The sequence below is a fragment of the Sphingomonas sp. NFR04 genome (assembly GCF_900114095.1).
Lineage (GTDB): Bacteria > Pseudomonadota > Alphaproteobacteria > Sphingomonadales > Sphingomonadaceae > Sphingomonas.
The window spans coordinates 55,753-112,317 of sequence record NZ_FORV01000004.1 but is presented as its reverse complement, the minus strand read 5'-3'; the positions used below and the strand labels follow the sequence as shown (position 1 = coordinate 112,317).

The 56,565-nt window shown below is 67.3% G+C and carries 50 protein-coding genes, 1 tRNA gene and 1 pseudogene (2 of these 52 cut by a window edge); 29 read left to right on the top strand and 23 right to left on the bottom strand.

Going from position 1 to position 56,565, the window contains the following annotated elements:
* The 3 genes from atpD to BM009_RS12940 form a co-directional block, all read left to right on the top strand.
* On the top strand, positions 1-1,394 hold the 3' portion of the coding sequence (gene atpD / locus BM009_RS12950) for a F0F1 ATP synthase subunit beta (RefSeq protein ID WP_093296797.1). It extends 79 nt beyond the left edge of the window; only the last 1,394 of its 1,473 coding nucleotides appear in the window; its start codon lies off the left edge, out of view; the stop codon is at positions 1,392-1,394.
* 150 nt (positions 1,395-1,544) lie between these two features.
* Complete coding sequence (locus BM009_RS12945) at positions 1,545-1,796, top strand: ATP synthase F1 subunit epsilon (RefSeq protein ID WP_093296795.1); 252 nt, start codon at positions 1,545-1,547, stop codon at positions 1,794-1,796.
* A gap of 231 nt (positions 1,797-2,027) precedes the next feature.
* Positions 2,028-3,581: a TadA family conjugal transfer-associated ATPase gene (locus tag BM009_RS12940; protein WP_093296793.1), complete on the top strand. Its 1,554-nt coding sequence runs from the start codon at positions 2,028-2,030 to the stop codon at positions 3,579-3,581.
* 150 nt (positions 3,582-3,731) lie between these two features.
* On the opposite strand, the gene BM009_RS12935 is transcribed toward BM009_RS12940, so the two are convergent.
* A complete protein-coding gene (locus BM009_RS12935; RefSeq protein ID WP_093297316.1) occupies positions 3,732-3,920 on the bottom strand; it encodes a hypothetical protein in 189 nt (62 codons plus the stop codon).
* A 51-nt stretch (positions 3,921-3,971) separates the two neighbouring features.
* On the opposite strand from BM009_RS12935, the gene BM009_RS12930 reads away from it, so the two are divergent.
* Positions 3,972-4,781: a class I SAM-dependent methyltransferase gene (locus BM009_RS12930; protein ID WP_093296791.1), complete on the top strand. Its 810-nt coding sequence runs from the start codon at positions 3,972-3,974 to the stop codon at positions 4,779-4,781.
* 179 nt (positions 4,782-4,960) lie between these two features.
* On the opposite strand, the gene phaR is transcribed toward BM009_RS12930, so the two are convergent.
* Positions 4,961-5,548, bottom strand: coding sequence for a polyhydroxyalkanoate synthesis repressor PhaR (gene phaR, locus BM009_RS12925; RefSeq protein WP_093296789.1), 588 nt, complete (start codon positions 5,546-5,548; stop codon positions 4,961-4,963).
* Positions 5,549-5,618: 70 nt separating this feature from the next.
* Between phaR and BM009_RS12920 the strand changes: the two genes are divergently transcribed.
* Both BM009_RS12920 and BM009_RS12915 read left to right on the top strand, forming a co-directional pair.
* Entirely contained in the window at positions 5,619-6,629 is a 1,011-nt protein-coding gene (locus BM009_RS12920; protein WP_093296787.1) for an alpha/beta fold hydrolase, read from the top strand.
* A gap of 27 nt (positions 6,630-6,656) precedes the next feature.
* The gene (locus BM009_RS12915; RefSeq protein ID WP_093296785.1) at positions 6,657-7,832 is read left to right on the top strand and encodes an acetyl-CoA C-acetyltransferase; all 1,176 of its coding nucleotides are present in this window, start codon (positions 6,657-6,659) and stop codon (positions 7,830-7,832) included.
* A 63-nt stretch (positions 7,833-7,895) separates the two neighbouring features.
* Here the strand turns inward: BM009_RS12915 and BM009_RS12910 are convergent, their stop codons facing one another.
* The 4 genes from BM009_RS12910 to BM009_RS12895 all read right to left on the bottom strand — a co-directional run bounded on the left by BM009_RS12910 (position 7,896) and on the right by BM009_RS12895 (position 12,112).
* Positions 7,896-8,921, bottom strand: coding sequence for an alanine racemase (locus tag BM009_RS12910; protein ID WP_093296783.1), 1,026 nt, complete (start codon positions 8,919-8,921; stop codon positions 7,896-7,898).
* A 10-nt stretch (positions 8,922-8,931) separates the two neighbouring features.
* Entirely contained in the window at positions 8,932-10,518 is a 1,587-nt protein-coding gene (locus BM009_RS12905) for an MFS transporter (protein ID WP_093296782.1), read from the bottom strand.
* A gap of 62 nt (positions 10,519-10,580) precedes the next feature.
* Positions 10,581-11,159, bottom strand: a complete 579-nt coding sequence (locus BM009_RS12900) for a 2OG-Fe(II) oxygenase (RefSeq protein ID WP_093296780.1) — start codon at positions 11,157-11,159, stop codon at positions 10,581-10,583.
* Between the two features lie 65 nt (positions 11,160-11,224).
* Complete coding sequence (locus BM009_RS12895) at positions 11,225-12,112, bottom strand: LysR family transcriptional regulator (RefSeq protein WP_093296778.1); 888 nt, start codon at positions 12,110-12,112, stop codon at positions 11,225-11,227.
* 98 nt (positions 12,113-12,210) lie between these two features.
* On the opposite strand from BM009_RS12895, the gene BM009_RS12890 reads away from it, so the two are divergent.
* Positions 12,211-12,996, top strand: a complete 786-nt coding sequence (locus BM009_RS12890) for an SDR family NAD(P)-dependent oxidoreductase (RefSeq protein WP_093296776.1) — start codon at positions 12,211-12,213, stop codon at positions 12,994-12,996.
* 180 nt (positions 12,997-13,176) lie between these two features.
* Here the strand turns inward: BM009_RS12890 and BM009_RS12885 are convergent, their stop codons facing one another.
* Positions 13,177-15,048, bottom strand: a complete 1,872-nt coding sequence (locus BM009_RS12885; RefSeq protein WP_093296774.1) for an ABC-F family ATP-binding cassette domain-containing protein — start codon at positions 15,046-15,048, stop codon at positions 13,177-13,179.
* A 298-nt stretch (positions 15,049-15,346) separates the two neighbouring features.
* Here BM009_RS12885 and BM009_RS12880 point away from each other — a divergent pair, with 298 nt between their 5' ends.
* The 11 genes from BM009_RS12880 to BM009_RS12830 all read left to right on the top strand — a co-directional run bounded on the left by BM009_RS12880 (position 15,347) and on the right by BM009_RS12830 (position 28,169).
* Positions 15,347-15,658: an STAS domain-containing protein gene (locus tag BM009_RS12880; RefSeq protein WP_093296772.1), complete on the top strand. Its 312-nt coding sequence runs from the start codon at positions 15,347-15,349 to the stop codon at positions 15,656-15,658.
* Complete coding sequence (locus BM009_RS12875) at positions 15,655-16,023, top strand: response regulator (RefSeq protein WP_093296770.1); 369 nt, start codon at positions 15,655-15,657, stop codon at positions 16,021-16,023. The genes BM009_RS12880 and BM009_RS12875 overlap by 4 nt, the downstream gene beginning before the upstream one ends.
* Complete coding sequence (locus tag BM009_RS12870) at positions 16,020-17,978, top strand: chemotaxis protein CheA (RefSeq protein ID WP_093296768.1); 1,959 nt, start codon at positions 16,020-16,022, stop codon at positions 17,976-17,978. Before BM009_RS12875 ends, BM009_RS12870 begins: the two co-directional genes overlap by 4 nt.
* Positions 17,979-17,982: 4 nt before the next feature.
* Complete coding sequence (locus BM009_RS12865; RefSeq protein ID WP_093296766.1) at positions 17,983-18,495, top strand: chemotaxis protein CheW; 513 nt, start codon at positions 17,983-17,985, stop codon at positions 18,493-18,495.
* Positions 18,496-18,562: 67 nt separating this feature from the next.
* The gene (locus BM009_RS12860; RefSeq protein ID WP_093296764.1) at positions 18,563-20,242 is read left to right on the top strand and encodes a methyl-accepting chemotaxis protein; all 1,680 of its coding nucleotides are present in this window, start codon (positions 18,563-18,565) and stop codon (positions 20,240-20,242) included.
* 23 nt (positions 20,243-20,265) lie between these two features.
* A complete protein-coding gene (locus BM009_RS12855; protein ID WP_093296762.1) occupies positions 20,266-22,170 on the top strand; it encodes a methyl-accepting chemotaxis protein in 1,905 nt (634 codons plus the stop codon).
* A gap of 32 nt (positions 22,171-22,202) precedes the next feature.
* Complete coding sequence (locus tag BM009_RS12850; RefSeq protein ID WP_093296760.1) at positions 22,203-23,996, top strand: methyl-accepting chemotaxis protein; 1,794 nt, start codon at positions 22,203-22,205, stop codon at positions 23,994-23,996.
* On the top strand, positions 23,993-24,472 hold the full coding sequence (locus BM009_RS12845) for a chemotaxis protein CheW (RefSeq protein WP_093296758.1): 480 nt from the start codon (positions 23,993-23,995) through the stop codon (positions 24,470-24,472). The genes BM009_RS12850 and BM009_RS12845 overlap by 4 nt, the downstream gene beginning before the upstream one ends.
* Positions 24,473-24,540: 68 nt before the next feature.
* Complete coding sequence (locus BM009_RS12840; RefSeq protein ID WP_093296756.1) at positions 24,541-25,356, top strand: CheR family methyltransferase; 816 nt, start codon at positions 24,541-24,543, stop codon at positions 25,354-25,356.
* The gene (locus tag BM009_RS12835) at positions 25,356-26,435 is read left to right on the top strand and encodes a protein-glutamate methylesterase/protein-glutamine glutaminase (protein WP_093296754.1); all 1,080 of its coding nucleotides are present in this window, start codon (positions 25,356-25,358) and stop codon (positions 26,433-26,435) included. The genes BM009_RS12840 and BM009_RS12835 overlap by 1 nt, the downstream gene beginning before the upstream one ends.
* Before the next feature lie 21 nt (positions 26,436-26,456).
* Positions 26,457-28,169: a hypothetical protein gene (locus BM009_RS12830; RefSeq protein WP_093296752.1), complete on the top strand. Its 1,713-nt coding sequence runs from the start codon at positions 26,457-26,459 to the stop codon at positions 28,167-28,169.
* 17 nt (positions 28,170-28,186) lie between these two features.
* Here BM009_RS12830 and BM009_RS12825 read toward each other — a convergent pair whose 3' ends face one another.
* The 3 genes from BM009_RS12825 to BM009_RS12815 form a co-directional block, all read right to left on the bottom strand.
* Positions 28,187-28,660, bottom strand: coding sequence for a YbjN domain-containing protein (locus BM009_RS12825; RefSeq protein WP_093296750.1), 474 nt, complete (start codon positions 28,658-28,660; stop codon positions 28,187-28,189).
* A 64-nt stretch (positions 28,661-28,724) separates the two neighbouring features.
* Positions 28,725-29,519, bottom strand: coding sequence for an SDR family oxidoreductase (locus BM009_RS12820; protein WP_093296749.1), 795 nt, complete (start codon positions 29,517-29,519; stop codon positions 28,725-28,727).
* A gap of 93 nt (positions 29,520-29,612) precedes the next feature.
* Positions 29,613-30,317, bottom strand: a complete 705-nt coding sequence (locus BM009_RS12815; protein WP_093296747.1) for an NAD-dependent deacylase — start codon at positions 30,315-30,317, stop codon at positions 29,613-29,615.
* Positions 30,318-30,393: 76 nt separating this feature from the next.
* Between BM009_RS12815 and BM009_RS12810 the strand changes: the two genes are divergently transcribed.
* From BM009_RS12810 to BM009_RS23235, 6 genes and pseudogenes are all read left to right on the top strand, one after another.
* Positions 30,394-30,765 (top strand): hypothetical protein, encoded by a 372-nt coding sequence (locus BM009_RS12810; RefSeq protein WP_093296745.1) that lies wholly within the window; start codon positions 30,394-30,396, stop codon positions 30,763-30,765.
* Positions 30,766-30,806: 41 nt separating this feature from the next.
* The gene (gene dapB / locus BM009_RS12805) at positions 30,807-31,535 is read left to right on the top strand and encodes a 4-hydroxy-tetrahydrodipicolinate reductase (RefSeq protein ID WP_093296743.1); all 729 of its coding nucleotides are present in this window, start codon (positions 30,807-30,809) and stop codon (positions 31,533-31,535) included.
* Positions 31,532-32,197: an endonuclease III gene (gene nth / locus BM009_RS12800; protein ID WP_093296741.1), complete on the top strand. Its 666-nt coding sequence runs from the start codon at positions 31,532-31,534 to the stop codon at positions 32,195-32,197. The genes dapB and nth overlap by 4 nt, the downstream gene beginning before the upstream one ends.
* Positions 32,198-32,283: 86 nt before the next feature.
* Positions 32,284-32,360, top strand: a tRNA-Arg gene (locus BM009_RS12795).
* A 191-nt stretch (positions 32,361-32,551) separates the two neighbouring features.
* Positions 32,552-32,776: a hypothetical protein gene (locus BM009_RS12790; RefSeq protein ID WP_093296739.1), complete on the top strand. Its 225-nt coding sequence runs from the start codon at positions 32,552-32,554 to the stop codon at positions 32,774-32,776.
* Between the two features lie 67 nt (positions 32,777-32,843).
* A pseudogene (locus BM009_RS23235) lies at positions 32,844-33,406 on the top strand (plasmid partitioning protein RepB C-terminal domain-containing protein).
* A gap of 286 nt (positions 33,407-33,692) precedes the next feature.
* Here BM009_RS23235 and BM009_RS12780 read toward each other — a convergent pair.
* The 12 genes from BM009_RS12780 to BM009_RS12725 form a co-directional block, all read right to left on the bottom strand.
* Entirely contained in the window at positions 33,693-33,911 is a 219-nt protein-coding gene (locus tag BM009_RS12780) for a DUF2274 domain-containing protein (RefSeq protein WP_093296737.1), read from the bottom strand.
* Between the two features lie 9 nt (positions 33,912-33,920).
* Positions 33,921-35,129, bottom strand: coding sequence for a TraB/TrbI/VirB10 family type IV secretion system protein (locus tag BM009_RS12775; protein WP_093296735.1), 1,209 nt, complete (start codon positions 35,127-35,129; stop codon positions 33,921-33,923).
* Positions 35,126-36,055: a P-type conjugative transfer protein TrbG gene (gene trbG, locus BM009_RS12770; protein ID WP_093296733.1), complete on the bottom strand. Its 930-nt coding sequence runs from the start codon at positions 36,053-36,055 to the stop codon at positions 35,126-35,128. Before trbG ends, BM009_RS12775 begins: the two co-directional genes overlap by 4 nt.
* Complete coding sequence (trbF, locus tag BM009_RS12765; RefSeq protein ID WP_093296731.1) at positions 36,052-36,858, bottom strand: conjugal transfer protein TrbF; 807 nt, start codon at positions 36,856-36,858, stop codon at positions 36,052-36,054. The genes trbG and trbF overlap by 4 nt, the downstream gene beginning before the upstream one ends.
* Positions 36,859-36,861: 3 nt before the next feature.
* Positions 36,862-38,160: a P-type conjugative transfer protein TrbL gene (trbL, locus tag BM009_RS12760; protein ID WP_093296729.1), complete on the bottom strand. Its 1,299-nt coding sequence runs from the start codon at positions 38,158-38,160 to the stop codon at positions 36,862-36,864.
* Positions 38,161-38,273: 113 nt separating this feature from the next.
* On the bottom strand, positions 38,274-39,014 hold the full coding sequence (gene trbJ, locus BM009_RS12755; protein ID WP_093296726.1) for a P-type conjugative transfer protein TrbJ: 741 nt from the start codon (positions 39,012-39,014) through the stop codon (positions 38,274-38,276).
* A 4-nt stretch (positions 39,015-39,018) separates the two neighbouring features.
* Complete coding sequence (gene trbE / locus BM009_RS12750; protein WP_093296724.1) at positions 39,019-41,457, bottom strand: conjugal transfer protein TrbE; 2,439 nt, start codon at positions 41,455-41,457, stop codon at positions 39,019-39,021.
* A complete protein-coding gene (locus BM009_RS12745) occupies positions 41,451-41,723 on the bottom strand; it encodes a VirB3 family type IV secretion system protein (protein ID WP_093296722.1) in 273 nt (90 codons plus the stop codon). The genes trbE and BM009_RS12745 overlap by 7 nt, the downstream gene beginning before the upstream one ends.
* Complete coding sequence (locus BM009_RS12740) at positions 41,720-42,049, bottom strand: TrbC/VirB2 family type IV secretion system protein (protein ID WP_093296720.1); 330 nt, start codon at positions 42,047-42,049, stop codon at positions 41,720-41,722. The genes BM009_RS12745 and BM009_RS12740 overlap by 4 nt, the downstream gene beginning before the upstream one ends.
* 2 nt (positions 42,050-42,051) lie before the next feature.
* Positions 42,052-43,041, bottom strand: coding sequence for a P-type conjugative transfer ATPase TrbB (trbB, locus tag BM009_RS12735; protein WP_093296718.1), 990 nt, complete (start codon positions 43,039-43,041; stop codon positions 42,052-42,054).
* On the bottom strand, positions 43,038-43,439 hold the full coding sequence (locus BM009_RS12730; protein WP_066725614.1) for a CopG family transcriptional regulator: 402 nt from the start codon (positions 43,437-43,439) through the stop codon (positions 43,038-43,040). Before BM009_RS12730 ends, trbB begins: the two co-directional genes overlap by 4 nt.
* A 2-nt stretch (positions 43,440-43,441) precedes the next feature.
* Positions 43,442-45,493: a conjugal transfer protein TraG gene (locus tag BM009_RS12725; RefSeq protein ID WP_093296716.1), complete on the bottom strand. Its 2,052-nt coding sequence runs from the start codon at positions 45,491-45,493 to the stop codon at positions 43,442-43,444.
* Positions 45,494-46,021: 528 nt separating this feature from the next.
* On the opposite strand from BM009_RS12725, the gene BM009_RS12720 reads away from it, so the two are divergent.
* The 5 genes from BM009_RS12720 to BM009_RS12700 all read left to right on the top strand — a co-directional run bounded on the left by BM009_RS12720 (position 46,022) and on the right by BM009_RS12700 (position 53,817).
* Entirely contained in the window at positions 46,022-46,429 is a 408-nt protein-coding gene (locus BM009_RS12720) for a hypothetical protein (RefSeq protein ID WP_093296714.1), read from the top strand.
* Positions 46,430-46,497: 68 nt separating this feature from the next.
* Entirely contained in the window at positions 46,498-48,981 is a 2,484-nt protein-coding gene (locus BM009_RS12715) for a DEAD/DEAH box helicase (protein ID WP_139216613.1), read from the top strand.
* The gene (locus BM009_RS12710) at positions 48,978-49,856 is read left to right on the top strand and encodes a hypothetical protein (protein ID WP_093296710.1); all 879 of its coding nucleotides are present in this window, start codon (positions 48,978-48,980) and stop codon (positions 49,854-49,856) included. The genes BM009_RS12715 and BM009_RS12710 overlap by 4 nt, the downstream gene beginning before the upstream one ends.
* On the top strand, positions 49,853-53,122 hold the full coding sequence (locus BM009_RS12705) for a hypothetical protein (RefSeq protein WP_093296708.1): 3,270 nt from the start codon (positions 49,853-49,855) through the stop codon (positions 53,120-53,122). Before BM009_RS12710 ends, BM009_RS12705 begins: the two co-directional genes overlap by 4 nt.
* Positions 53,119-53,817 carry a hypothetical protein gene (locus BM009_RS12700; RefSeq protein ID WP_093296706.1) on the top strand — a complete coding sequence of 233 codons (699 nt, stop codon included), beginning with the start codon at positions 53,119-53,121 and terminating at the stop codon, positions 53,815-53,817. Before BM009_RS12705 ends, BM009_RS12700 begins: the two co-directional genes overlap by 4 nt.
* On the opposite strand, the gene BM009_RS12695 is transcribed toward BM009_RS12700, so the two are convergent.
* A protein-coding gene (locus BM009_RS12695) for an AAA domain-containing protein (protein ID WP_093296704.1) crosses the window boundary here: on the bottom strand, positions 53,804-56,565 show its 3' end. It continues 3,571 nt past the right edge of the window; 2,762 of the gene's 6,333 nt are visible here — the last part of the coding sequence; its start codon lies off the right edge, out of view; the stop codon is at positions 53,804-53,806. The two genes, BM009_RS12700 and BM009_RS12695, sit on opposite strands and share 14 nt — an antisense overlap.

Sequence of the window (56,565 nt, the reverse complement as noted above, 5' to 3'; positions counted from 1 at the left end):
TCGTCGACGTGACGTTCGACAACAACCTGCCCGCGATCCTTTCGGCGCTGGAGACCCAGAACAATGGCCAGCGCCTGGTTCTGGAAGTCGCGCAGCACCTGGGCGAGAACACCGTCCGCACCATCGCGATGGACTCGACCGAGGGCCTGACCCGTGGTCAGACCGTGACCGACACCGGCAGCCAGATCCAGGTTCCGGTGGGCCCGGCGACGCTCGGCCGCATCCTCAACGTCGTCGGCGAGCCGATCGACGAGCGTGGCCCGGTCGGCACCGACCTAAAGGCGCCGATCCACGCCAAGGCCCCCGAGTTCATCGACCAGTCGACCGACAGCGCGATTCTCGTCACCGGCATCAAGGTGATCGACCTGCTCGCCCCCTACGCCAAGGGCGGCAAGATCGGCCTGTTCGGCGGCGCCGGCGTGGGCAAGACCGTGCTCATCCAGGAGCTGATCAACAACATCGCGAAGGGCCATGGCGGCACCTCGGTGTTCGCAGGCGTGGGCGAGCGTACCCGTGAGGGCAACGATCTCTATCACGAGTTCCTCGACGCCGGCGTTATCGCCAAGGACGCCGACGGCAACGCCATCTCGGAAGGTTCGAAGGTCGCCCTGGTCTATGGCCAGATGAACGAGCCGCCGGGCGCCCGTGCCCGCGTCGCGCTGTCGGGCCTGACGATCGCCGAATATTTCCGCGACGTCGAAGGCCAGGACGTGCTGTTCTTCGTCGACAACATCTTCCGCTTCACCCAGGCGGGCGCGGAAGTGTCGGCACTGCTCGGCCGTATTCCGTCGGCGGTGGGCTATCAGCCGACCCTGTCGACCGACATGGGCGCGCTGCAGGAGCGCATCACCTCCACCAACAAGGGTTCGATCACCTCGGTGCAGGCCGTGTACGTGCCCGCCGACGATCTTACCGACCCGGCGCCGGCTACCTCGTTCGCCCACTTGGACGCGACGACCGTGCTGAACCGCGCCATCTCCGAGCTGGGCATCTACCCGGCGGTGGATCCGCTCGACTCGACCAGCCGCGTGCTCGAGCCGCGCGTCGTCGGCCAGGAGCATTACGAGACGGCGCGTGCGGTGCAGGCCATCCTGCAGAAGTACAAGTCGCTGCAGGACATCATCGCGATCCTGGGCATGGACGAGCTTTCCGAAGAGGATAAGCTGACCGTCGCCCGCGCCCGCAAGATCCAGCGCTTCCTCAGCCAGCCGTTCCACGTCGCCGAAGTGTTCACCGGCATTCCGGGCGCCTTCGTGCAGCTGGAAGACACGGTGCGCTCGTTCAAGGCGGTGGTCGACGGCGAGTATGACCATCTGCCGGAAGCGGCCTTCTACATGGTCGGCGGCATCGAGGATGCGATCGCCAAGGCCAAGAAGCTCGCCGACGAGGCGTGATCAAAGACTAGCCCCTCCCCTTCAGGGGAGGGGTTGGGGTGGGGCGCGAGCAAAGCGAGCGTCCTATAGCCCCTACGAATACCGAAGCAGGGGGCGGTGTCCCCCACCCCAACCCCTCCCCTAAAGGGGAGGGGCTTAGGAAGAACCGAGATGCTGCACTTCGAACTCGTCACTCCGGAACGTCTCGTCCGCTCGGAAGAGGTCCATATGGTCGTCGTCCCCGGCAGCGAGGGCGATTTCGGCGTGCTCGAAGGCCATGCGCCGATCATGTCGACGATCCGCGACGGCACTATCGAGCTGTACAAGGCCGGCGCCACCACGCCCGAGCTGATCCGCGTCGAAGGCGGTTTCGCCGAGGTCAACGAGCGCGGCCTGACCGTGCTGGCCGAGCGCGCCGAGTAACTCGGCGGCTGGGCGCCCCAGCCATCTAATGCATCCCATCGTCATCCCCGCGAAGGCGGGGATCCATTCGCGCCAAAGCGTCGGCTCCAGCCATGAGCGCACAGGCCAATGGATCCCCGCCTTCGCGGGGATGACGGCATTTAAGAGCATCCCGCTCCTCACCCCGCATAGTTAGCCAAATCGCAAGCCTTCCCCTTTAATCCTCGGGCTTTCCTGGAGGACTGAAGTTCGATGAGCGCGTTCGGGCGTCGTGGCGGCATGGGGAGCGGAACCGGAGGGCGTCCAGCCTTCGGCGTGGCGCGCCCGATGCAGGGCGGCGGCTTCCAGCGGGCCGAGCCGCTGCCGCTGGGCGGCGAGCAATTCCCGCCGCTCGATTCGGTGCCGCTGCCCGGCCAGCATTTCGCCGACCCGATGCTGGAGCGCGACCCGCTCGGCCCCAGTGCCGCCAGCGCCGATGCGATGCAGCGCCTCGCCGATCGCCAGGCCGCGCCAGCCGACCAGGGCAGCTCGCGCAACGAGGGCTTCGAGGCCTCGATCCACCGCATCAAGGAACAGGTGCTGCCGCGCCTGCTGGAGCGCGTCGATCCCGAAGCCGCGGCGACGCTGAGCAAGGATGAGCTCGCCGAGGAATTCCGCCCGATCATCGGCGAGGTGCTCGCCGAGCTGAAGCTCACCCTCAACCGGCGCGAGCAGTTCGCGCTGGAAAAGGTGCTGGTCGATGAACTGCTCGGCCTTGGTCCGCTCGAGGAGCTGCTGGCGGATGCCGCGATCAGCGACATCATGGTCAATGGCCCCGAGCAGACCTATGTCGAGCGCAAGGGCCGGCTCGAGCTGGCCAACATCCAGTTTCGCGACGAGGAACATCTGTTCCAGATCGCGCAGCGGATCTGCAATTCGGTCGGCCGCCGCGTCGACCAGACCACGCCGCTGGCCGATGCGCGCCTCAAGGACGGCAGCCGCGTCAACGTGATCGTGCCGCCGCTCTCGCTCCGCGGCACCGCCATCTCGATCCGTAAGTTTTCCGCCAAGCCGATCACGCTCGACATGATGGCCAAGGGCGGATCGATGTCCGAGAAGATGGCGACCGCGCTCAAGATCGCGGGCGCGAGCCGGTTCAACATCGTCATCTCGGGCGGCACCGGCTCGGGCAAGACGACGATGCTCAACGCGATCTCGAAGATGATCGACCCGGGCGAGCGCGTGCTGACGATCGAGGATGCCGCCGAACTCCGCCTCCAGCAGCCGCACTGGCTGCCGCTGGAGACGCGGCCGGCCAATCTGGAAGGCCAGGGCGAGATCTCGATCCGCGACCTGGTCAAAAACGCGCTGCGCATGCGGCCCGATCGCATCATCCTCGGCGAAATTCGCGGCGCCGAGTGTTTCGACATGCTCGCCGCGATGAACACCGGTCACGACGGATCGATGTGCACCCTCCACTCGAATAGCCCCCGCGAGGCGCTGGCGCGGATGGAGAACATGGTGATGATGTCGGACATCAAGGTGCCCAAGGAAGCGATCAGCCGCCAGATCGCCGATTCGGTGGACCTGATCATCCAGGTGAAGCGCCTGCGCGACGGCAGCCGCCGGGTGACCAACATTACCGAGGTGATCGGCATGGAAGGCCCGGTGATCGTCACCCAGGAGCTGTTCAAGTTTGAATATCTCGACGAGGGCACCGACGGGAAGATCATCGGCGAATATCGCTCGATGGGCCTGCGCCCCTACACGCTCGACAAGGCCAAGCAGTTCGGTTTCGACCAGGCGCTGCTGGAGGCGTGTTTGTAGCCAAATCCTCCCCTGTAAGGGGAGGTGGCAGCCTGAAGGGCTGACGGAGGGGTGTCCCCGCTGCAATGGCGGTCCACACCTCCCAGCGTCGACACCCCTCCGTCGCGCTACGCGCGCCACCTCCCCTTACAGGGGAGGATCGTCACAGCCTCACCCCGCGTGCAGCGCGACGCTGACCAGCACCAGCGCGGCGAACAGACCGGCCATCTGGATTGCCATCCACGGCACCCAGCCCACCTGCTCCAGGTTCCGCCGCTTGCGCCGGCGATGCTCGGCCACCCCGGCCACGATCGCGACCAGCAGCGCAACCCCGGCGCCGATCCAGAATTCTAGTTGCATCGTCATCCCGTTGCGTCACAGTCGCGCACCGATAGCAGGGAGCCATCGCTTATGCGCCATCGTCTTGTCGCCGCCGCCGCCGTTACCACCCTCGCCGCCGTCGCCAGCGTTGCTGCGCAGCAACCCGCCTCGCTGCGCCAGGCGATCGACGCCGCGGTGGCAGCCCCCAGCCGCACGCCCGCCAATACCGCGCGCGACAAATATCGCCACCCCGCCGACACGCTCGCCTTTTTCGGCGTGAAGCCCGGCGACACGGTGGTCGAGATCTGGCCGAGCGGTGGCTGGTACACCGAGATCCTCGCCCCGCTCACCAAGGGCAAGGGCACGCTCTATGCGGCGGTGCCGAGCGGCAACGCCAAGGGCATCGAGGCGCTGAAGGCCAAGGACGCCGCGCTCTACGGCCCCATCCGCGTCGTCACCTTCCCCGCCGCCGCGGGCTTGGCCAAGGTGCCGAACGGTACGGCCGACGTGGTGCTGACCTTCCGCAACGTCCATAACTGGCGGATGGGCGGCCAGGACGGCAAGGACTATTCGCCCGAGGCGTTCAAGCAGATGTACGCGATGCTCAAAAAGGGCGGTACGCTCGGCATCGAGGACCATCGCCTACCCGAAAGCGCCAGCGACGAGCGCGAGACCAAGAGCGGCTATCTGAAGGTCTCCACCGTCCGCCGGCTGGCCGAGGCGGCAGGCTTCAAGTTCGTCGGCGCGTCGGAGGTGAATGCCAATAAGGCCGACACCGCCGACTGGCCGAACGGCGTGTGGACGCTGCCGCCCACCTATGCGCTCAAGGACCAGGACCGCGCCAAATACGCCGCAATCGGCGAGAGCGACCGCATGACGCTCAAGTTCCGCAAGCCGTAAGAACAGGCATTCGGGAGGCGTATCCTCCCCCGCCAGGGGGAGGTGGCCCGCGCCAGCGGGTCGGAGGGGGAGGATGCCAGAACCTTGCGAGCGGCAGGGCGTCCTCCCCCTCCGTCGCCTTCGGCGCCACCTCCCCGGCGGGGGAGGATATGGGTTCACCCCAATTCAACGGGGAAGCGTTACTTCCCCAGCTTCTCGATCTTTTCCTGCAGCCGGGCCAGCTCGGCCTTGAGCGACGACACGTCGCCGTCGCCAGCGCCGCTCGCCTCGGGCGTCGCGGGCGCTGCCGTAGGCGCAGCACCCGGCGTCGGGTTCGCCGCACCGCCTGGCTGGAAGGCGCTGGCCGCCGCTTCGAACATCGCCATGTTGCGCTTGGCGATCTCGGCGAAGGGCGAGTTGGCGAAGGCGCCCTCGACCGCCGACTTGAACTGTTCCTGGTTGCGGCGGAAGCTGTCCATCGACGCTTCGAGATAGCCCGGCACCATCGCCTGCATCGAGTCGCCATAGAGCGCGATCAACTGGCGGAGGAAATTCACCGGCAGCATCGTCTGGCCGCGGGCTTCCTCCTCCATGATGATCTGGGTGAGGACGTTATGGGTGATGTCCTCCTCGGTCTTGGCGTCGACGACCTTGAAGTCGCGCCCTTCGCGCGTCATCGCTGCGAGATGCTCGAGCGTGATGTAGGACGAGGTTTCGGTGTTGTAGAGTCGGCGGTTCGCGTACTTCTTGATAATGACCGGACCGCTTCCAGGTGCAGCTTTCTTCATGGGAACCCCGCGCGTGACAGATGCGCACCTAACTACAGTTTCTGACGCGCCGCAACACGGACCGCGCCCTTTGCCGCTTTTTCTCGCATTGCTGCGCAACGAAACGGCAGCATCGCCCGAAAGACGCGCAGCGGCACTGGCGGGCCTGGCCGCGTATCAGCGTGCACCCCGCCCTGCCCCACGTACCGAAAAGCCGATCGTCGCGCGCGCTGGCCGCGCCGTGCTGCGCGATTATGGCGGGCATGGCCGACCGGTGGTGTTCGTGCCGTCGCTGATCAACCCGCCGGTGGTGCTCGACCTTGCCCGCGGCAATTCTTTGCTGCGCTGGCTGGCGCGACAGGGCGTGCGGCCGCTGCTGGTCGATTGGGGCCCCCCCTCGCCCGAGGACGCACAGCTCGACGTCAACGGCCATGTCGAGCAATTGCTGCTGCCGTTGCTGCGCCAGTTGCGGCAGCCGCCGGTGCTCGCCGGCTATTGCCTGGGGGGCACCATGGCGATCGCAGCGGCGCAGGCCATCGAGGCCGCCGGCCTCGTCACCATCGCTGCGCCCTGGCACTTCGCCGGCTATGGCGCCGCGCTGGAGCGGTTCGCGGCGCTGTGGGACGGGGCCTACCCCACCTGCGAGCGGCTGGGCGTGGTGCCGATGGAGGTGCTCCAGGCCGGCTTCTGGCAGCTCGATCCCCGCCGCACGATCGTGAAGTATGAACGCTTCGGCCGCCTCCATCCCAGGGCCGCGGAGGCGCGCGCCTTCGTCGTGCTGGAGGACTGGGCCAATGCGGGCGCCCCGCTCAGCTTCGGCGCCGGGCGGCAGCTGTTCGACGACTTCCTCTCGGCCGACCTGCCCGGGACCGGCCGCTGGCACGTGGCGGGCATTACCGCGCGCGCCGAAGCGCTGACGATTCCCGCGCTGTCGCTGATCTCCACCACCGATCGCATCGTCCCCGCCGCCAGCGCCGCGCGGCTGGGCGAGGTGCGCGAGATGACGCTGGGTCATGTGGGCATGATCGTCGGCGGCCGCGCGCGAAAGGCGGTGTGGGAGCCGCTTGCCGACTGGTTAACTGCACTTCCGCGCACTAGATAGCGACCAAACACACTCCAGGAGACCAGCATGACCGACGTCGTGATCACTGCCGCCAAGCGTACCCCGGTGGGCAGCTTTCTCGGTGCCTTCGCCGCCACCCCCGCGCACGAGCTTGGTCGCGTGGCGATCGAGGCAGCGCTCGCCGAAGCCGGCGTGAAGGGCGAGGAGGTCTCCGAAGTCATTCTCGGCCAGGTGCTCACCGCCGCGCAGGGCCAGAATCCGGCCCGACAGGCATCGATGAACGCGGGCGTGCCCAAGGAAGTGCCGGCGTGGGGCGTGCAGCAGGTCTGCGGCTCGGGGCTGCGCGCGGTGGCGCTCGGCTTCCAGTCGATCCGCAACGGCGATGCCTCGATCATCGTCGCGGGCGGCCAGGAATCGATGTCGATGAGCACCCATGCCCAGTCGCTGCGCCCGGGTACCAAGATGGGCGACCTGAGCCTGGTCGACACGATGATCAAGGACGGCCTGACCGACGTGTTCAACGGCTATCACATGGGCATCACCGCCGAGAATCTCGCCGAGCAATATCAGGTCACCCGCGGCGAGCAGGACGAGTTCGCCGTCCGCTCGCAGAACCTTGCCGAGAAGGCGCGCGCCGACGGTCGCTTCAAGGACGAGATCGCGCCGGTGACGGTGAAGACTCGCAAGGGCGAGACGATCGTCGCCGATGACGAATATATCCGCGCCGGCGCGACGGTGGACAGCGTCGCCGGCCTGCGCCCCGCCTTCAAGAAGGACGGCACCGTCACCGCCGCCAACGCCTCGGGCCTTAACGACGGCGCCGCGGCGCTGGTGCTGATGAGCCGCGAGGAAGCCGAGAAGCGCGGCGCGCCGATCCTCGCCACGATCAAGAGCTGGGCGAGCACCGGCGTCGATCCGTCGATCATGGGCATCGGCCCGGTCACCGCGAGCCGCAAGGCGCTGGAAAAGGCCGGCTGGACGATCGGCGACCTCGACCTGATCGAGGCGAACGAAGCCTTTGCCGCACAGGCGCTGTCGGTCGGCAAGGAACTGGGCTGGGATGCCGACAAGGTGAACGTCAACGGCGGCGCGATCGCGATCGGCCACCCGATCGGCGCGTCGGGCGCGCGCATCCTCACCACCCTGCTCCACGAGATGAACAAGCGCGACGCCAAGAAGGGTCTCGCGACGCTGTGCATCGGCGGCGGCATGGGCATCGCGATGTGCGTCGAGCGCGACTGAGATCGCACGTCGTTTCTGCAAAGGAGGGCCGGGGAGCGATTCCCGGCCCTTTTTCTCTGGCCGCTAGGCCCAGATGCGATCGAAGCGCGCGCCGAGCCCGGTGAGCAGTTCGTACTGCGACAATCCGCTCAGCGTCGCGGTCTCGGGCAGGGCATAGTCCATCGCGACCCATTCGCCCTCGGCCAGCTCGGGCGCGGCGTCGACGCAGAGCGCGGTGAGGTCCATCGAGACGCGGCCCACCACCGGCAGCACCGCCTCCCCTGCATGCGCGCGGCCCTTGTTCGAGAAGCAGCGCAGATAGCCGTCGGCATAGCCGAGGTTGAGGATCGCCACCTCCATGTCCAGCGGCGCGGTATAGGTGGCGTTGTAGCCGATCGTCTCGCCTGCGCGGACCCGCCGGCGCTGAAGGATCTGCGCCTCGGGCGTGACGACCTGCCGGATTCCGTCATGGCCCCCGCGCTGGCGGCCGCCGTAGAGCGCGATGCCGGGGCGGGTCAGGTCGAAATGATAATCGGGGCCCAGCGCGATCCCGGAGCTGTTCGCGAGGCTCATCCGGCGTGCCGACGTCCGCCCGGCGAGCGCGGCGAAGGTGTCGCGCTGGCGGGCGTTGAGCGGCACGTCCTCGTCGGCGGAGACGAGGTGGCTCATCAGCGTGTCGATCGCCAGCCCGTCGAGCAGCCCGTCCGCTACCTGCTGCGGCGACACGCCCAGCCGGTTCATGCCGGTATCGACCATGACGTCGCACGCGCCCCCGCCGGCGTCGCGCCAGCGCTGCACCTGCCCGGCGCTCGCGAGCACCGGCCGCGCATTGGCCGGGCGATCGGCCAGGTCCTCGGCGCGGACGCCGTGCAGCACCGAGATCGGCATGCCCATATCGGCGATCTCGCACGCCTCGGCCCAGGTGGCGACGAAGAAATCACGGCAGCCCGCCGCCGCCAGCCGCTCCACCACGCCGCGCGCACCCAAGCCATAGCCGTTCGCCTTCACCGCCGCGCCGCACGCGGCTGCACCGCTGAGGCGCGAAAGCAGCGTCCAGTTGGCAGTGAGGGCGGCGGCGTCGAGGCGGAGGCGCAGGGGGGAGTCGGTCATCCCCCGTCGGTTAGCGCCGCGCCGCGCGAAGCGCCACCGTCTCGCGCAGGCCGAAGGCGGTCACCACCAGCGCCATCGCCACCACCGCGAAGGTGTACCACAGCCCCGCATAGGGATTGCCGGTGCGCGCGACGATGTAGTGGCTGATGAAGGGCAGGAAGCCGCCGAAATAGCCGGTGCCGATATGATAGGGGATCGACATCGACGAATAGCGGATGCGGCTGGGAAACATCTCGCTGAGCAGCGCCGCGACCGGGCCATAGGTGGCGCCGCACAGCGCCATCAGCACCGTCATCGCCACCAGGATCATCGCGATGTCGATCGGCTCGGGCACGATGCGATCGAAGCGATAGCCGGCATCCTCGAGCGCGGCCTTCACCGCCTTGGGGTCGTTGCTCTCCACCACCTGGCCGCCGATCGTGACGACGACGGTGGGCGCCTTGGCGGTCTTGTAGATCACGCCCAGCCGCGAAAGATGGTCGAGCATCCGCCAGCATTCGTCAGCCTGGGTGGTGGCGAAGGGATCATAGGTGCAGTGCGGCCCGGCGACGATCACCGGCTCGCGTCGCGATGCCTTGGCGAGGCCCGGATTCGCCGCGCTGCCGATCACGTAGAAACAGGGGAAGAGCAGCACCAGCGTCAGCGCATAGCCGATCACGATCGGTGGCTTGCGGCCGACCCGGTCCGAAAGCTTGCCGAAGTAGAGGAAGAAGCCGACCCCGATCACCGCGCCGGCGCCGGTGATCAGCTGCGCGGCGGTCTGGTCGAGCCGCATCGGCCCCGAGAGGAAGGCGAGCACCGAGAACATCGCGGTGTACCACACCACGGTGAGCCCGCCGGCGATGCCGAACAGCGCGACGAGCAGGCGCTTCTTGTTGCCCGGATAGGTGAAGCTCTCGACGAACGGGTTGCGCGCGGTCTCGCCCGCTTCCTTGATCGCCTTGAACACCGGGCTCTCCGAAAGGCGCAGGCGCATCCATACCGAGATGGCGAGCAGCACCAGCGAGAAGAGGAAGGGCAGCCGCCATCCCCAGCTTTCCCACACGCCAGCGGCGGCGAAGCGGAACAGCAGGACGACGGCGAGGCTGAGGATGAAGCCGCCGACCACGCTCGCCTGGATGAAGCTGGTATGGAAGCCGGCGCGTCCCTCGGGCGAATGCTCGGCGACGAAGATCGCCGCACCGCCATATTCGCCGCCCAGCGCCAGCCCCTGCGCGACGCGCAGCACCAGGATGATGATCGGCGCGGTCGCCCCGATCTCGCGATAGCCGGGGATCAGGCCGATGCCGGCGGTGGCCAGCCCCATCACCGTGATGGTGACGAGGAAGGTATATTTGCGCCCCATCTTGTCGCCGAGATAGCCGAAGACCACCGCGCCGAGCGGGCGGAATCCGAAGCCGATCGCGAAGGTCGCCCAGGAGAGCAGGGTTGCGAGATTCTCGTTTTCCGAGGGGAAGAAGGTGCGGCCGAGGACTCCGGTGGCGGTCAGCGTGCCCCAGATGAAGAAATCATACCATTCGAACACGGTGCCCAGCGACGACGCGCCGATCACCATCCGCATCTCGCTGGCGCTCGGTTCGCAAACCCCGTCGGCCATCCTCTATGTCCCCCCGCCTGTCTCGCTGTGCTTCTACAGGAGTCGTGCGGGGGAGCAATGTGTCAGGCGCGGCGGCCCAGCGTCTTGAACATCAGCGTGATCCGCGCGGCATCGGGCGCCACGGCGTAGATCGGCCGCGCGGCATGCGGGATGGTGCCGGGGAAGATCACCAGCCGATCGGGCTTGGGTACCACGGCCTTCACCACTTCGCTGCCGCTGCGGTTGAAGAACAAGGTCTCCCCGCCCTGGTCGGCGTTCCAGTCGGCCTGGGGATAATAGATCGCGGTGAGGTGGTCCTTGCAGTCCGAATCGAGATGGACGCCGCCGCCGACGCCCGCCGGCATCCGGTTGGCATAGCAGCGCGACAGCCGCTGGGCGCGCAGCGGCTTTTGCAGCAGGTCGTCCCACACCTCGGCGATCAACGGTGCGGCGGCGCGCAGCTCGTTGCCGATCGCGTTGGGATCGCGATCTTCCTGCGCGCTCTTCTGGTAGCCGGCGAAATGCTTGTAGAAATAGCGCGGCGCATCGGGCGCGCCCGAGGAATAGGCGCCGTGCGCCCAGCCCGTCTGGTCGAGATAGTCCCAGACGCGCTGGCGCCGTTCGTCGCCGAGGAAATTGTCGAGTACGCGAATGTCGTTCAACGGCCGGTCCTTGCACCACGCCCGGCAGGGCCGCTTTGGACTAGCGGAACAAGGTTAACGACGGGTTAGAGAACCAGATTGGTCTTGAGGAAGTCGACGAAGGAGCGCACCCGCAGCGCCAGCCGGTCATGCCCGACGAACAGCGCGTGGATGTCCTCGCCGTCGCCGGGATTGAACGCCGCGAGCAGCTCGACCAGCCGGCCGGCGGCAAGGTCGGCGGCGACATGGAAGCGGCCCATCCGCGCAATGCCGCCACCCGCCAGCGCCATCAGTCGCACCGCCTCGCCCGAATTGGCGAGGAACGGCCCGTCCATCGTCCGCTGCACCACCGCGCCGTCGATCCGGAACGGCCAGCTGTCGATCGAGCGGCGGAAGTTGAAGCGCAGGCAGGTGTGCCGGTCGAGATCGTTGGGGTGATCGGGTGTGCCGCAGCGCGCGAGATAGTCGGGACTGGCGACCACCACCATCGTGCTGCGCCCGAGCTTCGCCGCCTTGATGCCGGTGTCGCGCAACGGCCCCACCCGGATCGCGACATCGGCGCGCTCCTCGACCAGCTCGACCAGCGCGTCGGAGAGCGTGAGGTCCACCGTCACCCCCGGATGCGCGCGCAGATAGGCGGGCAGGACCGGGATCAGGAACTGCATGCCCAGCGGCACCGACGCGTTGACCCGCAAGGGCCCGCGCGGGACCTGGTCGCGCTCGAAGCTGTGCTCGATCGCGTCGATCTCGGCCATCAGCCCGGCGACGCGGGCATGATAGGCCTGGCCCTCGGGGGTGAGCGCCAGCGCGCGGGTGGTACGGGTCGCGAGCTGGACGCCGAGCCGCGCTTCCAGCCGCGCCATGCCGCGGCTGACGGCGGAGGGCGTGATGCGCAGCGCCTTGGCGGCACCCGCAAGGCTGCCCTCGGCCGCCACCGCCAGGAACATCTCCATTTCGCCGAGCCGATTGTCCATCCGTGATTCCGATGCACTTCTGTGATGCTGCCCGGCAATCTAATCAGCAATGGCGCGCTCGCCTATCTCCGGTTTGGAATTTGGAAGGAGACACCCCCATGGACCTGCAGCTTACCGGCAAGACCGCCCTCGTCACCGGCTCCACCGCCGGCATCGGCCTCGCCATCGCCCAACGGCTCGCACAGGAAGGCGTGGCGGTGACGATCACGGGCCGCAGCCAGGCCAAGCTCGACGAGGCCGCCGCGCGCATCGCGAAGCTGGGCACGGTGAACCCCGTGCTCGCCGATCCCGCCACGGCGGAAGGCGCGGCGACGCTGATCGCGGCGGTTCCAGACACCGACATCCTCGTCAACAATCTCGGCATCTACGAAGCCAAGCCCTTCACCGAGATCAGCGACGACGACTGGCACCATCTGTTCGAAGTCAACGTCGTCAGCGGCGCGCGACTGGCGCGGCATTATTTCCCGCGCATGCTGGCGCGCGACTGGGGCAGGGTGCTGTTCATCGCCAGCGAGAGCGGGCTCGTGATCCCCAGCGAGATGATCCACTACGGCACCACCAAGACCGCCCAGCTGGCGATCGCCCGCGGCCTCGCGGAGCAGACCCGCGGCACGAACGTGACGGTCAATTCGGTGCTGCCGGGGCCGACGCGCTCCGAGGGCATCGTCGAGTTCATCCGCTCGGTGGTCGACAACAAGGATGCGCCGGAAGCCGAGCGCGAGGCCGAGTTCTTCGCCAAGCTGCGCCCGCTGTCGCTGATCCGCCGGCTGATCGAAGCCGAGGAGATCGCCGCACAGGTGGCGCTGCTCGCCAGCCCGCTGGGCGCGATCACCAATGGTGCGGCGATCCGGGTGGAAGGCGGGATCGTGCCGACGATCGCGTAAAGAAAATCCTCCCCCGTTCCGGGGGAGGGGGACCATTCGCGCAGCGAATGGTGGAGGGGCCGCGCCGCCAGGCGCGGGGTGCCCTTCCGGCCGGACGAAACCGCCGCGTACCGCGGCGGCCCCTCCACCACCGCCTTCGGCGGCGGTCCCCCTCCCCTGCGTTGCAGGGGAGGAATTGGATCACCCCTCGATCCCCTCCAGCGCCTCGCTGGCTTCCATCCAGGTCAACTCCGCCGCCTCGATCTGCCCGCTCACCTCGGCGCGGCGCTTCATCAGGTCGGTCATGGTCAGCTTGGTGAGCGCGGCGTCGGCATTGGCCGGATCGAACATCGCCTTTTCCAGCGCCGAAAGCTGCGCCTGCAGCCGGGCAAGCTCGGTTTCGGCCGCCTTGGCTGCCTTGCGCAGCGCCGTGCCCTTCTCGCGCGCCTCGGCGGCCGCGCGGCGGGCTTCCTTGCGATCGGCCTTGGAGGCGCCGCCCTTGCCGCCGCTCCCGTCCTTGGAGAGGACGAAGCTGATATAATCGTCCAGCGTCCCGTCGAACTCGCGCGCCGTGCCTTGGTCGACCAGCACCAGCCGATCGGCGGTCATCTCGAGCATGTGGCGGTCGTGGCTGACCACGACGACGGTGCCCGAATAGCCGTTGAGCGCCTGGATCAGCGCCTCGCGCGCATCGACGTCGAGGTGGTTGGTCGGCTCGTCGAGGATCAGCAGATGCGGTGCGTCGCGGGTGATCAGCGCCAGCGCCAGCCGCGCGCGCTCGCCGCCCGAAAGCTTGCCGACCTTGGTCGTCGCCTTGTCGCCCGAGAAGCCGAAGCGGCCCAGCTGGCCGCGCACCGCGCCCGGGCTCGCCCCGGCCATGTTGCGCGTCATGTGCTGCAGCGGCGTGTCGTCGCGGTCGAGCTCCTCCACCTGATACTGGGTGAAATATCCCACCTTCATCTTGCCGCTGCTGTTGATCCCGCCGTCCATCGGGGTCAGCTGCGCCGCGAGCAGCCGGGCGAGCGTGGTCTTGCCGTTGCCGTTGCGGCCGAGCAGCGCGATGCGATCGTCGGGATCGATGCGCAGGTTCAGCCGCTGCAGGATCGGCGTGTCGCCATAGCCGACGCTGGCCATGTCGAGCGTGATCAGCGGCGGGCGCAGCTCGTCCGGATTGGGGAAGTCGAAGCTGAGCGAGGGATCGTCGACCAGTTCGGCGATCGGCTGCATCTTGGCCAGCGCCTTCTGCCGGCTCTGCGCCTGCTTGGCGGTGGAGGCGCGGGCCGAGTTGCGGGCGATATAGTCCTGCAGCTTCTCGCGCTCGGCCTGCTGCTTGACGCGCGCGGCGGCAAGCTGGGCCTGGCGCTCGGCGCGCTGGCGCTCGAACGCGTCATAGCCGCCCGGATAGAGCGTCAGCTTGCCGCGCTCCAGATGCAGGATGTGATCGACGACGTTGTTGAGGAAGTCGCGTTCGTGGCTGACCAGCAGGATCGTCGCGGGATAGGACTTCAGGAAGTCCTCCAGCCACAGCACCGCTTCAAGGTCGAGGTGGTTCGAGGGCTCGTCGAGCAGCAGCAGGTCGGGCTGCGAGAAGAGCAGGCTGGCCAGCGCGACGCGCATCCGCCAGCCGCCCGAGAAGCTTTCGAGCTCGCGATGCTGCATCTCCTCGTCGAAGCCGAGGCCGACCAGGATCCGCGCCGCGCGCGACGGTGCGGCATGCGCGTCGATCGCGAGCAGCCGTTCGTGAATTTCGCCGATGCGATCGGGATCGTGGCTGGTCTCGCTCTCCTCGAGCAGCGCGGCGCGCTCGATGTCGGCGGCGAGCACCGTCTCGAACGGGGTCGCGGAGCCGCCGGGGGCCTCCTGCGCGATGTAGCCGAGCTTGGCGCCGCGCGGCATGTCGACGCTGCCGCCATCGGGCTCCAGCTGGCTGGCGATCACCTTCACCAGCGTCGATTTGCCGGCGCCGTTTCGGCCGATCAGGCCGATACGGCCGCGCGGCGGCAGCTTGGCGGTGGCGCCGTCGATAATCGTGCGGCCACCCAGGCGCACCGTGATGTCGGTCAGATTGAGCATGATCGGTCAGCGCCTAGCCGATGCGGCGCTCTAGGGCCAGCCATAGCGCGGCGCCAAAAGCGATCGGTGCAAAGGTTTGTTCCCACCGTGTAACTACCTAGGCGCGCTCTGAAAATACGCCATCGCGGGGCGCGAGCGGCGGCAGCAATGCGCGACAACTGCAGGATACCGCGAATTTTTTGCCCGCGGAACAGGGCGTTCCTCCGGTATTTTGCCTATAATTCCCATGTTGCGGTTGGATCCAAGACCGCCGGTGCGGACCATGAAGCTCGCGCTAAGAAATCTTACCGGGGGATAAATGGAAATAGAACTCCACGTCGCATCTTCCGCTGTGATGCGCGATGCTGGCGCTCTTCGTCAGCAATGCATCGATGCACTGGCGGAAGAAGGCACGATCAACATTGATATCGCAGACGTAACGGACGCTGATCTTAGCTTCGTCCAGATCCTCTGTGCGCTGCGCACCGCCGCTGCGGATGCCGGTCGCGAGGTTCGCCTGCGCAGCCCGGCACCTGCGCCGGTCGCAGCGCTGCTCGATCGTGCCGGCTTCCTCGCCGCGCCCACCCCCCAAGATCTCGACTTCTGGTTTCACGGAGAACGTGCCCAATGACCGCCTCGATCCTCACCGTCGATGATTCGCCCAGCCTCCGCATGGCGATCAAGATCGCGCTGACCGGCGCAGGCTATGCCGTCACCGAGGCCGGCGACGGCGTCGAGGGCCTGGCCAAGGCCAAGGGCGCCAAGTTCGATCTGATCATCACCGATCTCAACATGCCCAACATGGACGGGCTCACGATGATCCGCGAGCTGCGCAAGGATCCCGCCCAGTGCGGCACGCCGATCCTGTTCCTCACCACCGAGAGCGACGACGCGATGAAGCAGCAGGCCAAGGCCGCCGGCGCCACCGGCTGGCTGGTCAAGCCGTTCGTCCCCGAACAGCTGCTCAAGGTATCGCGCAAGGTGCTCGGCCGGTGAGCGGCGGCGATCCGATCGCCGCCTTCCGGGTCGAGGCCGGCGACCTGCTCGACCAGGTCGAGCAGGGACTGCTCGACCTGACCCACCGGCTCGACGATCGCGACCTGATCGACGCGGTGTTCCGCGGGCTGCACACGCTCAAGGGCTCGGGCGCGATGTTCGGCTTCGACGCGCTGGCCAGCTTCACCCACCACTGCGAGACCGCCTTCGACCGCGTGCGCAAGGGCCTCGCGCCCGCCACGCAGGGGCTGGTCGCGGTGATCCTCTCGGCCAAGGACCATATGCGCGCGCTGGTCGACGGCGACGGCACGGGCCTCGAAGCCACCGGCGCCGCGATCCTCGCCGAGCTGCAGCGCGAGGTGGATGCCGCCGCCGGTGCACCGACGCCCGCGCCCTCGGCCCCCGTGCGCAAGGGTTGGCGCCTGACCTTCTATCTGCCGCCCGAATCGATGGCGAACGGCACCAACCCGCTGATGCTGCTCGACGAGCTGCGCGAACTGGGCGACTGCACGATTACCGCGCGCACCGACCGGCTGCCGGCGCTCGGCGACCTCAATCCGGTCGAATGCCATGTCGGCTGGGACGTCGAACTGTTCGGCGACGTGTCGCGCGACGATATCGACGACGTGTTCCTGTTCGTCATGGACGACATGGAGCTGGTGATCGAGGAAATCGGCGGCGAAGCGGAAGCACCCGCCGAGGTCGTCGAGGCGCCGGTGGCCGCCGCTGCCGTCGCCACGCCCGAAGCCACCGGCCCCGCCAAGGCCGCGACCAAGACCGGCGAGAGCGTCCGCGTCCCCGCCGAGCGGCTCGACGAGCTGATGGACCGGGTGGGCGAGCTCGTGATCGTCCACAGCCGCCTCTCGCAGCTGGCCAACGGCCAGGGCGGCGACATGGTGCTGCGCTCGATCTCCGAGGAAATCGAGCGGCTGGTCAGCGAGCTGCGCGACACGATGATGGTGCTGCGCATGGTGCCGGTCGCCACGCTGTTCGGCCGCTTCCGTCGCCTGATCCACGATCTCGCCCGCGAGACCGGCAAGGCGATCGAGCTGTCGACCGAGGGCGAGGCTACGGAAGTCGACAAGACCGTGATCGAGCGGCTCGCCGATCCGATGGTCCACCTGATCCGCAACGCCTGCGACCATGGGCTGGAGCCCGAGGACGAGCGCGTGGCCGCGGGCAAGCCCGCCACCGGCCATGTCCGCCTCTCGGCCCACCAGGCCGGCGGCGAGGTGCTGATCACCATCCAGGACGACGGCCGCGGCATCAACCGCGAGCGCGTGCGCGCCAAGGCGGAAGCCCAAGGGCTGATCCAGCCCGGGCAGCAGATCAGCGAATCCGAACTGCTGCAGATGATCTTCCACCCCGGCTTCTCGACCGCCGCGGCGGTGACCAACCTCTCCGGCCGCGGCGTCGGCATGGACGTGGTCAAGCGCACGATCGAGAGCCTGCGCGGCGCGATCGACATCACCTCGGTGCCGGGCGAAGGTTCGAAGGTGGTGCTGCGCATCCCGCTCACCCTCGCGATCATCGACGGGTTGCTCGTCCGGGTTGGCGAGGGCCGCTACGTGATCCCGCTCGCTGCGGTCGAGGAATGCCTCGAGCTCAGCCTCGAGGAGGATCTCCGCTCGCGCGGCCGCAGCTTCATCACGCTGCGCGACCGGCTGGTGCCGTTCCTGCGCCTGCGGGAGATGTTCGAGACGGGTACCAAGCCCGATCCGCACCAGAAGATCGTCGTCATCGCCACCGGCGCCGAGCGCGTCGGGCTGGTCGTCGACCAGATCATCGGCAGCCACCAGACCGTGATCAAGTCGATGTCGCCGCTCCACCAGGACGTCGCCGCCTTTGCCGGCGCGACCATCCTCGGCGACGGCGGCGTCGCGCTGATCCTCGACGTCGTCCAGCTCGTGCTGGCCGGCCAGCAGCAGGAGGAGCGGCTGCGTGCCGCCGGTTGAGCCCATGCAGGATAGCAACACCCAAGCCATCGTCCCCTGGGACGAGACCGGCCATCTCGAAGTCCTCACCTTCGACCTTGGCGACGAGACCTTCGCGCTGGAGGCGGTGCTGGTCCGCGAGATCCTGGACCTGCTGCCCGAGACGCGCGTGCCGGGCGCCGCGCCTTTGGTGCACAGCGTGGTCAATTTCCGCGGCAAGATCATCCCGATCGCCGACCTGCGCCAGGCCTTCGCCATGGCGCCCGCCGAGGCGACGACGCTCGACAGCCGCATCGTGGTGATCGAGATCGCGCTCGGCGACGAGCCGCTCCAGATCGGCATCCGCACCGACAAGGTCCACGAGGTCGCGACGCTCGCCGAGGCGGCGAGCGAGGAGCCCCCCGCGGTCGGCATGCGCTGGCGCCGCCAGTTCGTCCGCACCCTGGTGCGCCGCGACGACGGCGTCGTCGTCCTGCCGGACCTCCACGCCATCTTCGCCGCCCATCTCGGCGATGCCGCCCTCGCGGCCGCGGCATGAGCCGCTTTCTCCCCCTGCCCGCACGGCCGCTGTCGCCGATGCACCCCCGCTTCGAGGAACGTTGACCATGCGCGCAACCATCAAACTGAAACTGGGCATCACCTTCGGCGTGCTGATCGCGCTGCTGCTCGTGGTGGTAGGCGTGGCGAGCACCCGGCTCGGCGTGCTCAACCAGGCGACGTCGGACGTGATCCGCGGCCCGGCCCAGCGCCTCGAACTCGCCCAGACGATCGAGGCGAAGCTGGGCTTCGTCATCCGCCAGGAGAAGAACCTGGCGATGTCGAACGACGACGCGCAGATGCGCAAGTTCGACGCCGATCTGATGAAGGCGCGCGGCGAGCTGCAGCAGCTGATCACCAAGGGCGTCGCTGGCGCCACCGAGCAGGGCCGCCCGCTCTGGTCGCAGCTGGAGAGCAAGTTCGACGAGTTCGTGCCGGTCAATGACCAGGTCCGCAATTTCGGCCTGGCCAACAAGAATGCCGAGGCGGCAGCCCTGTCGATGGGCAAGTCGCGCGAGCTGGCGCTGGCGATGAGCCAGGCGGTCAGCCAGCTCGTCACCCTGTCGAAGCAGCAGATGAGCACCGCCGAGCAGGAAGCAGCCGACGTTTACGCCGGTGCCAATACCGCGCTGTTCAGCGTCGCCGGCGTGGCACTGCTGATCGCCGTCGCGGCGGCCTGGTGGATCTCGCGGACCGTGTCGAGCGGCCTCGCCCGCGTCGGCTCCGCGATCACCGCGGTGGCGGAGGGCGACCTCAACCAGCGCGTGCAGGTGACGAGCAACGACGAGATCAAGGATCTGGTCGAGACGGTAAACGGCATGGTCGATCGCCTGCGCGGCGTGATCGCCGACGCGACGGTCGCCTCGACCAACGTCTCCTCGGGCAGCCAGGAACTGTCGTCGAGCGCCGAGCAGGTCTCGCAGGGCGCGACCGAGCAGGCCGCCGCCGCAGAACAGGCCTCCGCCTCGATGGAAGAGATGGCCGCCAACATCAAGCAGAACGCCGACAATGCCGCGCAGACCGAGAAGATCGCCCGCCAGTCGGCCAAGGATGCCGAAGTGAGCGGCGTCGCGGTAGACCGCGCGGTGGGTGCGATGCGCACGATCGCCGAGAAGATCGGCATCGTCCAGGAAATCGCCCGTCAGACCGACCTGCTCGCGCTCAACGCGGCTGTCGAGGCAGCGCGCGCCGGCGAGCATGGTCGCGGCTTTGCCGTCGTCGCTTCGGAGGTGCGCAAGCTCGCCGAGCGCAGCCAGGGTGCCGCAGCCGAAATCAGCTCGGTGTCGAGCGAGACGGTGAAGGCAGCCGCCGAGGCGGGCGACATGCTCGGCCGCCTGGTGCCGGACATCCGCCGCACCGCCGAACTGGTCAGCGAGATCAGCGCCGCCTGCCGCGAGCAGGATATCGGCGCCGCGCAGATCAACGATGCGATCCAGCAGCTCGACCAGGTCACCCAGCAGAATGCCGGTGCCTCCGAGCAGATCAGCGCCACGTCCGAGGAACTCGCCGCCCAGGCCGAGGAGCTCCAGGCCAGCATCGCCTATTTCCGGGTCGACTCCGTGCGCGCCGCACCGCGCGCTGCGACGCCCGCGCGCCGCCCCGCGCCCAAGCCCGCCGCCAAATCGGCTGCGCGGCCCAAGCCCAACAGCATTGCCGATCAAAAGGCCCGGGTCAGCGGCTTCGCGCTCGATCTGAGCAATGGCGGCCCCGATGCCGACGACGCCGCCTTCGGCGTCCAGGCAGCCTGACCGCCCCGTTCCAGGAGTTCCCCATGCGTGCCACCATCAAGATGAAGCTCGGCGTCACCTTCGCCGTGCTGATCGCCCTGCTGCTCGCCGTGGTAGGCGTCGCCAACAGCCGCCTCGGCCTGCTCAACCAGGCGACCAGCGACGTGATCGCCGGCCCGGCCAAGCGGCTGGAGATCGCCCAGAGCGTCGACGCCAAGGTCAGCTATATCCTGCGCCAGGAAAAGAACATGGCGCTGACCGAGGACGCCGCGGACACCCGCGCGTTCGACGCCGATCTGATGAAGGCACGCGGCGAAACCCAGGTGCTGATCGCCAAGGGGCTCGGCTCCGCGACCGAGGCCGGCAAGCCGCTGTGGATGCAGGTGGAGGCCAAGTTCACCGAATATGTGCCGGTGAATGACCAGGTCCGCGCGCTGGCGCTGGCCAACCGCAATGCCGAAGCCGGCAAGCTGTCGATCACCAAGTCGCGCGAACTGGCCGGCACGATCAGCAACCTGGTCGGCCAGATCGTCACACTGTCGCGCCAGCAGATGGAGCAGGCCAATCGCGATACCACCGCGCTGTACGGCAGCGCCGCGACGACGCTCTACGTCGTCGCCGGGCTTGCGCTGCTGATTGCCGTCGGCGGTGCCTTCTGGATTTCTCGGATCGTCTCGACCGGTCTGCGCCGCATCGCGCAAGCAGTCGATGCCGTCGCGATCGGCGATCTCGACCAGCGCATCGCGGTGAGCACCAATGACGAGATCAAGGATCTGGTCGACACCGTCAACCGGATGACCGCCAATCTGCGCGACAGCGCCGCGCTGGCCGACCGGATCGCTGAGGGCGACCTCAGCGTCGATCACAAGCCGCTGTCGGACAAGGACACGCTGGGCCATGCGATGATCCGGATGACCGGCAATCTGCGGCTCTCGGCCGCGGTCGCCGACAAGATCGCCGATGGCGACCTGACCGTGCAGCACAAGCCGGCCTCGGAGCGTGACACGCTGGGCAACGCGCTGGTGCGGATGGTCGAGCGGCTGCGCGGCGTCGTCTCCGATGCCACCATCGCGGCGACCAACGTCTCGACCGGCAGCCAGGAGCTGTCGTCCAGCTCCGAGCAGGTCTCGCAGGGCGCAACCGAGCAGGCGGCTGCCGCCGAACAGGCATCGGCGTCGATGGAAGAGATGGCGGCGAACATCAAGCAGAACGCCGACAATGCCGCGCAGACCGAGAAGATCGCGCGCCAGTCGGCCAAGGACGCGGAAGTCAGCGGCGTAGCGGTGGAGCGCGCGGTCGGCGCGATGCGGACGATCGCCGAGAAGATCGGCATCGTTCAGGAAATCGCGCGCCAGACCGACCTGCTCGCGCTCAACGCCGCTGTCGAGGCAGCGCGCGCCGGCGAGCATGGCCGCGGCTTCGCCGTCGTCGCCTCGGAAGTCCGCAAGCTCGCCGAGCGTAGCCAGGGGGCTGCGGCCGAGATCAGCTCGGTCTCCAGCGAAACCGTGAAAGCCGCCGCGGAAGCCGGCGACATGCTCGGCCGCCTGGTGCCCGACATCCGCCGCACCGCCGAGCTGGTCAGCGAGATCAGCGCCGCCTGCCGCGAGCAGGACATCGGCGCCGCGCAGATCAACGATGCCATCCAGCAGCTCGACCAGGTGACCCAGCAGAATGCCGGCGCCTCCGAGCAGATCAGTGCGACCTCCGAGGAACTCGCCGCCCAGGCGGAGGAGCTCCAGGCCAGTATCGCGTATTTCCGCGTCGAACGCAGCAGCGGCCATGCCCGCCCGGTCGCCCGCACCGCCCCCGCGCCCAAGCGCGCGGCAGCGGCACGGCCCAAGGCGAACAGCGTCGCCGACCAGCAGGCCCGCGTCAGCGGCTTCGCGCTCGATCTCAACAATGGCGGCCCCGACGCCGAAGACGCCGCCTTCGGCGTCCACGCAGCCTGACCGCTACCTCTCCTCCTCAAGGACTCAAATTCATGCGTGCCACGATCAAGTTGAAACTTGGCATCACCTTCGGCGTGCTCATCCTGTTGCTGCTCGCCGTGGTCGGCGTCGCCAATTCGCGCCTCGCCACGCTCAACCAGGCGATCAGCGACGTGATCGCGGGCCCGGCGCAGCGCCAGGAGATCGCGCAGAGCGTCAGCGGCGGGCTCAGCTATGTGCTGCGCCAGGAAAAGAACATGGCGATGACCGAGGACGAGGCGCTCACCCGCAAGTTCGACGCCGATCTGATGAAGGCACGCGAGCAGGTGCAGGGGCAGATCGCCAAGGGCGTTTCCACGGCGACCGCGCAGGGCAAGCCGCTGTGGATGCAGCTGAGCACCAAGTTCAACGAGTTCGTGCCGGTCAACGACCAGATCCGCACGCTGGCACTGGCCAACAACAATGCCGAGGCGGCCAAGATCTCGCTCACCCGCTCGCGTGAGATCGCCACGGCGATGAGCGACGTTGCCGATCAGCTGGTCGCGCTTTCCAAGCAGCAGATGACGCAGGCCGACCAGGACACCAACGCGCTCTATGCCGGCGCCGCCACCACCTTGTGGGTGGTCGCCGGCATCGCGCTGCTGATCGCCGTCGCTGGCGCTTTCTGGATCTCGCGGATCGTGTCGCAGGGTCTGCGCCGCGTCTCGACCGCGGTCAGCGCGGTGTCGATCGGCGATCTCAGCCAGGACGTGCAGGTCACCAGCAACGACGAGATCAAGGACCTGGTGGACACCGTCAACACGATGGTCGCCAATCTGCGCATCAGCGCGACGCTGGCCGACAAGATCGCCGATGGCGACCTGACCGTGCAGCACAAGCCGGCGTCGGAGAAGGACGTGCTGGGCAACGCGCTGGTGCGGATGGTCGATCGCCTGCGCGGCGTGGTGTCGGACGCCACGGTCGCGGCGACCAACGTCTCCTCGGGCAGCCAGGAACTGTCGTCGAGCTCCGAGCAGGTCTCGCAGGGCGCGACCGAGCAGGCCGCGGCGGCCGAGCAGGCGTCGGCGGCGATGGAAGAGATGGCCGCCAACATCAAGCAGAACGCCGACAATGCCGCGCAGACCGAGAAGATCGCGCGCCAGTCCGCCAAGGATGCCGAAACCAGCGGCGTCGCGGTGGATCGCGCGGTGGGCGCGATGCGGACGATCGCCGAGAAGATCGGCATCGTCCAGGAAATCGCCCGCCAGACCGACCTGCTTGCGCTCAACGCCGCGGTGGAAGCGGCGCGTGCCGGCGAGCATGGCCGCGGCTTCGCCGTCGTCGCCTCGGAAGTCCGCAAGCTTGCCGAGCGCAGCCAGGGTGCCGCCGCCGAGATCAGCTCGGTCTCGTCCGAGACGGTGAAGGCCGCCGCGGAAGCCGGCGACATGCTCGGCCGCCTGGTGCCGGACATCCGTCGTACCGCCGAACTGGTCAGCGAGATCAGCGCCGCCTGCCGCGAACAGGACATCGGCGCCTCGCAGATCAACGACGCCATCCAGCAGCTCGACCAGGTCACCCAGCAGAATGCCGGCGCCTCCGAGCAGATCAGTGCGACCTCCGAGGAACTCGCCGCCCAGGCCGAGGAGCTCCAGGCCAGCATCGCCTATTTCCGCGTCGAGCAGCAGCCGCGCGGCCGCGTGCCCACCCCGGCCCGCCGTCCGGCAGCCAAGCCCGCCGCCAAGCCGGCGACGCGGCACAAGCCCAACAGCGTTGCCGACCAGCAGGCGCGGGTGAGCGGCTTCGCGCTCGATCTCGCCACCGGCGGCCCCGATGCGCAGGACAGCGCGTTCGACGTGGAGGCAGCATGAGCGACACAAGCGAACTCCAGCTCGTCACCTTCGGGCTGGGTGCGGAGATCTTCGCGGTACCGGTGACGCTGGTCCGCGAGATTCTCGACTATCGCGAGACCTTCCGCATCCCCAATGGCCCCGACTATCTGCTCGGCCTGACCGACATGCGCGGCCAGGGCGTGCCGACGATCGACTTCCGCCAGCGGCTGGGGCTTTCGCCCTTCGAACCGACCCAGGCGACCCGCATCCTGGTGGTCGACGTGCCGGTCGCCGATCGCGTGCTGATGCTGGGCCTGGTGGTCGACCGCGTGCTGGAGGTGTGCAGCGTCACCAGCGACCAGCTGGAGGCCGCGCCCGACATCGGGGTGCGCTGGTCGTCCGACTATATCGGCGGCGTCATTAAGCGGTCCGAAGGATTCGTGGTGCTAGTCGACATGGCGAAGATCTTCTCGTCGGAAGAAGCGCGGGCGCTCGCCACCCGCGCCGCCGCCTGAGCGTTACGGAGCAGCCCTTGTCCGCAGCATTAGCGCTGGATCCGTCGCCCGCACCCGGGCTCGACACGATGAGCAAGCGCCATTTCGCGCAGATCGCCGCCTATATCTACGAGGTCTCGGGCATCAAGATGCCGGAGACCAAGAAGACCATGCTCGAAGGCCGGCTGCGCCGCCGCCTCCGCGCGGTGGGCATCGATACGCTCGACGGCTATTGCGACTATCTGTTCACCGGCGATCATCTCGCGGCCGAAGGGCTGCACCTGATCAACGCGGTGACCACCAACAAGACCGACTTCTTCCGCGAGCCGGCGCATTTCGACTATCTGGTCGCCCATGCGCTGCCGGCGCTGGAGGCGCGCGGGGTGCGCGCGCTGCGCGCCTGGAGCGCCGCCTGCTCGACCGGGCCGGAGCCCTACACCATGGCGATGGTGCTGGACGATCATGCCGAGCGGATGGGTGGCCCGGATTATGGCATCCTCGCCACCGATCTCGATACCGAGGTGCTGGCGGCGGCCCGCAACGGCATCTACGCCGCCGAGCTGGTCGACCCGGTCCCCCCTGCGCTGCGCCGGAAGTATGTGATGACCTCCAACGACCCGCGCCGGCGCGAGGTGCGGATGGTGCCGCGGCTGCGCAGCGCGATCGGCTTCGGCCGGCTGAACCTGATGGACGATCGCTACCCCGTGGGCGATGCGATGCACCTGATCTTCTGCCGCAACGTGCTGATCTATTTCGACAAGCCGACGCAGAAGAAGGTCGTCTCGCAGCTCTATGACTGCCTGGCGCCCGGCGGATACCTGTTCCTCGGCCATTCGGAATCGATCACCGGCCTGGGCCTGCCGCTCGAGCAGGTCGCCAACACCGTGTTCCGGCGCGGCGCCTGATGCCCAAGATCCGCGTCCTGATCGTCGACGATTCGGCAAGCGTTCGCCAGACCATGGCGTCGATCCTCGGCGAGGATCCGGCGATCGAGGTGATCGGCACCGCCGCAGATCCGTTCAGCGCGGCCAAGCGCATCCAGGAACAGGTGCCCGACGTCATCACGCTCGACGTGGAGATGCCGCGGATGGACGGCATCACCTTCCTCAAGAAGCTGATGCAGCAATGCCCGGTGCCGGTGGTGATGTGCTCGTCGCTGACCGAGAACGGCTCCGAGACGCTGCTCCAGGCGATGGAAGCGGGCGCGGTGGACGTGATCCTCAAGCCCAAGGTGGGCGTGGCCGATCATCTCGCCGAGCATCACCTCCAGATCCGCGACGTGGTCAAGGCCGCGGCGCGCGCCAAGGTGCGCGGCCGGCCGGGCAAGCCGATGCCGCGGTCCGAGCCGCCCGCGCAGAAGCTCACCGCCGACGCGGTGCTGCCGCCCCCCAGCGGCAAGCCGATGAGCCGCACCACCGAGATGGTGGTCTGCATGGGTGCCTCGACCGGCGGCACCGAGGCGCTGCGCGAGGTGTTGGAGGCGCTTCCGGCGAACAGCCCCGGTATCGTCATCGTCCAGCACATGCCCGAGCATTTCACCCGCGCCTTCGCCCAGCGGCTCAACGGGCTGTGCGAGGTCGACGTCAAGGAAGCCGCGGACGGCGATCCGGTGCTGCGCGGCCATGTGCTGATCGCCCCAGGCGGCAAGCACACCATGCTCGAACGCCAGGGTGCACGCTATTATGTCTCGGTGCGCGACGGGCCCTTGGTCTCGCGCCATCGCCCCTCGGTCGACGTGCTGTTCCGCTCGGCGGCACGCGCGGCGGGATCGAACGCGGTCGGCATCATCATGACCGGCATGGGCGACGACGGCGCGCGCGGGCTGCTGGAGATGCGCCAGGCCGGCGCACGCACCTTCGCGCAGGACGAGGCGACCTCGGTCGTGTTCGGCATGCCCAAGGAAGCGATCGCCCGCGAGGCCGCCGACAAGATCATTCCCCTTGGGCACATCGCCCGCGAACTGCTCACGGCCACCGCACGATGACCGCATGCCAAGGAGACGGCCATGTACGCCGCACCCATTCCTGAACCGAACCCCGAGTCCGAACTGTCGCTCGCCGAGATCGAGGCGACGATCAGCCAGGTGGCGAGCAAGCTCGACGCCCGGTTCGTGTCGGCAGGAGAGGCGCTGGCCCAGGCCTATGCGATCGTCGAGCGGCTGGTCAGCGCGCTGGAAGGCGTGACCAACGCGCTCGGCCGCGACGCGGCGGAAGCAGCAGTCGACAATATGCGCGCGACGGCGGACCGGCTGGAGCGGCTGCCCGCGGTGCAGGCCGCGCGGCAGGCGGGGCTGGAAAGCATCGCCGCCGGCGCGCGTCCGCTCGCCCACCATATCAACCAGGTGAAGCGCACGCTCGACTTCCTCCGTATCTGCGGGCTCAACATCAAGGTGGCGGCCGCCGGCCGCAACGGCTTTGCCGACTTTGCCGACACGATGAATGTCCGGCTCGATGTGGGCGAGATCGAGATCGGCGGGATCGGCAGCGAGATCGAGCGGCTCACCGCGAGCATCCCGGCGCTGATCGAAGTCGATCGCCAGCTCGCCGCGGAATGCGTGAAGGTGATCCCGCAGGTGCCGCGCAAGCTCGCCGAGGATGCCGAGGCGCTGCAGCGCCACCAGGCCGCCGATGCCGCGCGCGCCAAGCGCATCGCCACCGTCGGCCGCGAGATTCACACCAGGGTGGCGACCGCGATCGGCGCGATGCAGATCGGCGACATCACCCGCCAGCGGCTGGAGCATGTCGCCAGCGGCATCCAGGCGCTGATCGCCTGGCGGGACCGTGCCGATCCGGCCACGGCGATCGAGGTCGTCGGGCATATGGTCGCGCTGTTCGCCGCCCAGGCCTCGGACACGATCGACGCCTTCCACAAGGAATCGCAGCGGCTGGCGGAAAGCCTGCGCGGCATCGCGCCGAGCGCGGCGCAGCTGCTGGAGATCAAGGCCGAGGGCGATCGGCAGCAGAGCGGCGACGACAGCGTCTTCCTCGGTGCGCTGGAGAAGAGCGTCGCCGACGTCGCCCAGGTCACCGCGCGGCTGCGCGACGCCGATGCCAAGGCGCAGGCGCTGGGCGGCTCGACCTCCGACAGCGCCGAGCGGCTCGCCGAGCGGCTGCGCGTGGTGCACCGGGTGAACGAGGACGTGCACCTGATGGCGTGGAACACCGATCTGCGCTGCCACCGGCTGGGTGACGAGGGCAAGGCGCTGGCGATGGTCGCCTCCGAGATCCGCGGCTTCGCGACCGCGCTGGCGACGATCTCGGCGGAGATCCGTCAGTCGGTCGAGCGGCTGGTCAGTGCGGTCACCGCGCTGCGCGATCCCGACGCCGAACAGGGCGGCGACGCGGCCGAGGCGCTCACCGAATCGCTCGCCTGCATCCGCGACGGCGCCCAGCGCATGCGCGAGGGCATGGCCGGGCTCAGCGAAGACGCCGCGGCAGTGACGCGGATCCTCGAGACCACCACCAGCAACGTCGACTGCGAGGCCGCGTTCGGCGATGCGCTGCGCGGGGTGGCGCTGCGGCTCAAGCTGTTCGGCACGCCCTGCAATGCGCCCGAGGGCGCGGTGGGGGCGGCGCTGGCCGAACTGCTCGACGGCATGGCGCGCAGCTACACCATGGCCCGCGAGCGCGAGATCCACACCCGCTTCGCGCTGCCGGGCACGTCGGCGTCCCCGCAGGCGAGCATGGACGACGACGAGGACGATGACGGGCTGTTCTGAACGGCCCGTCCCGCGCCTTACTTCTTCGAGGCCTCGCTGGATTCGTTGACGTAATCCGCGAAGCTGCCGACCAGCGAGTCCCACAGCTCCAGATTCTTGCGGAACAGCACGGTGGTCATCGGCTGGTCCTCGAAGTTCAGGTCGTACTCGATCGCGGCCTCGCCCTTCTCGTCCGAATAGACGCGCGCGAAGCGATGCTTCTGCGTCCAGGCATTGGCACGCTCGGGCGACAGCTTGTCGGTCCAGCCGGCGTAGAATTGCAGGTCGCCGCAGTTGCGGCCCTTGTCGCAGCTCATGAAGAAGATGGTGAACTTGTAGCCCTGCGCGCCGCTGCGGATGATCGGGTCGCCGTCGCTGTCCTTGGAAAGCTCGGCCTTGTAGCCCGCGTCCTGCAGCGCCTTGGCTACCGATTGCGGATCGGTCGACTTCACCTGCGCCTGCGCCGGCACCGTGGCCAGCAAGCCGAGCCCGACCAGCACCCCCATCTTCATGCGCTTTCCCTTCCCTTGATACGCGAGCGCCGCCCCTATCGCGAACCCGGCCGTGCTGCCAAGCCTAGCGCCGGCCGAGCCGGCTCCGCTGGGCCTGCTTGCGCAGCGCGCCCGGCATCCAGCGCGCGGCGAACCACAGCTTGCGCGCGGTCTTGCCGACGCGGGTGTGGAGCACAGTCCCATGCACCGCCGCCCAGGCCGCCTCGGCGACCTCGCCGACGGGCGTGATCTCCAGCCCCGCGCGCCGCACATTCTCGCGGATATGCTGGTTGGAGCCGCCCGCCGGCTGGTCGAGCAGCGGCGTATCGATGAACGAGGGCATCAGCGTGCGCACCTTCACGCCCGCCGAGGCCCATTCGCCGTCCAGCGCCTCGGCCAGCCCGCGCACCGCGAACTTGGTCGCCGAATAGATCGCCGCACCCGAGGTGCCGTAGATCCCCGCGGCCGAACTGGTGATCAGCATCACCGATCCCGGGGTCGCGGCGAGCAGCTCGAAGCCGGCATGGGCGCCGTGTACCACGCCGAGCAGGTTGATCGCGACGCAGCGCTCCAGCTCGGCCGGGGGCGTCGTGGCGAAGGGGCCGCTGGTGCCGATCCCGGCATTGTTGAACAGCACGTCCATCCGCCCGCCGCTCGCCTTGGCGAACTCGGCGAGCGCCGCAACCCATTGGTCGCGGTCGCGCACGTCGAGCGGGTGCGTGGTCGCACTCCCCGCCGGCAGCATCGCCAGCGTCTCCGCCAGCCCCGCCGCATTGACATCGGCCAGCCCGACGCGCCAGCCACGCTGCGCGAACAGCACCGCGACAGCCCGCCCGATGCCCGACGCGCCGCCGGTAATGAAGATCGCCTGCTGGGACATTGCCCGCCTCTCCCATATCGCTGGCGCCTGTCGCGACGCCTTGGCCCCATCCTTCCGCAGGATGCGGCGCAATGCCAGCGCGATGTTGCGGGCTCAGGCCCTGGCGAGCAGTTCGTCGACCCAGGCCGGGACCAGCGTCCCCGCCGGACCCATCCGGCTCTCCTCGAACCAGTGGCTGCCGCCCGAGGGCTCCAGGTTCATCTCCAGCGTCGCCGCGCCATAGTGCCGCGCGGTCTGGACGAACCCCGCCGCCGGATAGACCGCCCCCGAGGTGCCGATCGAGACGAACAGGTCCGCGTCGGCGATCGCCGCCTCGATCCGCTCCATCTCGTAGGGCATCTCGCCGAAGAAGACGATGTCGGGCCGCAGCGCGAGCATGCCGCAATTGGGGCATTCGCTCTCGGGCGGCAGTGCCTCCTCCCAGCGCTCGCGCACCCCGCAGGCCGCACACAGCGCCGAGCGCAGCTCGCCATGCATGTGGAGCAGCCGCGTCGCCCCCGCCCGCTCGTGCAAATCGTCGACATTCTGCGTCACGATCAGCAGTTCCCCCGGCCATGCCGCATTCAGCCGCGCGAGCGCATGGTGTGCGGCATTGGGCTCCACCGTCTCCAGCGCCGCGCGCCGCAGATCGTAGAAGCGGTGGACCAGTTCGGGATCGCGCGCCAGCGCCTCGGGCGTGCAGACATCCTCGACGCGGTGCCCCTCCCACAGCCCGCCGGGCCCGCGAAAGGTGGCGATGCCGCTCTCGGCGGAAACGCCGGCGCCGGTGAGAATCACGAGATTGCGGATACTGGCCATGCCGCGACCCTAGGCCCGCCATGCCGGCGCCGCAAAGTCCGGTTTCTCTGAAGCCTCAAGGATCGGAGACAAGACCATGGCCCTGCTCGCCTTCGCCGTCCTCGCGATCCTGTTGCCGCAACAGGCGCGCGGTCCCGCCGGCGACGACGATGCCACCGGCATCGTCTCGCGCCCGCTCACCCAGCAGCGCTGCCCGGTACCCACCGATCCCGACGAGATTATCGTCTGCAAGCGCGACGAGCCCGACCGCTACCGCATCGGCCCGCGGCTGGAGGCCCCGCCCCAGCGCCGTGCGCTCGATCCCAGCTTCCGCCTGCCCGGCGGCGGCGAGGTCCGCGCCGAGGCGCAGCAGCACAGCGCCGGCATCGCCTCGGTCCCCGCCGCCTTCGTAACCCTGCGGATTCCACTGGGCGGCAAGAAGAAAAAGCCGGACGATCCGCAAAAATAGCATCTGTCGTTTCGAGCCGGGATCGTGCAACAGCCCGCAGCATGACCAGCATCGGCATCTTTGGCAGCATGGGGCGGATGGGCCAGGCGATCGCCGCCGCCCTTCCCGATTTCGGCGCCCGCCTCGCAGGCGGCGCGGACGTGGGGGATGATCCCGCCGAGCTGGCCCGCAAGGCCGATGTGCTGGTCGATTTCTCGGCGCCCGCCGCGCTCGAGGCGAACCTCGCCGCCGCCCGCGCCGCACGCACCCCGATCGTGATCGGCACCACCGGCCTCGCCGAGCGCCACCACCGGATGATCGACGCGGCCGCTGAAGAGATCGCCGTGCTGCAGACCGGCAACACCTCGCTCGGCATCGGCCTGCTGTCGCGGCTGGTCCACGAGGCCGCCGCGCGGCTCGGCCAGGACTGGGACATCGAGATCGTCGAGACCCACCACCGCAACAAGGCCGATGCACCCTCGGGCACCGCGCTGATGCTGGGCGCCGCCGCCGCCGAAGCGATGGGCACCACCCTCGCCGAAGCCGGGGTGAGCGACCGCGCCGGCCTCACCGGTCCGCGCGCCGCGGGCACGATCGGCATGGCCAGCCTGCGCGGCGGGTCGGTGATCGGCGACCACACCGTGGTCTTCGCCAGCGACGGCGAGCGGATCGAGCTCACCCACCGCGCCGACGATCGCGCGATCTTCGCCAAGGGCGCGATCCGCGCGGCCCTGTGGCTGCCTGGCCGTGACGCAGGGCGCTACACCATGGCCGAGGTGCTCGGCGTGTGAAGAAGGCGCAGGTCGTCGAGTTCTTCGCGCGGCTGGCGGCGGACAATCCGCACCCCGAGACCGAGCTCGAATCGGTCAACACCTACACCTTGCTCGTCGCCGTGGTGCTCTCCGCCCAGGCGACCGATGCCGGGGTCAACAAGGCAACGCGCGCACTGTTCGCCGAGGTCGACACACCCGAAAAGATGGTCGCGCTCGGCGAGGCGGGGCTGAAGGACCATATCAAGACGATCGGCCTGTTCAACACCAAGGCCAAGAACGTCATCGCCCTCTCCGAAGCGCTGATCCGCGAGCATGGGGGCGAGGTCCCCGCCGATCGCGACGCGCTGGAGCAGCTGCCCGGCGTCGGCCGCAAGACCGCCAACGTGGTGATGAACGTCGCCTTCGGGCAGGAGACCTTCGCGGTCGACACCCACCTGTTCCGCGTCTGCAACCGCACCGGCCTGGCGCCGGGCAAGACCCCGCTGGCGGTGGAGCTGAAGCTGGAGAAGGTGGTGCCGCAGCCGTTCCGCCTGCACGCGCACCACTGGCTGATCCTCCACGGCCGCTACATCTGCAAGGCGCGCACCCCGGAATGCTGGCGCTGCCCGGTGGCCGAGCTCTGCGCCTTCAAGCCGAAGACGCCGGCGCCCAAGGCGAAGAAGGCCGCCGAGCCCGCCTGAGCTTTTGCGGCGCCTCGGCTTTTGCGGAGAGAGTGCCGAAACGGGCTGGCGTTCGGCCAAAGGCTTTGCTAGTCGCCGCTTTCCAGGCACCCGTAGCTCAGCTGGATAGAGCGCTGCCCTCCGAAGGCAGAGGCCACAGGTTCGAATCCTGTCGGGTGCGCCATCTTTTCAATGACTTAGCGCAGCGTCGCGACGGCCGTACGGAAAATGTACGGAAAACATCGTCGGACGAAATGCGCTCAAATGAACCCTCGCAAAGACGATTCGGGCAACGCTTCTGTGCGCGCCGCGCTAATCGCGCAGCCTCCTTCACCGATCGGGTGCGGGTTAGCGGGAGGAAGGCGATGTTCCGATGTGGTTGTTGGTGTCCCCCCGGGCGATCGCTCGACCGACAAGCTCGGCGAAGGCGTCGTAGCGAAGCCGGCCGAGGCGCTGCGTCTCGGTATCGAAGGCCGGTCGGTGCGCCGTAAGGGTGAGCCGGTGGCGGACGAACAATCCAAGGGCCTCGGTCAGTCGAGCTTCTGCTCCATCCGATCGGCAGTACGGTTCTGGCGGTCGAGCCGCGCGCCGAAGCGCTGATCGAGTTCATGACCGGCACACCTACAACGAGCGAATAAATCGTCTGGCGGCGATCCAGGAACATCGCATGGTCCGACGCGCAATCGAGCGGGGCGTACCGGAAGCGAAGATCGCGGAAGCGCTTGGACTCGAGGTTGCTTCCATCCATCGGCGATCGCGGATGCTCTATGGGATCTGCACCGAGGTCATTGATATCCTGAAAGACTTGTCCTGTCCGACAGCCGTCTTTGACGTCCTCCGGCGCATGTCCCCGATGCGGCAGATCGAGGCCGCGGAACTCATGACCGGACAGCAGAACTTCACGGTCGTGTGCGCCAAGGCAATGCTCGCGCCACGCCGGACGATCAGTTGGTGCATGTTCCCGCAAACCAGCCCGCGTCCGTTTCCAGCGAGCAGATGGAGCGAATGGAGCGAGAGCTTGTTGGCCGCCAGATGCAGGTCAAGTCTGTCGAAGATCGATACGGTGTCGACACGCTACATCTGACGGTGGCGCGTGCCTATGTCCGCACGCTGCTCGGGAACGACCGCATCGTGCGGTGGATCGCCCAGCACCGGCCGGAATACTTGAAGGAACTCCAAACTATCGGGGAAATCGAGACGATCGCTCCCGCAGCCGAGGCCGCGGAGTAGCGGGTTGATGGGGACCCGGACCCGATAAGCGCGGGGACCGCCGGAGACGCCGCACGGTGGGGCGGATCGAGAGCGGTGGCGGGGATGACTGCGAACCCGTACGGAGCCCGCCAGGCTGGCAGTCATAGGCCGGCCGACGCGGAGGGGCGCGTCCATACGCGCCCCTCCGCTCCTTTCGACGAACATTCTTATGGGATCGGACGCTCTCGCCAAATCGGCTATGCTTCGGGCAGCGCCGAAAATCGCAAGGTGCCAGCAGCGAGCCGTCCACCGGCTGGACCGGATGTCACCGGCTGGCTCCCCGCCCCCGCACGAATCCCCGATCGCTATCGAGGAAGGACGCCAGCATGGCCGGGATGAGATCCGTTACTGCCTCCTTCTGCCCATAGGTGTCGGCATACAGTGCAGCATAGTCCTGCAGCCGCTGGTGCAGGTCGGGCGTGATGAGGATCGCCAGCTTGACGGGCTTTCGATCCGGTAGCTTTGCCAGTTTCAAATCAGGCATGTCGGCCTCCTATTCGCGCCAGGGCACGAGGATCAGGTCCTTGTGGACCACGAGCAGCACATTCGTGCCCGGGCGAATTGTGAGCGTCGGCTGGACGTTGAGATTGCGCGAGGTGAGCTGGTCGCCCGCACGCGCGACATTCTGCTGCGTCGACTGCCGGATCGCCCGGACCAGATCGCTGTCGCCCGAAATCGTCAGCTCCGAACCCACTCCGAGCAGGGTCGCCAGCGCCACACCCTTGAGCAACGCCCAGGTGTGGAAGTCGACCTTGTCCTGCAGGCCGGCATAGCCCGAGGCGTCGGTCGCCGGCACGTTGTCGATCCGGAGCGAGCTGCCGTCCGGCAGCAGGATGCGCTGCCAAATGACGAGTGCGCGCTTCTGCCCGAACGCGACCACCGAGTCGTAACTTCCAACGAGCCGCGCGCCTTGCGGAATAAGCAGGATGCGCCCGGAGGGACTGTCGAACACGTTCGCGGTCACTTGCGCCGTCACCAGGCCAGGCAGATCGGACCGCAGACCGGACATCAGGCTCGCGGGGATCACACTGCCGGCCGAGAGGAGATAGGGCGAGGGCGCGGCTTCCAGCCTGTGCGGATTAGTGTCAGCCAAAGTGTCGCGCGTGGCAACGAACTGGGCCTTGCGGCTCTGCGCATTGGGATCGCGCTCCGGGTCGATTGCCAGCGTTGGTGCTTCCGTGGTCACGTGTGTCGGCGGAGCGGCGACCTCCGCTGACACCGGCGCCGATGGCCTGCTCTGGTTCTGCACCAGCAGTCCCGATGCGCGTGCTGCCTTCAACTCCGCTAGCTGCCGCTCGCGCTCCTGCGCCGCGGCCTGCGCCTCCGCCCGCCCCGGCCCGCCCGCATCATTCGCCTCCAATTCGGCCGCCATGCGACGCTGGCGCTCAAGGATGGGCCGCCCCAGGTCGCCCGGCAGGGGCGGGCCGAGCTTTGGAACCTCGCCATAGCTTGCGGGCAGGCGGTTCAAGGTATCAGGCGGCGACGGTCTGCTCGGTTCCGATAGCTCCTTCCGCTCGGCTGCCGCCAGCCGCAGGCGCGATCCCAAGGCACTCCATGCCACGGCGACAAGGGCGACCGAACCCAGTGCCGCAATAGCGATAATCACGCCGCGCCGGAACCGAATGGCGCGCGGCGGCTTGACCCGGATGGCCAGCGACTCCGGATCAAGTTTCGGGGTTGGCGGGACAGCATCCTCGCTCATGGGCGCTTGCCTTTCGGCGCTGGAACCTGGGTGACCCGATCGATGCGGACGACCTGCTGCTTGCCGGTGCCGAGCCGCAATTCGGCCCGGTCGAAGATCCGGTCGACGACATAGAAGCGCGCGCGCATCCGGTAGTTGACCAGCTCGGCCTCGCCCGCCGCGCCGATCACGAACAGCGGCGGTGCCTCGCCGACCGCGATGCTCGCCGGAAATTCGACGAAGGTCTGCTGCCCGTCGTCGAACGCGCGAAGCGGTCGCCAAGCCGGGCTGTCGCCGCTAACCACGTAGTTGAAGTGAAGGCTGTCGACCGACAGACCCGCAGCGATCGGGGCTACCGCTACCGCCTGGGCTTCCTTCTGCCGGAGCGCGATCAGTTGGTCGGCAGGATAGGTCCAGGACAGGGCGGCCATTGCTGTCCGGGACGTTGCCGTGAGCTGGAGGTGATAGCTGCGGCGATCGGTAGTGATCACAAGGTTGGTCGCGAGATCGCTCGCGAAAGGCTTTACGAGGATATGCGTGCGTTTGTCGGTTCCGCTCCCGCTGGTGGTGTCGCCGATCACCCAGCGGACCGTGTCGCCTGCCGCGACAGCGGCGAGATTCTCTCCCGGCTGCAAGGCAATGTCGGTCACGGCACCCGGCGCCGTATAGACCTGATAGATCATCCCCTCGCTGAAGGGATAGACCTGCACCGCGTTGACGAAGCCCTGGGCCTGCGGCTGCTGGGTAGCTGCGCGATTGGCAGCAGCGACGCGCGCGGCGCCGGGGCTCACAGACTTCCGTACCGGCTTGCGGACCGGCGGCTTGGCAGGCGGGGACGCGGTGGCGGTCGGCGCCGGGATCGGTTTGGCCGGAGGCGGCGGTGCATGTTGGGCCAATGCGGATTCCATGGCGAGGAACACCGCCGTTAGGGCGAGCAAAAGCTTCATGACTGGACCTCCTTCCTGGGCTGCGCCGGGGCAGCGGGATCGACTGGGGGACTGGTCGGCGCCGAGGCGGGGGCGGACGACGGGAGCATCGGCGTGGCTGCCGGCTTCGGGGCGGCCGGCGCGTCCAGTTCCCGGCTCCAGTCGATCGCATCGACATAGACACCGAGCGGATTGCGGCGGAGCGTGTCAGCATCCTTGGGCGGCGTGATCGCGACGGTCAGGATAGCCGTCCAGCGCGACGTGCCGGTCTCGGCGCCGCGCTCGAACGCGGTCTCGGTCCATTTGACCTGGAAGGAGCGGTCGGATGCCCGCACCACGCTGGTGACCTGCACCGTCACCGTCTTCTCGCCAATGGCCCCGAAAGGGTCGGCCGCGCGCGCATAGTCGCCGAGGAATTGCGCGCCGCGCTTGGTGGCGAAGTCATAGGCGTCCAGCCAGTTCCTGCGCACCAGCACCGGATCGAGCGAGCGGCCGCGGACATTGGCAATGAAGCGCGACAGGTGCCAGGCGATCTGCGGGTCGGTCGGGTGATAGCCGGCCTCGGCCTCGGTGACGGCACGCGCCTCTCCCAGCCGATCGACTTCGACGACATAGGGCGTCACTCGGCTCTGCGCCGACTGCCAGGCGAGCGCACCCGACAGGCCGGTAGCGAGCGCAAGGCACCCGAATGCCATCAACCGCCAGTTCCGCGCCTGCACGCGGGCCGAGCCGATCCGCTCGTCCCAGAGCTGCCCGGCCCGCTGGTACGGCGTCTCCGGTTCGGGGGTTCGTCCATAGCGCTGGACGGCGCGTCTGAAGACCATCGGCTAGTCCCTTTCCTTGATGTCTGGGGTTGCGGATGCGCCGCCCCGATCGCCCTGCTGGAGGGCGTGCAAGGCGACCTGGCGGTGATGGCGGGTGGTCTGCTGGCGCTGCATGGCGCGAGCCCATGCAGGCACGGCTTCTTCGGCGGCCGACTGCGAGGCGGTATCGCCGCCGGTGCGATTCAGCGCATTCCAGGCTGCTGCCCGGCCGCGCGACGCCGCCTCCCCTAGCCCCAGCGCGCTGGAGGCCCGTCCGCGTGCGGCATTGCCGGCGGCACGAGCCACACCGCCCAGCCCCGCCGACCTGGTCGGTGCCGCAGCGGTCTCCTTGCCCAGCGTATAGGCCGTGGAAGCGGCCGATCCCATCGCGGTGCCTGCGCGGACGGCTCCCAGCGCGGCACCGCCCAGCATGCGGGCGCCGCCGACGGCAGCGCCGCCGGCAAGCATTGCCATGCCGGCCGCGCCGACCGTGGTGCCCAGCGCGGCGCTAGCACCAAGCTGGGGCGCACCGGACACGAGGCCCGAAGCGATCCCTGGCCCGAAGATGCCCAGCCCGAAGAGCGTCAGGCTGGCGAGCATCAGGCTCATCGCCTGGCCGATATCGGGCTCCTGCCCCTGCAGCGCGCTGGTGAACTCGCTGAAGAAATTGGCACCGATGCCGACGATGACGGCCAGCACCATCACCTTGATGCCCGACGAGACGACATTGCCGAGCACCCGCTCGGCGAGGAAGCTGGTGCGGTTCCACAGCGCGAAGGGCACGAGGAGGAAACCGGCCAGCGAGGTCAGCTTGAACTCGACGATGGTGACGAACATCTGCACCGCGAGCAGGAAGAAGGTCAGGATCACGACCGCCCAGGCGAACAGCAGCACCGCGATCGTCAGGAAATTGTCGAAGAAGGTCGTGAACCCCATCAGCTGCGACACTTGGTCGAGCAGCGGCCATGCGGCGGCGAAGCCCGTGCCGGCGAGGCGGCCGGGCTTCAGCAGATCCTCGGCGGACAGCGTGCCCCCGCCAGCGGTCAGCCCGGCCTGCGCGAACGAGCGGAAGATGATGTCAGCAAGGGTCGAGAAACTGTTCAGGATGAACGCGAAGGCGCCGATATAGAGGATCTTGCGCAGGAAGCGGCCGATGACGTTGTCCTCGCCGCCCATGGCCCAGAACAGCCCGGCAAGCGTGATGTCGATCCCGATCAGGGTCGCCGTGAGGAAGCGGACATCTCCGCCCAGCAGTCCGAACCCGCTGTCGATGTAGCGGGTGAAGGCAGCCAGAAAGCGATCGATGACGTTGAGGTCGTTCACGGTGGCAATGTCCTGCGCTGGAGGATTGCCGCGAGGCGGGACCGGGGGTGAGAGCCCCGCCCTGCGGCGGACGACGGCGGGAGGCAAGACCGCCGCCGCCCTGGCCGGCGGCGCTACCTGGGGGTGTAGGCCGAGCCGGAACCGAGGAACCTGCGGGTTGCCGCGCGCGCGTCGATCTCGGCCTGGGCGCGTCGCGCCTGCTCGATCGACTCGGCGCGGTACTGCGCGGCCATCATGTTCTGGATCTGGAACTGCTGCTTGGCGGCCAGCGCAAGCAGCTGGTTGGTCGCCTGCTGGGCCTGGAGCGCGCCTTCGGCACCCTGGCTCTTGGCGACGATCCCGCTGAGCGCCTGGGCATCGGTCGTGACATTCTCGGTCACCTGCGCCTGCACGGTCATGGTCTGCTGATAGGCCGACATGGCGGTATCGAGCCGGGCACGCGCGGCGACGACCTGCTCGTTGGTCCGGAGCGCGGCCGAGAAGCTCTGCGGGAAGAGCTGGCGGAACTGCTGGTCCAGCCCGGACACCCGGAACTGGATGCCCTGCGCCTGCCCCATCAGCCGGTCGACCTGCTGGAGCGTCTGGGTGAGCGCCTGGAGCTCGGGGAAGTCGATCCGGGTCAGGTTCTTCGCCTGGTTGAGCAACATCGTCGCTTCGTTCTGGATCGACTGGATCTGGTTGTTGATCTGCTGCAGCGTGCGCGCGGCAGTCAGCAGGTTCTGGCTGTAGTTGCTGGGGTCGAACACGGTGAACTGCGCGCGGGCCGGGGTGCAGGTCAGCGCCATGGCGAGCGATCCGGCCGTGCCGAGACGAAGGGCGCTCGCGACCAGATATTTGCGGGTGCGAATACGCATCACATCACTCCTTTTCTTCGCGGTCGGGGAAAGTGGCGAGCAGCTCGGCGGCCCAGTCGAGGCCGCGATCGGCGAGGAAGCGCGCGGCGAAGTCCGCCGCTCCACCCTCGGCAAGCATCGCGTCGATGCGGGCCTGCGTCGCAGCATCGGAGGCGCCGCACAGGGCCAGCCCAATCGGCCCCAGCCCCAGCTCGAACAGCCGATTGCCGCGCGCGGACTGCAGGTAATAGTGCCGCTTCGGCGTAGCGCGGCTTACCAGCTCGATCTGCCGCTCGTTGAGCCCGAACCGCACATAGGCCTCGCGACTCTGCGGCTCGATCGCCCGGTCGTTCGGCAGCAGGATGCGCTGCGGGCAGCTTTCGAGGATGGCGGGCGCGATGCTGCTCGACGCGATGTCGGCAAGGCTCTGCGTCGCGAACAGCACGGCCACATTCTTCTTGCGCAGCACCTTCAGCCATTCGCGGATTCGCGCGGCGAACAAGGGATGGTCGAGGAAGATCCAGGCCTCGTCGAGGATCAGCAGCGTCGGTCGCCCGTCGAAGCGCTCTTCCAGGCGGTGGAAGAGGTAGGTCAGCACGGGAGCCACCACGCTGCCCTGCCCCATCAGCGCCTCGGTCTCGAAACACTGGACATCGGCGAAAGCGAACTGCTGCTCGGCCGCATCGAGCAACCGGCCATAGGGACCGTCGAGCGTATAGGCGCCGAGCGCGGTGCGCAGCGCGTTCGACTGGAGCAGCAGCACCAGCCCGGTCAGGGTGCGCTCTTCCACCGGCGCCGACGCCAAGCTGCCCAGCGCCGACCAGACCGCGTCCTTGACCTCGGGCGTGACCAGCACCTTCTCGTGCGCGAGCAGCGCCGCGATCCATTCGGCAGCCCAGCTGCGCTCGGCGGCATCGTCGATCCCGCGGAGCGGCTGGAAGGCCAGCATGTCGCCGGCCTCGGCGCCCATTCCCAGTGCATGATGCGCGCCGCCCATCGCCAGCACCGCGGCGCGGGCCGAGAAGCCCTTGTCGAAGATATAGACCTGCGCGTCGGCGTAGCGGCGGAACTGCAGGGCAATCAGCGCCAGCAGCACCGACTTGCCGGCACCGGTGGGTCCCACCACCAGCATGTGCCCGACATCGCCGACATGGGTCGACAGCCGAAACGGCGTCGATCCGGCGGTGCTGGCGTGGAGCAGCGGCGGACCATCCAGATGCGCATTGCGGCTGGGTCCCGCCCAGACCGACGACAGCGGCATCAGATGGGCGAGGTTCAGCGTATGGACGAGCGGCTGGCGGACATTGGCATAGACCTGCCCCGGCAGCGACGAGAGCCAGGCCTCGACAGCATTGAGACCCTCGCGGATGCAGGTGAAGCCGAGCCCACCCACGATCCGCTCGACCTGCCGGACCTTGTCCTCGACGCGCCCGCGATCGGTGTCCATGACCGTGATGGTGGTGGTCAGGTAGCCGAAGGCGACATGGTCGCCGCCCAGCACCTGGAGCGCCAGGTCGGCATCCACCACCTTGTTGTCGGCGTCGGTGTCGAGCAACTGCGACGGCTGGTTGTACATTACCTCGCGGAGCAGCGCGGTGATCGACTTGCGCTTGTTGAACCACTGGCGACGGATCCTGGTCAGCGCCTTGGTGGCGTCGCCCTTGTCCAATGCGAGGAAGCGCGTGACCCAGCGATAGGCGAAATCCTGGTGGTTGAGGGCATCGAGGATGCCCGGGCGGCTCATGCTCGGGAAACCGAGGACGGTCAGCGTGCGGACATGGTGGTCCTCCAGTCGCGGCTCCAGCCCGCCGGTCAGCGGTGTATCGGCGAGCAGCGCGTCCAGGTAGATCGGCGTCTCCGGCACGGCGACTGCCTGCTGTCGCGTCGAGATCGTGCCGTGCAGGAAGGTCAGTATCTCGCTATCGCCCAGCGCATGGACCTCGGGCATGAAGCTTGCGAACAGGTCGAGCGCGCGGTCGGTCTCGGCGATGAAGTGCGCCAGCGCCGCGCGCCAATCCCGCCCCTTCTCCGCATCGGGCCGCTCGATCAGCGTCCGCCCAACAGCCTCGGCGCCGTCGGGTGCCGGAAGCCAGACGAGCGTCAGGTGGTAGCGGCTTTCGAAATGGTCGCCTTCCCCCATGAATGCCGCCCGGCGCTCCTGGTCGACCAGCCACGATGCGGCGTCGGGGAAATCGCTGTCGGGATAGGCGGCTGCCTCAAGCCGCTCGGCATCGAAGAACACGGCCCAGCCGCTGCCGAACCGCTTGAGCACGTTGTTGGCGCGCGCGCAGGCCGAGATCAACTCGGCCTCGGTGGCGGACTCGAGATCGGGTCCGCGGAAGCGGAAGGTACGCTGGAAGCTTCCATCCTTGTTGAGGACGACGCCGGGCGCGACCAGCGCCGCCCAGGGAAGATGATCGGCGAGCCGATCCGCGCGGTGACGATATTCGGCGAGGTTCAGCACGTGAAATAGCCCTTCTGCCGGAGGTGGCGAAGCAGGACGGGCGCGAAGTCCGGGTCCCGCCGCGCGGCGAACACGGCGATGCTGTGCCCGACCGCCCAGAGCACGAGCCCGGCCAGCCACTGCTGCAGCCCGAGCCCAACCGCCGCGGCGACCGTCCCGTTGACGATCGCGATTCCGCGCGGGGCGCCGCCGAGCAGGATCGGCGATCCCAGGCTCGCATGGATCGCCGCCTCGAAGCCTGGCAGGTGCTGGCCGGTGTCGCTCATGCGACCAGCGCTCCCCCGCCGAAGCTGAAGAAGCTGAGGAAAAAGCTGGAGGCGGCGAAGGCGATCGACAGCCCGAACACGATCTGGATGAGCCGCCGGAAGCCGCCGCTGCTCTCGCCGAACGCCAGCGACAGGCCGGTCGTGATGATGACGATGACGGCAACGATCTTGGCGACCGGCCCCTGGACGGACTCGAGCACCTGCTGGAGCGGTTCCTCCCACGGCATCCCCGAACCCGCCGCATGGGCCGAGGTGGCAAATGCGAGGCAGATGGCGGCAAGTTCGACGAGGCGCGCGCGGCGTGCCGAGATCTTGGCAAATTGCATGATCAATCTCCTTCGGGGCTGGGGGGCAAGAGAAGGTCGGCGAGCGCGTAGCTGCCGGTGTCCGGGTCGAGCCCGGCGACGCGGGCGACCTGCGAGACCCGGCGATCGAGGCCGCGGCCGGAGACGAAGACGACGACGTCGATCGCCTCGGCAACGAGCTGGCGCGGCACGGTGACCACGGCCTCCTGCACCAGCCCTTCGATGCGGATGAGCGCGGACAGCGCGCTGTTGGCGTGGACCGTGGCGATGCCGCCGGGGTGGCCGGTGTTCCACGCCTTGAGCATGTCGAGCGCCTCGGGGCCGCGGACCTCGCCGACGATGATACGATCGGGGCGCAGCCGGAGGGTCGAGCGGACCAGGTCCGCCATGGCCACGACGCCGGACCGCGTGCGGAGAGCGACCGTGTCGGCTGCCGGGCTCTGCAGCTCGCGTGTGTCCTCGATCAGGAGGATGCGCTCGTCGAGGCACGCCATTTCGGCGAGCAGCGCATTGGCGAGCGTGGTCTTTCCCGAACTGGTGCCGCCGGCGATCAGGATGTTGTGGCGCAGGAGGACGCAGGCTTTCAGCCGGTCGGCCGCGAGCCGCGTCATGACGCCATCGGCCACATAGTCGTCGAGCCGGTAGAGACGCTCGGCCGGCTTGCGGATCGAGAAGCAAGGCGCAGCAGACACCGGCGGTAGCACGCCCTCGAATCGCTCCCCTGCCCGCCCTTCTTCGTGTGGTGGAAGCTCGGCCGAGACGATGGGAGCATCGCCGTGCACCTCGGCGCGTGCGTGCGCGGCGACGAGCCGGATGATCCGCTCGACCTGCGCGGCCGCCATGCGAATGCCGGTGTCGGACCGCCCCTCCCCCAACCGGTCCAGCCGGAGTGCGCCGTCGGGATTGACCATGATCTCGGTGACGCGCGGATCGGCGAGCGCTGCGGCGATCGCCGGGCCCATGGCCGTCCGCAGCATCGTGCGCCGACGATCGCCGGAAACCCCGGCGGTCACTGGCCGGGCTCCGAGGCGCCGATCGTCCTCCGCCCAGCCGCAACCTGCCGGCCGACCTGGGTGACGAACGCCTCAAAGCGCTTCGCCCCCATGGCGCGACCCGCCTGGTCGCTCTCGGCAAGCGGCGCGTGGATGGCGAGCTCGTAGCGGACGAACAGTGCGAGCGTCTCGAGCAGGACATGCTCGTTCCGCTCGATCCGGCCGATCGCTGTCGTCATCCGATCCAGCCGAAGGCCGAAGCGCTCCTCCAGCTCGGACACACCGCGCCGATTGAGCCAGGCTGTAACGGCATCCGCCAGGATCGCCGACTTCGACGCGCCCGGCTTCGCCGCAAGTGCTTCCAGTCGATCGCTGAGCGGCTTTGGCAGGAAGAGCTGATGGCGGACCTTCTCGACCATGGTCACAGCTCCACCTGCAGGTCGTCGGCCCGATGCCCACCCGCACCATCCGCACCTGCGTCCATCGCGAAGGTGGCGCGCGCGATGCCGGATGCCCCGGCCCGATCCATGACCCGCTGGTCGGCAGCCGGATCGTCCTCGTCCTGGCCGAGCCCCAACACCTCGGTGGGCGTGGGTTCTACCGCCGGCTTCGGAGGAAGCTCCTGCCCGGGATGGCGCGCCTTTTCGAGCCCGCCATCCTCATCCTCGCGCTGCTCTGCCGCACCTTCTGCGAGGCGCGTATCCGTTTCACGGACGACGCCGGCCCAGTCATTTGCCCGCGGCGCAGGCCGATCGGCATAGTCGCCATCACCGAGCACGGGCGGCGGCAGGATTCGGGCCTTGAAGACTACGTCCTTGAAATAGCGCAGCTTGGTGGCGCGGATCGGCGGCGTACCCGCCACCAGCACAAGCTCCTCCGTCGGCGGTAGCTGCATCACCTCGCCGGGCGTCAGCAACGCCCGCGCTGTCTCCTGCCGGCTGACCATGACATGGGCCAGCCAGGGCGCCAGCCGATGCCCGGCATAGTTGCGCATCGCGCGTTGCTCGGTCGAGGTGCCGAGGGCATCGGAAATACGTTTCGCCGTCCGATCGTCGTTGGTCGCGAAGGCGATGCGGACATGGCAATTGTCGAGGATGGCGTTGTGCTCGCCATATGCCTTTTCGATCTGGTTGAGGCTCTGGGCGATCAGGAAGGCGCGGACGCCGTAGCCGGCGAGGAATGCCAGGCTGGTCTCGAAGAAGTCGAGGCGCCCCAGCGCTGGGAACTCGTCGAGCATCATCAGCAGCTTGTGGCGGCCACCCGTTTTGGCCCCCTTCTCGGCCTCGAGGTGCTCGGTCAGGCGTCGACCGATCTGGTTGAGCACGAGACGGATCAGCGGCTTGGTGCGGCTGATGTCCGAGGGCGGGACCACGAGGTAGAGCGATACCGGCGCCTCGGCTTCGACCAGGTCGGCGATACGCCAGTCGCAGCGCGAGGTGACGGCCGCGACCGTCGGATCGCGGTAGAGGCCGAGAAATGACATGGCGGTCGACAGCACGCCGGAGCGTTCGTTCTCGGACTTGTTCAGCACCTCGCGTGCCGCCGATGCGACCACCGGGTGGACGGCGGGCGCTTCAGGCGTGCCGAGATGATTGGTGGTCATCATACGGTCCAGCGTGTCGGTGAACTTGCGCTGTGGATCGGACAGGAAGGACGCGACGCGGGCCAGCGTCTTTTCCTCCTCGGCGTAGAGGACATGGAGGATCGCGCCGACCAAAAGCGCGTGGCTGGTCTTCTCCCAGTGATTGCGGCGCTCCAGCGCTCCCTCGGGATCGACCAGGATGTCGGCGATGTTCTGGACGTCGCGCACCTCGTCCTTGCCGCGACGGACCTCGAGCAGCGGATTGTACCGCGCCGAGCGCACGTCTGTCGGATTGAACAGCAGGCAATGCGAGAAACGCTGGCGCCAGCCGGCGGTCAGCTGCCAGTTCTCGCCCTTGATGTCATGGACGACGGCGGAACCGGTCCAGCCGAGCAGCGAAGGTATGACGAGGCCCACGCCCTTGCCGCTTCGGGTGGGTGCGAACGCCATGACATGCTCGGGGCCGTCATGGCGTAGGTGCTGCCGGCCCACGCGGCCGAGGAACACACCGGCATCCGTGACAAGCCCGGCGGCGCGAATGTCTTGAACGGTTGCCCAGCGCGCGGAGCCGTACGTCGTGACATGGCGCCGCTGACGGGCACGCCAAATGGATCCGAAGACTGCCGCCCCGCATCCGACCAGACCGCTCGTAGCCGCAATGGCGCCAGCTTCCTCGAAGATCGTCGGGGCATAGGCCTCGAACGAGAACCACCAGCCGAACAATGCCCATGGTCGATAGAAAGGACGCCCGAAGGCGACAAACCAGGGCCTTCCCAGCTCGGGCTGATACGCCAGTTCCGCTGCGGCCCACTGCGTCGCGAACCAGATGCCCGCCAAGACGATGGCGAGCACGATCAGGACCTGTCCTATGAGCAATTTGGTAGGGGTCATGTGGGCCTCCGCCCGCCAGTTCAGCCTGCGCGGGGTCGGTCCCTAGGCTCCTCAAATACTACGAATATCGACAGTCCCATTCGGGTGCATTCCGATGCAGATAAGACACAATTGACGCGCGATAATCGCAACCCGTACCGCGCGAACGTAAACGGCCAGAGCTGCCGCTCCCAAGGTTGGCCATGCCGATCAGCTAATCAGAAGCTAGCACCAGAAGATCTTTCTGCCTGTCCAGTTAATCTGCGGACTTAAAAGCCGGAGTCATCAACTTTCTGATCGCCGCACCATCAGAAGCATAGCTTGGATTCGTGAAAAATACTGGACCTACTTAGACGAATATCCCGGTCCCAACTTCGTTCTTCAAACACCCGTGATGTTTTGCGTTAGGTGAGGCCGCCGTTTGCGCGGCGCAGCAGAGGCGCCTCGAGCAGAATTCGAGCGTCAGGGGACGTTTCTATCGATCAGATTTCGGCTTATTTTGATCGATAGGAGCTCCCTCGGAATGGACTCCGTGAATGGGGGCTATTGATGAAATTCGTCGAAGCGTTTTCGCACCTTGGGTATACGGTAGCGTCGCCCCGCCAGGACTGGACTGCGGAAAAGAGCGATGGCGTTTGCATCTCACTTTGGCGGAAGGAGTTGGGGATGCGCGATGGCATGCCGTGGATGGACACCCGCGTGCACGCTGACGCTCTTGAGAACTGGCAGAATAAGCCAGGCAATCGTAAGCGCGTGCTGCACCTTCGCCGGGCCGTTGACGAATTCGACGGTCGCGTCGATGTCGTGATCGTGAGCGGTGACCCCGGTGTAAGCTACGGAACGGCGCAACCATGGATGGACGAGGGCAATAGGGCGGGGACGTTTTGGAAAATCTCCAATCTGGATGAGGCCACAGGTCATTTTGAGGTCGCCCTACATCGCGAAAGCGTCGCGTAGTTTCGGAAGATTCCTCTAGCGAAAAACCAAGTTTTCCCGTCAAATAGTCGGTGGGGGAGCGAATCGCATTGTTGTCTGATGCATTGTTACGCAGTCGAGATGGTCAGGTTGAAGGCGCAACCTGGGTTGTGCGTTCCATAGACAGATGTCTGCGCGCGCTTGCCGCTGCAACGGCGCCAGCCGACCGAATGGCACTGCTCCGTTCGCTCACCAGATTGAAGGGCGGCCGTGTCGATTTAGATCTGCTTGCGGTCCCGCTCACGCTCGATGAATATGCGCTGCTTGGCCGGTTCGGCCTCGCGCGTACCAATTCCGACAAGTCGTTACGGATCGTCGATGAGGAAGACCAAGCCGGCGTCGATGGATTGCAGGCCGCGCTGCGCTTCGATTCCGCTCCGCGCCACGCTTACGAGCCGGCGTCACCCGATGGCGTTTTGCTACGCCTCAGTCAGCATCAGCGCTATCGAACAGTCGCTCAAAAGGCCGCAACCCGCGCGCTGCTCACCCAGCCGCCGGGTTCGGGGCTGATGGTGAGCATGCCCACTGGGTCGGGCAAGAGCCTGTTGTTCCAGATCGCTGCCAATTTCGAGCGCGAGACACAGGCTGGTGCCTGCGCCATCGTGATTACGCCAACGGTCGCGCTTGGGCTCGACCATGAGCGCACGCTTTCGGGCATGCGCGGCCTGGAAGCGAGCAAAGCGCTCACCGGCGATACGTCGTTCGCCGAAGCGGAGGCGATCATCAATGGCTTCCGCCGTGGCAATATTCCGCTTCTCCTGCTCTCGCCAGAAAAGGCGCTCAGCCCGGCTCTCCTCGGCCATCTGGTCGAGGCTGCAACGCTGGGCTCGGTGGAATTCGGGCTTGAAGCGCGATTGACGCATGTCTTCGTTGATGAGGCCCACATCATCGAGAGTTGGGGGCGCGGCTTTCGTCCGGATTTCCAGCGGCTGCCAGCACTGCTGGGTCGATTGCGGCAGACCAATCCCGGGATCCGAGCGGTACTACTTTCGGCGACGCTGCCTGAAAGCGCGCGCAGGGTGCTGCGTAGCGCCTGGCAACTCGATGGCGATTGGCTTGAGGTGGATGCCCGGCTCCCGCGCTACGAGCATGACATCGTCGTCGCGAGTTATGACTGGGAGAGTCAGCGAGACGCGGCGCTCGATTATTTGATCGATAGGGCACCGCGACCCGCAATCATCTATACTACCCAAATCGCCGATGCCGCCGCGCTTCAAGCCCGGCTTTGTGATAGCGACCATGGTTATCGCCGGGTCGCCCTGTTCACCGGCGACACAGGCGCGCAGGATCGTCGCCAAATTGTCGATCGATGGGCCGCCGATGAACTCGATGTGGTGGTCGCGACCTCGGCATTCGGCATGGGCATCGACAAGGCCGATGTCCGTTCGGTCATCCATGCCTGCCTGCCCGAAGGGCCGGCGCGCTGGTATCAAGAAATTGGGCGGGCTTCGCGCGACAACGGCCAAGGCCTCGCCGCCTGTCTTTTCGTCGACGGTCCGACTAACAGCGATGTGAAGCAGGCCTATGGGCTCGCAACATCTGGCTGGCTGACGCGCGATCTGGCCGAGCAGCGCTGGGCCGGCTTGCTCGCGGCTGCGACCGCCAGAAAATATATCGGCGATCGCCTTCAGATGACAATCAACCTCGATGCCTTTCGAGAGGGACTGCGGCCCCGTGCTGGCGACTGGAACCGCGGCTGGAATATGACCCTGCTGACGCTGATGCAACGCGCAGGCGTATTACGAGTGCTGTCGATGCCGATGGATGGCGACCAGCCTGAATTCGCATGGACGATCGAAATTCTTGACGCGCGCGTGCTCTCCGGGGTCGATGACGCGGTGTGGCAGAAGGTTAGCGATCTGCGCGACAGCGAACTGGCCGATGCCCGGGCCGACCTCGACGCCTTCGTGAAGGTCATGCGCCATCCGACCAAGGCCTGCGTCACCCGAAGCGCCTTCGAGGTCATCGAACCGCATTCCTATGCGCCGGCCTGCGGCCGATGCCCCTCATGCCGCAAGACCGGCATCGCGCCACCCTCGCATCTCGTCGCGGCCGGCCTGGAGCAGCGCTGGTCGGAGGCAGGCGAGTGCCGCACCGCGCTGCCGCGTGAGACCCTGCTCGTGACCCCTACCGACCCGCAGTTCGAAGATGGATTGGCCAGCCTCGTCGAGACACTGACCCGGTCCGGTGTCGATCAGATTGTCGTACCTCATGGATTGGCGGGCCGGACTGCCGCGCATATGCTGCACGCTGACACGAGACTGGGACTCGTGCTCGATGAACGGGAGTGGCTGGGGGAAAACCGATTGGCCGATGTGCCGACTGCAATATTGTTGCCGGATGATGCGCTTGCCGCCGAGATTATGCTGGACCGGGCTGGTGACTTTCGCGCGCGCTGTTCCTCACCGCTGCTGATCGTCGCGAGGCCTGAACGCATCGTGCGAGGTCGGCGCCTCGATCAGACGGTGTCGCGCTACGCGCCCTACGCCGAAGCGCAACTTGCCGGCCTCGCCGGCATCGAGGACGCAGCATGACGCTGCTGTCGAGCCCGCAAGGCACACCCGAACGCGTGTGGTCGCTGGTTGCCGGGCTCTCTGCCCTCGGCGGCGCGTCGGCGCGCGCGACCTATGACGCGCTGCTCAACCCAGGTTTCGGGCGCGACGGCGTGGAGGTAAAAGCAAAGGCGACGCTGGCGGCGGATGCACATAACGCCGCGCTGAGCCTGGCACTGGTCGAGGGCGCGCGCGATCAGATCAATCTTGTCGCCACGCTTCCCGACAGCTTCGCCGGCTTCGCCGATCTGGTCCATGATCGGCTTATCGGGCTTGCCAGCGGCGACGGCGACGCGGTGATCCTTGAGGGCTATGCGTGGGTGGTCGTCGAGAGTGACCGTCAGAACGGCATGCAGTGGATCTATCAGGCCGGGCGCGAGGAGTTTGCCGAACTGGCGAATTCGGGCCTCACCGGCAAGGAGATGAACTCGACCAAGGCCGTCGCATGGCGGCGCTGGCTCGCCTTTCTTGGTTTAGGCGTGCCGATGCCGACCGAGCGGTCCGCTCCAGACTTCCCGTCTCCCGCGATGCGAATACTGCGAGAACTCGAGCGCGCCGAGATCGTGGCGGGATCAACCCTGCCGGCCGCGGAATTCATCGCTCTGGTCGCGCGGCGCATGCCCTATCTCGATCGTGGTCGCTTGTTCACCCAGGCCTGCCAGAGGATCGGCCATGCAGCGCCCGCGAATCGACTTTCGCCATTGCTGAGCGCTGCCCTGCGCGATCTCCACGACGACCAGAGCTTGCGTCTGGTGCCGAGCGGCGACGCCGCCGATCGCGTGCGGCTGAGCGAGGATGCGTCGCACGCGATCGACGCTTTCACCACCGTGGTCGTCTTTCCGGGGAGCGCGTCATGAACGCGCCTCTCACCGCCTGCTGGCGCGCCGAGGACGCGCGCTCGATCTTCGTGACGGAAGCACTCGAGGGCAATGACGCGGTCTTTCTTGCAACCCATACCCCAATCGAAGGGTTTGACGTCGCCGGACGTGATGCCGCGGAGTTCAAGGGCATTGACGAGCAGGCCGTGCTCGACACCCTCGCTGATGAGAGCCGTGAACATGCATTTTGCGTCGTCCAGGGCGAGCCCGGATCGGGCAAGTCGCATCTAATCCGCTGGCTTTCGGTCAACTGGCCGCACGCGAGCGACATCAAGCTGCTGCTCCGGCGCGCCGATGGCAGCCTCGAAGGTGCGCTGCGCCAGCTCCGTGACCGCCTGCCGCCGGAGTTTGCGCCGCTATTTGACAATCTCGGTCAGCGCCAGAACACCTCCTCACGCGGCCGCGCTAACATCTTTTTGAGTACGCTGGCCAATACGCTCGAACCCGGTCATTTCGATCGGGCGCTACCCGATGAAGCGTGGTGCAAGACGTTTTCGCCGGCCGAATTGCTCGCCCATCCCGCGATCAAGACCGGCTGGAAGGCGCCGTCACGAATTCTCGACCTACTCGAGGGCGCAGGCGGCGGCCGCAATTCAGCGACGGCCTCGTTCGATCTGTTCGATATCCAGGAACTGGGCGATCTGTGCCCGCCGTTGCGTGGCCAGGCCGCGATTGCGCGTAGCCATGACCTGGCGCGCCGCCTGGAGCGCGAGGCCGACACAATCCGGGCATTTCGCGATCAGCAGTGGCTGGCCGAGGAACTGGCCGAAGAACATCGCGACCAGTTTCCGACCAGCCTCGCATTGATCAACGCGCTCAATCTGCGCCGTAACGACGCGATCCAGAATGTTCTGGGGATCTCGGCGCAAGGCCTCAAGACCCTGTTCCGACAGGTGCGCGAGGCGCTCGCCGACCGGAAGCAGCGGCTAGTGCTGCTTCTCGAGGACATAACCAGCTGGGAAGGTCTCGATGACAGCCTGATCGACGTGCTGGTGTTTAACGCGGCTGCGCGCGGCGATGCCGGTGAACAAGCGGTGTGCCCACTGATCTCGGTCGTGGGTGTCACCCCGGCCTATTATGACAAGCTGCAGGGCAATTACCGCCAGCGCATCACCCATGAAGTGCGCTTGGGACAGGGAACCGATGGCTTGCAGGATGTTGCCACGTTGCGCGAGGGCGAGACGCGCTGGCAGTTCGTGGTGCGCTATCTGGCAGCGGTGCGCGCGGGGCCGGTCGCGCTCAACGGATGGCTGGCCGATGCGCGCGAGGGTCATGAGGCGCCGCCGCCCAATCGCTGCAACGATTGCCCGCGGCAGGAAGCCTGTTTCGAAATCTTCGGCGAGCAAGGCGGCGTCGGGCTGTTTCCGTTTACGCCGCATGCCTTCGATCGCTTCTACGAAGCGCTCAAGGAGAATGACAACGGCCAAACCTGGAAGACGCCGCGTGGCATTCTCCAAGCGATCCTCAATCCCAATCTGTTGCAGCCCGACAGTCTTGGCGCGGGCACCTATCCTGGCAGCTTCATCGAACCCGATGCTTTTCGGCCCGATCGCCGCGCCGACCTCGCTTTGGCGCCGCGCCTGAAGCAGATCGTCGATAACAGGATCGAGGCACCTGAAGAACGTGCCCGCATGCGCCGCATGCTGGCGTATTGGGCCAATCCCGATCGAGCTGACACCACCGGCGATGATGACGGCCTTGCCTTCGCCGGGACGAGCCGCGCGGTGTATGAAGCATTCGGCCTGCCCTGGATCGGAACGGATGAGGCCGGTAGCGTGTCACCGGCAGCGCCGACGCCGATCATTACCGTCCAGCCGATCCTTCCGACCTCGAGGGAGCACGAAGCCGACGAGGAGGCTCGCAAGCCCAATCCTATCGTTCGCCCAGCGCGTCCTGTCGTTTCGGCGCCCAAGCCCAAACGGCTTATGCCGACCAAGAGCGAACTGGAGCAACGGCGCGAGGAGATCCGGAGTTGGTCGCCGGATACGCCGATCCAAAATGGCAGCCGGTGGAACGATATCCTGGCACTGCTGATCGAGGACATCGACAGCCGGGCCTTCGGCGTGCCCTCGCCCTTGTTCGAGAAGCTGATCTCGCGCGACATGGTGAAGCTGCACGGCACGGCGACGCGCCAACTCGACTATTTTGTGCTTCCAGCCGCGCCCTGGGCGCGCAATGGCCTCGAAGCTTTCATTTCGCTACGCCAAGATACCGAGATGTCGCTGGCTGACGCCGAATATCACCGGCGCAGCCTCGCGACGATGATGCGGCGCTTGTCGGTCAATCTGGCGCATCATCTCGATCGCAAAATTCCTCGACTTGAGAATGGGACGCGCTGGTCGCAAGTCGCGACCTTTGGACAGATCCTGCTCGCCCGCGCCTTCCTGCGTGGCGTCACTAGCGTCACCGCGCCGGTCACCGATCAACTGCGGGCAATCCTCAGCGACGAAGGCCTGTCGGAAAGCGATTTTGCGGCGCGCAGCGCGCCCTGGCAGGAATGGCTGACCTCGACCAAGGGATTTCACGAGAAGCTGCGCGCCGAACTCCGTGCGATGATCAGTCTCAACCTCACCGATAGCGCGACCGGCACCGGCGGCGGCAGCGCGTTGATCGATTCAAGCCAATTGATCGGTGCGATCATCCGCATGGGAGAGAGCGGACGCTGTGATCCGGTTCCTGCCGAGGGCGGGTCGGTACCCGACCTCTATAAGCGTGCGCGCGACCTGGCCCAAAGCTGGAATGAGAAGCGAAGCCATATCGAACGAACCGAGTTCGGGCAGATCAAGGGCCGCAGCGAGACGCTCTCGGCGCTGCTACGCAACAAAGACGTTGCTACCCATCTCGATCGGCTCGATCGGTGCATCACCGGAATTGCCGAACAATTGCCGGGAGCGGCAGCGGACAAGGTCCAAGCCTGGCGGCAGGCGCACGAGCGCCTGAAGGCGCGCCTCGCCGAAGGTGCCGGCATGCGCACCGAGGCGCTCATCTTCACACTCGAGGAAGAGGAGCTTCCGGCCAAACTACTTCTGCGCCTGGCCTGGCTCGCCCAGCAGCCGGCGCGAGATCTCGAGGATATTTTGACGGCCGCGCAGACCGGCGAGCGCGCGGTCGAGGAGTTGCGCAATCATGCGCTGGACTGCGTCCGCGAAGCAGGCGGCAGCGGCTCGCTGAGCGAGGTCAAAGCGGTCGGCGTGGCGCTAAGGGCGGCGGTCAGGCCGTTCGGTCAAACGGAGACCGGCCAATGAGCGATGCGCTTCTCGAGGCCGAGGCATTGATCGAGCAACTGCCCGACGCCGTATCGCGCCGGACGCTCGGGGAGCGTCTTACCAAGGCGATCGCCGAACTCCGTACGGCCGGACACCAGATCCAGCGGATGACCGCGCTGATCGAGACGGCCGACCTGATCGATTATGGCAAGCCCGCCCAGCAGCGCGAGATCCTCGACGAGATGATCGACTGCGCGCAATCTGTCGGCGAGGCTCTGGAAACTGCCGAGGATGCGGTGGCGCTTCGCGCTGCGGTCGACGAATATAGCAATGACCTGATCCGCGCGATTGCCAGTCTCGATCGCTCGCTACGAGAACATTGGCGTGTCCTCGCCAATGAGCGCTTCCAGCCGCTGGTCGGCCTGGGCGAGTTGCTTGCTTCGATGAATGTCGCCAATAACCTCGGACCGCGGTTGACGGCCTGCGGACGGAAGGGCATCGCGTCGACCAATGCCAGTTCAGCGACCGAACTCCATGCATCGGTCACGGCGTTATCCAGCGAATATGACGCGCTTCAAGCCGAACGCGCCGCCGAGATCGGCGAGGACGAGGTCGGTGAGTTCATCAACGCGCTCGCCGACAAACGTGCAACACTCGCTATGGTCACGCCGAAGGTCCAGGCTTGGCTCGCCGAACATGCCGCGCTCGATCGGCTTGGGATCACGACACGCTAGCAAGGAATTGCTGGAGCAGCGATCGGCTGACGCTCGCCTCGACCAGACTGTCGCCCATCAGGTCGCTCGACTGGTGGACGCAGCTTCGGCAACCATCGGCACAAAGCGGCGCCGATAGGCGAAATACCTGCTCAGCGAGACGAGCTTCAGGCGATAGCGAACCGGCCTTGGTTGAGTCGAGTGCGACATAGGCGCCAAGCAGGCGGGCTAGCACAGGTGCCGCGCCGCTCTTCGCGGCATCGACTGCGGCGGATGCGAGTTCCCATCCCTGAACAGGGCGAGCGACGGGTCCGAAAGCCTGCTCGCGTACCTGTTCGATGTCGGCGGCGATCTCGAAGAGCATGAATGGCTCGGCTTCGACCGCCTCCTGGGCGAACAGGATGCGGGTGAGAACCGGTGGTAGCCGGTCGCGCGCGCCAGTACCTCCAGCTTCCGCGATTTCCTTCGCGACATTGGCGAGTTGTGTCGGATCACGCGGATCGAGCAGGCGCCAAGCAGGGTGCCGTTCCGGCATCGCCCAGAAGCCGCGCACCATCGCATCCTCATCGGCGTTCGGACAGGCGCCGAGGTAGCCGGCAGCGACGAGATCACTCAGGCCAGACCAGTTGTCGATGACTCCGCGAATGGTGCCGTCGCCGTGGGCGCCTGCTTCGCATATCGTGATGCAAGGATCGGCGTCAGCCCCGAACTGCAGCGGAAGCCGAGCATGGGCCAACAATTGCCGTTCGTCGCCCTGACCGACCTGGGCCACCAGCAATTTGAGGCGCAGCGTCAAGCCATGAAGAACGGTGGAGTGAAGATAGGCGGCCATCGCTTCCGAATTGCGAACCTCCTTCAATGCTTCGCTCAACACCGTGTGGAAGATGTCGTCGCCGAGCTTGGCCGCAGCACGCGCCACGCGCGTGACCGTCATCAGCGGATGCTGGCTCAGCAATTGCTGGCGCACATCCTCGAACAAGGTCGCGAGCGTCGCCGGTGACCAGAAACGTGCGAGCCGCCGCAATTTTGGGGCAAAGGTTGGATTGCCGGCAGCAGCCGCGATGAGTTCGGCCCCCAGCCGGGCGTCGTAGCCGGCGATGCCAGCGCCACGGCTGCGACTTCCGATAAGGTAGCGCAGGAACTGCGCCTCGTGCCAGTCCCTCCGCCCTTCGTCATCGTCGAAACCTGCCTGGACCTGTTCGACGAAGGCAGCGAGCGCCGCTTCGTCGACGGTGAAGCGGACCCCCTCGGTCGGCACCTGGTAGCCGTGCAGCAGCGGTCGCTCAGTCGCCGGGTCGATGAAGATTTGTGAGATACCCAGCGGGTCGACGCCCCGGCTGTCGAATTTGAGTTCGGCATCTGCGCCCCAAAACACGCGCGCGACCTCGAGTCCCGAGGCACTGCCGGTGATCTTGTCCCCGAAATGGGCATCGATCTGGGTGAAACCGGGGATAGCCGGGTCGCCGAGCGATTGCGCGCCGGCTGGATCGGCTTGTACGAGCAGAAACCCGCGCAAGCTGGCACTGCTGTCGTGACGCAGCGGCATGGCCTGTGGATCGAGAGGGACGATCGCCGGATCGCGAGTGCCGTCGAAGCCAAGTTCAGGCGTCCAGTGCGCACCAGCGATCCAGCCGACCTGCTGAAGTGTCGCCACAGTCGGCCGGCAGAGGTGCTCGTGGAGGTCGGTGAGACTGTCACGCACTTCCAGCGGAAGTTCTGACAAAAGTGCAGCGGCGTCGCTGCGCAGCGGTTGACGCAACGCGCTCGCATAATCGTTCGACGCAAGCCAGGGCGCACGGCCGTCGACTGGCGGCCTCCAATGCACGATCGAGCCATTGTAGCGCCGTGTCGCATTGCCCGGTGCGATCGTCGTCAGGGCGAGGCCAATATCCTCCCCACCTCCGCCGTTCACATTGGGACCGGTGACATCGAGGGATGGCAGGTTGATCGTGTCGAAGAGCAGGTCGGGTGCCCAGCGGAAATTGTGGCGCACCTCATTCAGGAAGCGACCGCCCGCGCCTGGCTGCGCGGCGATCGCTGCCTCCCAGAAAGTGGCGGCATCGCTCACCCCAAGCTCGTCCCAGATATCTGGTCCGAGCACCGCTTCAACCAGTGATCCGGCCTTGGCTAGCACCGCCGGCGTAATCCCGCGGTCGAAATCGACAACAGCGCCCCGCGCCACTTCGCGCGAAATACCGTCGAGCAACGTTGCCAGGGCCTGTCCGCGCCGTACGAAGAAATTGTCGGGATTGAGCGGAATCCGAAAGCCCGAAGGCGCGATCATCTCGTCCGGGCGCCGAAACCACCAACTGTCGCGCGGCGAATAGATCGACAATGTAACCGCCGTAGTCGGCCGATCGTCAATGCCACGCCCACCTCGGCCTTTGCGCTGGATAAAGCTCGCCAGATTCTGCGGTGCATAATGCTGATAGACGAGCGTGATATCCGGATCGTCATAGCCGACCTCGAGCGAGGAGGTCGCGAAGACTACGTCCGATCCTTTGACGAGAGCCTCAGCGTCGCTGCTCGTGCCCGAATAAATTGGCGAGCGCGCGACACGTAGCGGGCTGCCAGCCACACGGCGGCCATGCGCTCCGCATTGGCGCGTATCGTTCGCCGCAAACCACCAGCATTCACCATCGGCAAAGCGATCGCAGCCGATCGGCTCCTGGCAGCATCGGGTCTGAGGCTGGCCGGTCGGATCATCACCAAAGTCCGAGATGCGCAGCGCCGCGAGTTCCTTGCCTTCCTCGGCATCGGAATAGGCGC

Bases quoted from the DNA above. Each gene is read 5' to 3' on its own strand.
- BM009_RS12895 (WP_093296778.1), bottom strand. From the start codon at position 12,112: ATGGACAATCGGCTCGGCGAAATGGAGATGTTCCTGGCGGTGGCGGCC.
- BM009_RS12865 (WP_093296766.1), top strand. From the start codon at position 17,983: ATGCAGGATAGCAACACCCAAGCCATCGTCCCCTGGGACGAGACCGGC.
- BM009_RS12730 (WP_066725614.1), bottom strand. From the start codon at position 43,439: ATGGTCGAGAAGGTCCGCCATCAGCTCTTCCTGCCAAAGCCGCTCAGC.
- phaR (WP_093296789.1), bottom strand. From the start codon at position 5,548: ATGAAGAAAGCTGCACCTGGAAGCGGTCCGGTCATTATCAAGAAGTAC.
- BM009_RS12875 (WP_093296770.1), top strand. From the start codon at position 15,655: ATGACCGCCTCGATCCTCACCGTCGATGATTCGCCCAGCCTCCGCATG.
- BM009_RS12915 (WP_093296785.1), top strand. From the start codon at position 6,657: ATGACCGACGTCGTGATCACTGCCGCCAAGCGTACCCCGGTGGGCAGC.
- BM009_RS12780 (WP_093296737.1), bottom strand. From the start codon at position 33,911: ATGCCTGATTTGAAACTGGCAAAGCTACCGGATCGAAAGCCCGTCAAG.
- BM009_RS12775 (WP_093296735.1), bottom strand. From the start codon at position 35,129: ATGAGCGAGGATGCTGTCCCGCCAACCCCGAAACTTGATCCGGAGTCG.
- BM009_RS12940 (WP_093296793.1), top strand. From the start codon at position 2,028: ATGAGCGCGTTCGGGCGTCGTGGCGGCATGGGGAGCGGAACCGGAGGG.
- BM009_RS12835 (WP_093296754.1), top strand. From the start codon at position 25,356: ATGCCCAAGATCCGCGTCCTGATCGTCGACGATTCGGCAAGCGTTCGC.
- BM009_RS12885 (WP_093296774.1), bottom strand. From the start codon at position 15,048: ATGCTCAATCTGACCGACATCACGGTGCGCCTGGGTGGCCGCACGATT.
- BM009_RS12945 (WP_093296795.1), top strand. From the start codon at position 1,545: ATGCTGCACTTCGAACTCGTCACTCCGGAACGTCTCGTCCGCTCGGAA.
- BM009_RS12820 (WP_093296749.1), bottom strand. From the start codon at position 29,519: ATGTCCCAGCAGGCGATCTTCATTACCGGCGGCGCGTCGGGCATCGGG.
- BM009_RS12830 (WP_093296752.1), top strand. From the start codon at position 26,457: ATGTACGCCGCACCCATTCCTGAACCGAACCCCGAGTCCGAACTGTCG.
- BM009_RS12705 (WP_093296708.1), top strand. From the start codon at position 49,853: ATGAACGCGCCTCTCACCGCCTGCTGGCGCGCCGAGGACGCGCGCTCG.
- BM009_RS12710 (WP_093296710.1), top strand. From the start codon at position 48,978: ATGACGCTGCTGTCGAGCCCGCAAGGCACACCCGAACGCGTGTGGTCG.
- BM009_RS12745 (WP_093296722.1), bottom strand. From the start codon at position 41,723: ATGAGCGACACCGGCCAGCACCTGCCAGGCTTCGAGGCGGCGATCCAT.
- BM009_RS12935 (WP_093297316.1), bottom strand. From the start codon at position 3,920: ATGCAACTAGAATTCTGGATCGGCGCCGGGGTTGCGCTGCTGGTCGCG.
- trbJ (WP_093296726.1), bottom strand. From the start codon at position 39,014: ATGCGTATTCGCACCCGCAAATATCTGGTCGCGAGCGCCCTTCGTCTC.
- BM009_RS12890 (WP_093296776.1), top strand. From the start codon at position 12,211: ATGGACCTGCAGCTTACCGGCAAGACCGCCCTCGTCACCGGCTCCACC.
- BM009_RS12860 (WP_093296764.1), top strand. From the start codon at position 18,563: ATGCGCGCAACCATCAAACTGAAACTGGGCATCACCTTCGGCGTGCTG.
- BM009_RS12850 (WP_093296760.1), top strand. From the start codon at position 22,203: ATGCGTGCCACGATCAAGTTGAAACTTGGCATCACCTTCGGCGTGCTC.
- BM009_RS12905 (WP_093296782.1), bottom strand. From the start codon at position 10,518: ATGGCCGACGGGGTTTGCGAACCGAGCGCCAGCGAGATGCGGATGGTG.
- BM009_RS12910 (WP_093296783.1), bottom strand. From the start codon at position 8,921: ATGACCGACTCCCCCCTGCGCCTCCGCCTCGACGCCGCCGCCCTCACT.
- BM009_RS12825 (WP_093296750.1), bottom strand. From the start codon at position 28,660: ATGAAGATGGGGGTGCTGGTCGGGCTCGGCTTGCTGGCCACGGTGCCG.
- BM009_RS12855 (WP_093296762.1), top strand. From the start codon at position 20,266: ATGCGTGCCACCATCAAGATGAAGCTCGGCGTCACCTTCGCCGTGCTG.
- BM009_RS12845 (WP_093296758.1), top strand. From the start codon at position 23,993: ATGAGCGACACAAGCGAACTCCAGCTCGTCACCTTCGGGCTGGGTGCG.
- BM009_RS12880 (WP_093296772.1), top strand. From the start codon at position 15,347: ATGGAAATAGAACTCCACGTCGCATCTTCCGCTGTGATGCGCGATGCT.
- BM009_RS12720 (WP_093296714.1), top strand. From the start codon at position 46,022: ATGAAATTCGTCGAAGCGTTTTCGCACCTTGGGTATACGGTAGCGTCG.
- BM009_RS12700 (WP_093296706.1), top strand. From the start codon at position 53,119: ATGAGCGATGCGCTTCTCGAGGCCGAGGCATTGATCGAGCAACTGCCC.
- BM009_RS12815 (WP_093296747.1), bottom strand. From the start codon at position 30,317: ATGGCCAGTATCCGCAATCTCGTGATTCTCACCGGCGCCGGCGTTTCC.
- trbF (WP_093296731.1), bottom strand. From the start codon at position 36,858: ATGGTCTTCAGACGCGCCGTCCAGCGCTATGGACGAACCCCCGAACCG.
- BM009_RS12930 (WP_093296791.1), top strand. From the start codon at position 3,972: ATGCGCCATCGTCTTGTCGCCGCCGCCGCCGTTACCACCCTCGCCGCC.
- BM009_RS12810 (WP_093296745.1), top strand. From the start codon at position 30,394: ATGGCCCTGCTCGCCTTCGCCGTCCTCGCGATCCTGTTGCCGCAACAG.
- BM009_RS12740 (WP_093296720.1), bottom strand. From the start codon at position 42,049: ATGCAATTTGCCAAGATCTCGGCACGCCGCGCGCGCCTCGTCGAACTT.
- dapB (WP_093296743.1), top strand. From the start codon at position 30,807: ATGACCAGCATCGGCATCTTTGGCAGCATGGGGCGGATGGGCCAGGCG.
- BM009_RS12840 (WP_093296756.1), top strand. From the start codon at position 24,541: ATGAGCAAGCGCCATTTCGCGCAGATCGCCGCCTATATCTACGAGGTC.
- trbG (WP_093296733.1), bottom strand. From the start codon at position 36,055: ATGAAGCTTTTGCTCGCCCTAACGGCGGTGTTCCTCGCCATGGAATCC.
- BM009_RS12725 (WP_093296716.1), bottom strand. From the start codon at position 45,493: ATGACCCCTACCAAATTGCTCATAGGACAGGTCCTGATCGTGCTCGCC.